The organism is Polynucleobacter sp. CS-Odin-A6, from assembly GCF_018882095.1.
GTDB lineage: Bacteria > Pseudomonadota > Gammaproteobacteria > Burkholderiales > Burkholderiaceae > Polynucleobacter.
Map to the genome: position 1 here is coordinate 1 of NZ_JACVPD010000005.1, position 57,671 is coordinate 57,671.

The 57,671-nt window shown below is 46.1% G+C and carries 53 protein-coding genes, 3 tRNA genes and 1 pseudogene (1 of these 57 running past the window's edge); 18 read left to right on the forward strand and 39 right to left on the reverse strand.

Going from position 1 to position 57,671, the window contains the following annotated elements; genetic code table 11:
• Both ICN15_RS10335 and ICN15_RS10340 read right to left on the reverse strand, forming a co-directional pair.
• Window positions 1-646, reverse strand: a 646-nt coding sequence (locus ICN15_RS10335; protein WP_216202671.1) for a helix-turn-helix domain-containing protein, incomplete at its 3' end; no start/stop codon positions are given.
• A gap of 200 nt (window positions 647-846) precedes the next feature.
• Window positions 847-1,410: a peroxiredoxin gene (locus tag ICN15_RS10340; RefSeq protein ID WP_216202672.1), complete on the reverse strand. Its 564-nt coding sequence runs from the start codon at window positions 1,408-1,410 to the stop codon at window positions 847-849.
• An 88-nt stretch (window positions 1,411-1,498) separates the two neighbouring features.
• Here ICN15_RS10340 and ICN15_RS10345 point away from each other — a divergent pair, with 88 nt between their 5' ends.
• Window positions 1,499-2,965 carry a PLP-dependent aminotransferase family protein gene (locus ICN15_RS10345; protein WP_216202673.1) on the forward strand — a complete coding sequence of 489 codons (1,467 nt, stop codon included), beginning with the start codon at window positions 1,499-1,501 and terminating at the stop codon, window positions 2,963-2,965.
• Between the two features lie 126 nt (window positions 2,966-3,091).
• On the opposite strand, the gene ICN15_RS10350 is transcribed toward ICN15_RS10345, so the two are convergent.
• From ICN15_RS10350 to ICN15_RS10360, 3 genes are all read right to left on the reverse strand, one after another.
• A tRNA-Phe gene (locus tag ICN15_RS10350) sits at window positions 3,092-3,164 on the reverse strand.
• 299 nt (window positions 3,165-3,463) lie between these two features.
• Window positions 3,464-3,540 (reverse strand) — tRNA-Arg (locus tag ICN15_RS10355).
• Between the two features lie 36 nt (window positions 3,541-3,576).
• Window positions 3,577-3,653: transfer RNA gene (locus ICN15_RS10360), tRNA-Pro, on the reverse strand.
• Window positions 3,654-3,713: 60 nt separating this feature from the next.
• On the opposite strand from ICN15_RS10360, the gene ICN15_RS10365 reads away from it, so the two are divergent.
• Both ICN15_RS10365 and ICN15_RS10370 read left to right on the forward strand, forming a co-directional pair.
• Window positions 3,714-4,079, forward strand: a complete 366-nt coding sequence (locus tag ICN15_RS10365; RefSeq protein WP_216202674.1) for a hypothetical protein — start codon at window positions 3,714-3,716, stop codon at window positions 4,077-4,079.
• 87 nt (window positions 4,080-4,166) lie between these two features.
• On the forward strand, window positions 4,167-6,275 hold the full coding sequence (locus ICN15_RS10370; protein WP_216202675.1) for a TonB-dependent receptor: 2,109 nt from the start codon (window positions 4,167-4,169) through the stop codon (window positions 6,273-6,275).
• Between the two features lie 8 nt (window positions 6,276-6,283).
• On the opposite strand, the gene ICN15_RS10375 is transcribed toward ICN15_RS10370, so the two are convergent.
• The 5 genes from ICN15_RS10375 to ICN15_RS10395 form a co-directional block, all read right to left on the reverse strand.
• Window positions 6,284-6,808, reverse strand: a complete 525-nt coding sequence (locus tag ICN15_RS10375; protein ID WP_216202676.1) for a chromate transporter — start codon at window positions 6,806-6,808, stop codon at window positions 6,284-6,286.
• Window positions 6,805-7,377, reverse strand: a complete 573-nt coding sequence (locus tag ICN15_RS10380; RefSeq protein WP_216202677.1) for a chromate transporter — start codon at window positions 7,375-7,377, stop codon at window positions 6,805-6,807. The genes ICN15_RS10375 and ICN15_RS10380 overlap by 4 nt, the downstream gene beginning before the upstream one ends.
• Window positions 7,374-8,201 carry a hypothetical protein gene (locus ICN15_RS10385; RefSeq protein WP_216202678.1) on the reverse strand — a complete coding sequence of 276 codons (828 nt, stop codon included), beginning with the start codon at window positions 8,199-8,201 and terminating at the stop codon, window positions 7,374-7,376. The genes ICN15_RS10380 and ICN15_RS10385 overlap by 4 nt, the downstream gene beginning before the upstream one ends.
• A 45-nt stretch (window positions 8,202-8,246) precedes the next feature.
• Window positions 8,247-9,152 carry a polyphosphate kinase 2 gene (gene ppk2 / locus ICN15_RS10390; RefSeq protein ID WP_216202679.1) on the reverse strand — a complete coding sequence of 302 codons (906 nt, stop codon included), beginning with the start codon at window positions 9,150-9,152 and terminating at the stop codon, window positions 8,247-8,249.
• A gap of 64 nt (window positions 9,153-9,216) precedes the next feature.
• The gene (locus ICN15_RS10395) at window positions 9,217-9,918 is read right to left on the reverse strand and encodes a lysophospholipid acyltransferase family protein (RefSeq protein ID WP_370625446.1); all 702 of its coding nucleotides are present in this window, start codon (window positions 9,916-9,918) and stop codon (window positions 9,217-9,219) included.
• A gap of 169 nt (window positions 9,919-10,087) precedes the next feature.
• Here ICN15_RS10395 and ICN15_RS10400 point away from each other — a divergent pair, with 169 nt between their 5' ends.
• The 4 genes from ICN15_RS10400 to ICN15_RS10415 are packed head-to-tail and all read left to right on the forward strand — an operon-like array spanning window position 10,088 to window position 13,325.
• Window positions 10,088-10,897 carry a UDP-2,3-diacylglucosamine diphosphatase gene (locus tag ICN15_RS10400; protein WP_370625447.1) on the forward strand — a complete coding sequence of 270 codons (810 nt, stop codon included), beginning with the start codon at window positions 10,088-10,090 and terminating at the stop codon, window positions 10,895-10,897.
• Window positions 10,894-11,922: a glycosyltransferase family 1 protein gene (locus tag ICN15_RS10405; protein WP_216202681.1), complete on the forward strand. Its 1,029-nt coding sequence runs from the start codon at window positions 10,894-10,896 to the stop codon at window positions 11,920-11,922. The genes ICN15_RS10400 and ICN15_RS10405 overlap by 4 nt, the downstream gene beginning before the upstream one ends.
• A 9-nt stretch (window positions 11,923-11,931) precedes the next feature.
• Window positions 11,932-12,333, forward strand: coding sequence for a diacylglycerol kinase (locus ICN15_RS10410; RefSeq protein ID WP_216202682.1), 402 nt, complete (start codon window positions 11,932-11,934; stop codon window positions 12,331-12,333).
• Window positions 12,334-12,377: 44 nt separating this feature from the next.
• Window positions 12,378-13,325, forward strand: a complete 948-nt coding sequence (locus ICN15_RS10415) for a GNAT family N-acyltransferase (protein WP_216202683.1) — start codon at window positions 12,378-12,380, stop codon at window positions 13,323-13,325.
• A 3-nt stretch (window positions 13,326-13,328) separates the two neighbouring features.
• Here the strand turns inward: ICN15_RS10415 and ICN15_RS10420 are convergent, their stop codons facing one another.
• The 7 genes and pseudogenes from ICN15_RS10420 to ICN15_RS10450 form a co-directional block, all read right to left on the reverse strand.
• A complete protein-coding gene (locus tag ICN15_RS10420; RefSeq protein ID WP_216202757.1) occupies window positions 13,329-14,810 on the reverse strand; it encodes a Ppx/GppA phosphatase family protein in 1,482 nt (493 codons plus the stop codon).
• Between the two features lie 192 nt (window positions 14,811-15,002).
• The gene (locus ICN15_RS10945; RefSeq protein ID WP_304609514.1) at window positions 15,003-15,233 is read right to left on the reverse strand and encodes a GDCCVxC domain-containing (seleno)protein; all 231 of its coding nucleotides are present in this window, start codon (window positions 15,231-15,233) and stop codon (window positions 15,003-15,005) included.
• A 40-nt stretch (window positions 15,234-15,273) separates the two neighbouring features.
• Window positions 15,274-15,990, reverse strand: coding sequence for an MgtC/SapB family protein (locus ICN15_RS10425; protein ID WP_216202684.1), 717 nt, complete (start codon window positions 15,988-15,990; stop codon window positions 15,274-15,276).
• Between the two features lie 20 nt (window positions 15,991-16,010).
• The gene (locus ICN15_RS10430; protein ID WP_216202685.1) at window positions 16,011-17,753 is read right to left on the reverse strand and encodes an alkaline phosphatase; all 1,743 of its coding nucleotides are present in this window, start codon (window positions 17,751-17,753) and stop codon (window positions 16,011-16,013) included.
• A 116-nt stretch (window positions 17,754-17,869) separates the two neighbouring features.
• Window positions 17,870-19,336 (reverse strand): annotated as a pseudogene (locus tag ICN15_RS10435) (DUF2252 domain-containing protein).
• 59 nt (window positions 19,337-19,395) lie between these two features.
• A complete protein-coding gene (locus tag ICN15_RS10445) occupies window positions 19,396-19,902 on the reverse strand; it encodes an arsenate reductase ArsC (RefSeq protein WP_216202688.1) in 507 nt (168 codons plus the stop codon).
• Window positions 19,903-19,914: 12 nt separating this feature from the next.
• Window positions 19,915-20,106 carry a hypothetical protein gene (locus ICN15_RS10450; protein WP_216202689.1) on the reverse strand — a complete coding sequence of 64 codons (192 nt, stop codon included), beginning with the start codon at window positions 20,104-20,106 and terminating at the stop codon, window positions 19,915-19,917.
• 181 nt (window positions 20,107-20,287) lie between these two features.
• Between ICN15_RS10450 and ICN15_RS10455 the strand changes: the two genes are divergently transcribed.
• The 4 genes from ICN15_RS10455 (at window position 20,288) to ICN15_RS10470 (ending at window position 23,407) form a co-directional block, all read left to right on the forward strand.
• On the forward strand, window positions 20,288-21,124 hold the full coding sequence (locus tag ICN15_RS10455; protein ID WP_216202690.1) for a hypothetical protein: 837 nt from the start codon (window positions 20,288-20,290) through the stop codon (window positions 21,122-21,124).
• On the forward strand, window positions 21,124-22,107 hold the full coding sequence (locus ICN15_RS10460) for a hypothetical protein (protein ID WP_216202691.1): 984 nt from the start codon (window positions 21,124-21,126) through the stop codon (window positions 22,105-22,107). Before ICN15_RS10455 ends, ICN15_RS10460 begins: the two co-directional genes overlap by 1 nt.
• 531 nt (window positions 22,108-22,638) lie before the next feature.
• Entirely contained in the window at window positions 22,639-23,115 is a 477-nt protein-coding gene (locus ICN15_RS10465; RefSeq protein ID WP_216202692.1) for an MgtC/SapB family protein, read from the forward strand.
• Between the two features lie 88 nt (window positions 23,116-23,203).
• The gene (locus ICN15_RS10470; protein WP_216202693.1) at window positions 23,204-23,407 is read left to right on the forward strand and encodes a hypothetical protein; all 204 of its coding nucleotides are present in this window, start codon (window positions 23,204-23,206) and stop codon (window positions 23,405-23,407) included.
• 24 nt (window positions 23,408-23,431) lie between these two features.
• Here ICN15_RS10470 and phoR read toward each other — a convergent pair whose 3' ends face one another.
• The 11 genes from phoR to ICN15_RS10525 form a co-directional block, all read right to left on the reverse strand.
• A complete protein-coding gene (gene phoR, locus ICN15_RS10475) occupies window positions 23,432-24,730 on the reverse strand; it encodes a phosphate regulon sensor histidine kinase PhoR (protein ID WP_216202694.1) in 1,299 nt (432 codons plus the stop codon).
• A gap of 64 nt (window positions 24,731-24,794) precedes the next feature.
• Window positions 24,795-25,508: a phosphate regulon transcriptional regulator PhoB gene (phoB, locus tag ICN15_RS10480; RefSeq protein WP_216202758.1), complete on the reverse strand. Its 714-nt coding sequence runs from the start codon at window positions 25,506-25,508 to the stop codon at window positions 24,795-24,797.
• A 23-nt stretch (window positions 25,509-25,531) separates the two neighbouring features.
• Window positions 25,532-26,239, reverse strand: coding sequence for a phosphate signaling complex protein PhoU (gene phoU / locus ICN15_RS10485; protein ID WP_216202695.1), 708 nt, complete (start codon window positions 26,237-26,239; stop codon window positions 25,532-25,534).
• 12 nt (window positions 26,240-26,251) lie between these two features.
• A complete protein-coding gene (pstB, locus tag ICN15_RS10490) occupies window positions 26,252-27,043 on the reverse strand; it encodes a phosphate ABC transporter ATP-binding protein PstB (RefSeq protein WP_216202696.1) in 792 nt (263 codons plus the stop codon).
• A gap of 56 nt (window positions 27,044-27,099) precedes the next feature.
• The gene (pstA, locus tag ICN15_RS10495) at window positions 27,100-27,966 is read right to left on the reverse strand and encodes a phosphate ABC transporter permease PstA (RefSeq protein ID WP_216202697.1); all 867 of its coding nucleotides are present in this window, start codon (window positions 27,964-27,966) and stop codon (window positions 27,100-27,102) included.
• Window positions 27,963-28,949 (reverse strand): phosphate ABC transporter permease subunit PstC, encoded by a 987-nt coding sequence (gene pstC / locus ICN15_RS10500; RefSeq protein WP_370625451.1) that lies wholly within the window; start codon window positions 28,947-28,949, stop codon window positions 27,963-27,965. Before pstC ends, pstA begins: the two co-directional genes overlap by 4 nt.
• Before the next feature lie 90 nt (window positions 28,950-29,039).
• A complete protein-coding gene (pstS, locus tag ICN15_RS10505) occupies window positions 29,040-30,062 on the reverse strand; it encodes a phosphate ABC transporter substrate-binding protein PstS (protein WP_216202699.1) in 1,023 nt (340 codons plus the stop codon).
• Window positions 30,063-30,177: 115 nt separating this feature from the next.
• Complete coding sequence (glmM, locus tag ICN15_RS10510) at window positions 30,178-31,521, reverse strand: phosphoglucosamine mutase (RefSeq protein WP_216202700.1); 1,344 nt, start codon at window positions 31,519-31,521, stop codon at window positions 30,178-30,180.
• Window positions 31,522-31,572: 51 nt separating this feature from the next.
• A complete protein-coding gene (folP, locus tag ICN15_RS10515) occupies window positions 31,573-32,445 on the reverse strand; it encodes a dihydropteroate synthase (RefSeq protein WP_370625448.1) in 873 nt (290 codons plus the stop codon).
• A gap of 31 nt (window positions 32,446-32,476) precedes the next feature.
• On the reverse strand, window positions 32,477-34,360 hold the full coding sequence (gene ftsH, locus ICN15_RS10520) for an ATP-dependent zinc metalloprotease FtsH (protein ID WP_216202701.1): 1,884 nt from the start codon (window positions 34,358-34,360) through the stop codon (window positions 32,477-32,479).
• A 129-nt stretch (window positions 34,361-34,489) separates the two neighbouring features.
• Window positions 34,490-35,164 (reverse strand): RlmE family RNA methyltransferase, encoded by a 675-nt coding sequence (locus ICN15_RS10525; protein WP_216202702.1) that lies wholly within the window; start codon window positions 35,162-35,164, stop codon window positions 34,490-34,492.
• A gap of 138 nt (window positions 35,165-35,302) precedes the next feature.
• Here ICN15_RS10525 and ICN15_RS10530 point away from each other — a divergent pair, with 138 nt between their 5' ends.
• Window positions 35,303-35,929 (forward strand): YhbY family RNA-binding protein, encoded by a 627-nt coding sequence (locus tag ICN15_RS10530; protein WP_216202703.1) that lies wholly within the window; start codon window positions 35,303-35,305, stop codon window positions 35,927-35,929.
• Window positions 35,930-35,978: 49 nt separating this feature from the next.
• Here the strand turns inward: ICN15_RS10530 and ICN15_RS10535 are convergent, their stop codons facing one another.
• The 7 genes from ICN15_RS10535 to gloB form a co-directional block, all read right to left on the reverse strand.
• Window positions 35,979-36,473 carry a DUF4149 domain-containing protein gene (locus ICN15_RS10535; RefSeq protein WP_255532982.1) on the reverse strand — a complete coding sequence of 165 codons (495 nt, stop codon included), beginning with the start codon at window positions 36,471-36,473 and terminating at the stop codon, window positions 35,979-35,981.
• Window positions 36,474-36,505: 32 nt separating this feature from the next.
• Complete coding sequence (gene greA / locus ICN15_RS10540; protein ID WP_216202704.1) at window positions 36,506-36,982, reverse strand: transcription elongation factor GreA; 477 nt, start codon at window positions 36,980-36,982, stop codon at window positions 36,506-36,508.
• An 18-nt stretch (window positions 36,983-37,000) separates the two neighbouring features.
• Entirely contained in the window at window positions 37,001-40,264 is a 3,264-nt protein-coding gene (gene carB / locus ICN15_RS10545; protein ID WP_216202705.1) for a carbamoyl-phosphate synthase large subunit, read from the reverse strand.
• Entirely contained in the window at window positions 40,264-41,457 is a 1,194-nt protein-coding gene (gene carA / locus ICN15_RS10550; RefSeq protein ID WP_216202761.1) for a glutamine-hydrolyzing carbamoyl-phosphate synthase small subunit, read from the reverse strand. The genes carB and carA overlap by 1 nt, the downstream gene beginning before the upstream one ends.
• Before the next feature lie 204 nt (window positions 41,458-41,661).
• The gene (locus ICN15_RS10555) at window positions 41,662-43,551 is read right to left on the reverse strand and encodes a propionate--CoA ligase (RefSeq protein ID WP_216202706.1); all 1,890 of its coding nucleotides are present in this window, start codon (window positions 43,549-43,551) and stop codon (window positions 41,662-41,664) included.
• Window positions 43,552-43,584: 33 nt separating this feature from the next.
• On the reverse strand, window positions 43,585-44,994 hold the full coding sequence (locus ICN15_RS10560; RefSeq protein WP_216202707.1) for a transglycosylase SLT domain-containing protein: 1,410 nt from the start codon (window positions 44,992-44,994) through the stop codon (window positions 43,585-43,587).
• Window positions 44,994-45,803 (reverse strand): hydroxyacylglutathione hydrolase, encoded by an 810-nt coding sequence (gene gloB, locus ICN15_RS10565; protein ID WP_216202708.1) that lies wholly within the window; start codon window positions 45,801-45,803, stop codon window positions 44,994-44,996. Before gloB ends, ICN15_RS10560 begins: the two co-directional genes overlap by 1 nt.
• Before the next feature lie 6 nt (window positions 45,804-45,809).
• Here gloB and ICN15_RS10570 point away from each other — a divergent pair, with 6 nt between their 5' ends.
• The 5 genes from ICN15_RS10570 (at window position 45,810) to dnaQ (ending at window position 52,345) form a co-directional block, all read left to right on the forward strand.
• Window positions 45,810-46,625 (forward strand): class I SAM-dependent methyltransferase, encoded by an 816-nt coding sequence (locus ICN15_RS10570; protein WP_216202709.1) that lies wholly within the window; start codon window positions 45,810-45,812, stop codon window positions 46,623-46,625.
• Window positions 46,626-46,629: 4 nt separating this feature from the next.
• Entirely contained in the window at window positions 46,630-47,085 is a 456-nt protein-coding gene (rnhA, locus tag ICN15_RS10575) for a ribonuclease HI (RefSeq protein ID WP_216202710.1), read from the forward strand.
• Between the two features lie 117 nt (window positions 47,086-47,202).
• A complete protein-coding gene (locus ICN15_RS10580; RefSeq protein WP_216202711.1) occupies window positions 47,203-48,558 on the forward strand; it encodes an efflux RND transporter periplasmic adaptor subunit in 1,356 nt (451 codons plus the stop codon).
• Window positions 48,555-51,653 (forward strand): efflux RND transporter permease subunit, encoded by a 3,099-nt coding sequence (locus ICN15_RS10585; RefSeq protein ID WP_216202712.1) that lies wholly within the window; start codon window positions 48,555-48,557, stop codon window positions 51,651-51,653. The genes ICN15_RS10580 and ICN15_RS10585 overlap by 4 nt, the downstream gene beginning before the upstream one ends.
• Window positions 51,653-52,345 (forward strand): DNA polymerase III subunit epsilon, encoded by a 693-nt coding sequence (gene dnaQ, locus ICN15_RS10590; RefSeq protein WP_216202713.1) that lies wholly within the window; start codon window positions 51,653-51,655, stop codon window positions 52,343-52,345. Before ICN15_RS10585 ends, dnaQ begins: the two co-directional genes overlap by 1 nt.
• Before the next feature lie 7 nt (window positions 52,346-52,352).
• Here the strand turns inward: dnaQ and ICN15_RS10595 are convergent, their stop codons facing one another.
• Genes ICN15_RS10595 through ICN15_RS10610 form a run of 4 tightly spaced genes read right to left on the reverse strand, consistent with a single transcriptional unit; the run spans window position 52,353 to window position 57,280 of the window.
• Entirely contained in the window at window positions 52,353-54,422 is a 2,070-nt protein-coding gene (locus tag ICN15_RS10595; RefSeq protein ID WP_216202714.1) for a tetratricopeptide repeat protein, read from the reverse strand.
• Between the two features lie 5 nt (window positions 54,423-54,427).
• Window positions 54,428-55,087 carry a SprT family zinc-dependent metalloprotease gene (locus ICN15_RS10600; RefSeq protein ID WP_216202715.1) on the reverse strand — a complete coding sequence of 220 codons (660 nt, stop codon included), beginning with the start codon at window positions 55,085-55,087 and terminating at the stop codon, window positions 54,428-54,430.
• Window positions 55,088-55,126: 39 nt separating this feature from the next.
• Window positions 55,127-56,104, reverse strand: a complete 978-nt coding sequence (locus ICN15_RS10605; protein WP_370625449.1) for a Bug family tripartite tricarboxylate transporter substrate binding protein — start codon at window positions 56,102-56,104, stop codon at window positions 55,127-55,129.
• A gap of 54 nt (window positions 56,105-56,158) precedes the next feature.
• Window positions 56,159-57,280: an NADH:flavin oxidoreductase/NADH oxidase gene (locus ICN15_RS10610; protein WP_216202716.1), complete on the reverse strand. Its 1,122-nt coding sequence runs from the start codon at window positions 57,278-57,280 to the stop codon at window positions 56,159-56,161.
• A 150-nt stretch (window positions 57,281-57,430) separates the two neighbouring features.
• On the opposite strand from ICN15_RS10610, the gene ICN15_RS10615 reads away from it, so the two are divergent.
• On the forward strand, window positions 57,431-57,671 hold the 5' portion of the coding sequence (locus ICN15_RS10615; RefSeq protein ID WP_216202717.1) for a CoA-acylating methylmalonate-semialdehyde dehydrogenase. Its footprint extends 1,280 nt past the window's final position; 241 of the gene's 1,521 nt are visible here — the first part of the coding sequence; the start codon lies at window positions 57,431-57,433; the stop codon falls past the right edge of the window.

Below are 57,671 nucleotides of genomic sequence, written 5' to 3' on the forward strand. Positions count from 1 at the left end.
TACTACCCAGAGCTTGATCTTTAAGTGTGTGATGCCGCGAACGACGCATGATGCGGGTACGGCGTAAATGTGCCACGAGCTCTTTCTTCAAGGCTCCACGGGCTTGGATAAAGAGGCTGCGATAAATAGTCTCGTGTGACACCTGATAGCTTTCGTCATCTGGATACGTTTGCTTTAACCATCCGGCAATCTGTTGTGGCGACCACTGCAAGAGCTGCAGCTTGTCTGTCACGATACTTGCCAAGGGCTTGTTCAAGACCAGTTTACAAGTCTTGGGACGAAGTGCTCGATCCCAAGCTGAGCTATCTGCCCCAGCTGACCGGTAGTCTTTGGCACCACCATTGCGCTTTACCTCCCGACTAACTGTAGAAGGCGATCTACCTAAAAGCTGAGCGATAGAGCGAAGGGGTTGTCCCGTTGCTAGGCCGCGGGAGATCTCTTCTCGCTCGGCCAAAGTCAGCGCTAAAGCTGATCGAGTTCGCTCAGGAGGTCTGATGCCACCACTTTCGGCCAAAATACGCTGGATAGAAGAGTGGCCCCGATCAAATAACTGCGCTATCTGATGAAGGTTATCGCCTTTTTGCCAGCGTTCCCACATTAAAGCCTTCTGGGTGGCCGTGTAATAGATTCGGGGTCGTTGTTTCATGTGCAACACTCCTTTTGCTTACGCAGTTTGTAGTGTGTTGCATCGATCAGTTGAATTCAAGGCCGATTTGAGACGTCTGGGTCAATATTCTCAATGGGGCAGTTACTGACCCAAAGCAGACCTTCAAGGAAAGGCCGCCCGAAGGTGGTTTTGGCTTCTCTTGGTGGCCCGGGGCGGAATCGAACCAGGGCCTAGGATGCCTATCCCTGATGACCCTTCAAATAATCAATCACCCAGGCTGGATCGCTGTCACTTGGAAAAATCGGATAGTGAACCGCCTCAATTACCCCATTATTGGCAATTAATGTAACCCGCTTTAATAAAGTCATCCCAGCCGCTACAAAGGTTGGCATATTCAATGCCTTTTGAAATTGATAGTTCACATCACTAACTATTGGAAATGGCAAATGAAGTCTATCAGCCATCTCTTTTTGATAATCCGTAGTTTGAACACTTAAGCCTACAACCTCTGCGCCCAATGCTTGAAGCTCTTGATAGTGATCTCTAAATGAACAGCTCTGAGGCGTACAACCTCTTGCCCCAGGAATTTGATCCCAACCATCAGGCAAGGCAACATTAGGCTGCCCTGTCATTGGATAGCAATAGATAACCAATTTACCTTTAATGTCGCCAAAGTTAACAGTCTTACCATTAGTGGCATTTAAAGAAACATTGGGCAGTTTCATTCCCTTTAAATGATTGGTTGAGCCATCATCTTGAGGAATAGGTAGATCAGTAGGGAGTTGATTGAGGTTGGTTGTCATCGTAAGAAATCAAATTGGTTTAAGAGTTTTAAGCATAAAATATATTTGGATCTAAAAATAGATCCATTTATTCACAAAAATAGAGCCAATGTATCCTCCTGTCACAGCCCAAGAACTTGGCCCCGCCCATTCAGTTGATGGCCGCTCACGCCAACAGCGCCTTTATGAGTTGCTTAGGCGGGCAATCCTAGATGGGCGCTTGACTGAAGGAGAGACTTTGCCCTCGACAAGGGAGTTGGCTGACTCTCTGAAGATTGCGAGGAACTCAGTCATCTTTGCCTACGAGCAACTAAAGTCTGAAGGGTTTTTAGTTGTAAACAAAAAAGTGACTCAAATTGCTGTATTTGAAAATCATCCCAAAAGATCGGCCAATAAAAATAAAGTTGCCACCCTCCCCAGGCTATCGAAGCGGGGGCAATCAATTTACACTCAAGCTGAACCGATTCAATACTACTTGCCGTTTGCCCCAGGAATTCCAGATGTTGAGCATTTTCCATTTAACCGGTGGGCTAAATGTATTCAGTACGCTTGGAAAACTGTTGGCGCCCAACACCTGAGCTATTCATCCAGTGGTGGCGAACAAAAACTAAAAGAATCTATTACTCACTTTCTCAGACATAACAGAGGACTGAACTGCTCACCACAGCAAATCCTCATTACGGGTGGCACCCAAATGGCGATTGACTTTTGTGGTCAAGTTTTAGCTGACCCTAGCGAAAAGGTTTGGATTGAAAATCCGGGCTACTTCTTTGCTAGAAAGTCTTTAGAGACATCAGGCCTATCTATTATTCCTGTAGATATTGATAGCCAAGGAATGCTAGCAAATCAAGCCCTATGGGAAAAGGAAACTCCGCGCCTAATCTTTGTCACGCCATCACACCAATATCCACTGGGCTCAGTGATGTCTCTACAAAGAAGACTTGAACTACTCAAAGGAGCAAAAAAATATCGCGCCTGGATTATCGAAGATGATTACGACAATGAATTTAATTATCTTGATACAGCAATTACGCCTTTACAGGAGCTTGACCCTACAGCGCCAGTTATTTATTTAGGCACCTTCAGTAAATCACTATATCCCAGCTTAAAGATTGGTTATATGGTTTTACCTAAGTGGGCAGTTGATTCTTTAGCGCCAAAATACACTCATTTATATAGACAAGGTCAAGGAATTGAGCAATTGGCCTTAGCTAGATTCATTGAATCGGGCGAGTTGGATAGACACATTAAAGGGGCTCGAGAAATATACAGAAAGAGAAAAGAAGTCCTTAATCGTGAATTAATAAAAGCATTTAACAGTAAAGCCTCTGTTCTTGGAGGAAATGCTGGCACCCACTTAACTCTAGTCTTTAATCAAAAGATTGACGATAAGTCTTGGGCTAAAAAAGCGAATGCTCTTGGCATTGCCGTCAAGCCCCTAAGTGATTTTTATATCCACCCTAACAGGGTAAAAACATTCGGCCTTGTCATTGGCTATGGCTCTACCAATGAAAGAATGATTCCCCAGCTGGTACGGCAACTGAAAGATATTGTCGTTTTAAACGACATTGACTGACGCAGGGATGAATAATTGATTTGTCCTTTTAAAGGGCATTTCTAGATGGGAATATTCGAGATTAATGCATCTAATCCTGCCAAGCCATAAAAGAAAATAGCCCAACATGTGGGCTATCGAGATTCTTGGTGGCCAGGGGCGGAATCGAACCACCGACACAAGGATTTTCAATCCTCTGCTCTACCGACCGCTATTGGCCGATCTCTGCCATCCGGATATCCTCAGTTAGCTAACTTTCAGTGTCCAAAGTACATCAAATACCCTCCCCACCTTTCCACCCCAACTGTCGCGTTAAGTGACGCTAGATAGTCGGGTCAAACCGACACTAAATGACCTGCCCCTAAATTTCATTAAAATCGCCCAGTCGTTGGGTTGCACATAGTCAAAAGGATTCCCTTCGCTAGGCCAGGCTGAACCATACGCTAGCCAAGCTAGATAATGATTGAGCCAATAGACCACGATCTACCAGCCTACTTTTATATGAACTAATTTGAAATTTGGCCTGCCCAGCACGATTCGAACGTGCGACCTACGCCTTAGAAGGGCGTTGCTCTATCCAGCTGAGCTATGGGCAGAATATGCTGGGTCTGTATCTAGAACAATCAGGAAAGTGGTCGGAGTACAAGGATTCGAACCTTGGACCCCCTGCTCCCAAAGCAGGTGCGCTACCAGGCTGCGCTACACTCCGACGGAACCACTATTCTACACCGTGATGGCCTATTGAGGCAAATACTGTAAGATTCGGGGCATGAACGCCTTATTTTTAAGCACACTCAGAAAGCAGCTCAGGGGATGGATTGCTCTGAGTTTTCTGGTCGTTAGCTTATTGGGCACTCACTGGATTGGCTTTGTTCACAGCATCACCCATTCCGGAATCCAACATCACAATAGTGAACTGAGCTGTATAGACCAGGCACCCACGTTTGGGCATAGTTCTGCTAACTGCCATTTGTTGGATGCGCTTACGCTTGCAGGATTTGTTCCTGCTGACCCCGCTACATTTGCAGTGCAGACCCCCTTCAAGACTCTGGAGTCTGCATCTGATCAAACCACCCCTATTCGCATTCAGGCTCAACTTTATCAATCGAGAGCGCCGCCTAGCCTCATTCTATAAATCCCCATCTGGCCAAGCGGAAGCCTGGCTTGCCGATTTATTGAGTGCTCCATTAACAGGAGCATTCATCAGAATGAAAGCTTCAATATGCAGTACCAATACGATGTTTTAAATAAACAGAAATGCATTTTTATTCTGATATCTGGACTTCTGAATTCATTAGCGGTTGCTCAAACACCAGCATCCAATTTTGAAATTACTGCAACGGGTTCACAGGAAGCTACGCAAAGCATTTTGACGCCCACGAAGGTCCTTCAAGGGGATGAGCTATTAAATAAACTTGGTAGCACGCTTGGTGCCACTCTAGCCAATGAGTTGGGTATGTCTGCTACAGGTTATGGTGCCGGCTCTTCTCGACCCGTGATACGTGGTCTGGAAGGCTCACGGGTGCAAATTCTGCAAAATGGTTTATCTGTTGGTGATGTCTCAAACATCTCGCAAGACCACGCTGTTGGCAACAATATGCAAAATGCCCATCAAGTGGAAATCCTGCGTGGCGCTGCCGCCCTACTCTATGGCTCAGGCTCGAGTGGCGGACTAGTCAATGTAGTGAACGACCGCATCTTGACCAATCTGCCAGACAGACCAACCGGTGCCATCAATACAAGCTATGAAACTGTCAACAATGGGCGTGCTGGTGCTTTAGAGCTCGATGGCGGCTTTGGTTCAGTGGCGGTGCACGTGGATACTGCCATTAATAATGCCAACAACTACCGTATCCCGGGCAACTCAACCCAATCACAAGGGGAGCCGGCAGGCGGCTGGACTATACCGCCCACTGGCAATAACGGCAATAACTACAGCGGTAAGTTGCCGAACTCGTTTAGCAATCAAAATAATTTCGGATTCGGTATCTCTCATATTGGAGAGTCTGGCTACACCGGTGTGTCAGTTGAACGCCTAAACAATAACTATGGCATTCCGACGGCTGATGGCGGCTCAATCAATCAGTCACAGAATCGCTATGATCTGCAGCATCAAACACGTGATCCATTTGCTGGTTTTTCTTCGATTAAATTCAGCGCTGCGAATTCAAATTACAACCATACTGAATTTAACAATGTTGGCGTCGCGGCATCACAATGGAAAAATATTGCCAATGAAGCTCGTCTTGAATTAGCCCATAACCCAATTGCGGGTTGGAAAGGGACTTTCGGTGCACAGGTAAGCGCAGCATCACTCAATGCTACTGAAGTAGGCACTGGTAGTTACGCCATTGTTCCTCCAACGAAGACCAATTCCAATGCCTTATTTTGGATTGAAGAAGGTCAATGGAATTCTCTACAAGGTAGTCTAGGCCTTCGTTACAACAACGTTGCCCAAAATCCCAATTTAGGAACTGCCTTAGAGCAGCAGCCTACCTCCCCACCGACTGGCGGTGTTACGCCTGAGATAGCCTTACAAAATCGCAGATTTAATCTCCTCTCTTATTCTGCAGGTGGTTTATGGAGTTTTATGCGAGGCTATGGTGCTGGCCTTGCTTACACAGTTTCACAACGGGCTCCTAGCGCGCAGGAACTCTACTCGTATGGTGCGCATGAATCGACTGCTACTTTTGATATTGGAAACCCCAATCTCACTAAAGAGACTTCGCATAACTTCGAATTCAATCTCCAAAAAACCAATGGCCCTCTGAAAAGTAAAGCCACTCTCTATGCGAATCGTTTCAATAACTATATTTATGGTTACTACACCGGAACATCCATCAATAATCCAGGTCAAGAAGGCAACGGATTTAATGTAGTGACTGCCCAGCAAGCTGCGGCCACTATTAAGGGCATTGAAGGTGAGCTTACCTATAACTGGAATCAAACTGGCTTAGGTGGACGTGTCTTTGGCGATGCCTCACAAGGTACGTTTGATGCAGGTGGGAACCTTCCCCTGCAACCAGCTCCGCGTTTAGGTGCAGAGCTGGCGCATCAAAAAAATGGTTGGTTAGCTAGCACTACTTACATCTATAGCTATCAACAGAATCGATTAGCCAATTGGGAGCAAGGCCCTGCTCCAAGTTACAACTTACTCAATGCGGGCCTCTCTTATACAGAAAGAGTAAAGGATGTGAATTGGACGGTTTTTATGAACTTCAAGAACCTACTCAATGAACAGATTCGCTATGCGACCACACCAATGGCAGTCAGACTTTATGCACCCCAACCCGGGAGAAGTATGATGGTTGGTGTCAGGGGTGCGTTCTAAAGCATGGGCTACAAAAAATGGATTGCTGTCGCACTAACAGCACCTGAGCCCAGAATAATCCACACCGGATTAATTTTGGTTTTGAGAATCAGGTAGAGGGTTGCAAGTGCAAGAACCAAGGTGATGGGACTAACAATGGATGCCTTGCCAACCGCATAGACACCAGAAGCCATGAGCCCTAAAGAAATTGGCTCTAAGGCATTTTGAATCGTTCTGCGCCAAGGGCTCTCACCTAATCGATTCCAGAGTCTGCCCACATAAAAGCACAGAAGGCTAGAAGGTAAAAAGAAAGAAAGTAGTACGACACCGGCACCGATTAAGCCCGCCAACTGATAGCCCAGCACTAGGACCATCAACATATTGGGTCCAGGTGCTAATTGACCAATACTATAGATATGTACAAATTGGGTGTGATCAATACCAAACTGGTGCAAGAGTAATGATTGCATCTCGGGTAGGACGGCAGTGCCTCCCCCTACAGCCAAAATCGAGAGTAATGCAAAGCTCGAAGCAAGATTGATTAACAGACTCACGTGCCCTGACCCGGTCGATAGAGATAGATAGCAATAGGTGCCATGATGAGCAGAACCAACGGTAAGGATAATTTGGCAATACTCATGAGTAAGAAGGTGGCAACAATGATGAGGAGCGACTTGAGGTGGCGCCAATTGTCCTCACCAATACGATAAGTGATCGCGGCCAGTAAGCCAGAAGCAGCTGCTGCAATGCCAATCAAAACCAGATTTGCCAGGGGGTGATCAGCCGAGCTGGCATATAGAACTCCTATCGCTAGTACAAATAGACTACCCGGTAAAATTAAGCCTATAGTGGCAATCACTGCCCCGATGGCGCCACGCAGATGATCGCCTGCTAAGACAGCCATATTGACTGAATTGAGTCCAGGCATGGTTTGGCTAATGGCCAAGTAGGCCATGAATTCATCGGGTGATAGCCACTTACGCTTTTCTACCAGGAGAATGCGCTCGTAGGCAATAATTCCACCGCCAAAACTAATAGCACCAATTAGCAGAAATTGGACAAATAGATCCCGGAGCGCTGGAGCTTTATCATCTACAACTATAGGATCAGCTTCTAGAGTCACTCTGGCTTGCCATACACTAAGGCTGTTTTTGTGCTCCCGATCTCCAGCCAGTCGGCCAACTCAATCTGCAGCTTTTTAAAAAACTTATCAGCACGCTTGTGTGCCTTTGCCTGCGTGCGATTTTCATCATTGACTCGATAGGAGAATGCCAACTCTCCAACGATGGGCTCCCCTACACTCTTCATCCAAATAGCAATATCGCAGTGAGCCTGAACGCCGTCACCAAACACTAGATTGCCGATTGGTAAACACGCTTCTAGAATTTTATTTCCAGTTCCGCCAACTATCCGTAGTGGTAATTGTTTATCAATGGATAAATGGGCTAAACCAGGGAAGAATTTAGTAGCGCTACCCAGCGTTCGATCAAATAAATTATCCAAGGGAACGGCATCTAAAATAGCGTTGTTAGAATAGATGGATCTCTTTGAACCCACATCATCTCCACGCAAGATCTCTTCTTTGAGGCGCAGTCTCGCTTTGATCTTTTTATTCGGAGCAGGATTGAAATGTGAGGATTCAAGTAAATCATGCGCTCGGCATTTGAGAGTCACCTCACACCAATCGTCGACCCACACGTTTTGGCGCGACTCCCGTACGCGCAAGATAATGTTGTTGCGGCGTAAGTCTTCTCCCGGCGTATCGTAAAAATAAATATTACGCAAACCTGTAGTGGCGTTGTCTAAATGGAAAAAATCTACTTTGCTCTTTTTGCAATAAGCCAGAATTTGATTACTTAATTCGGCAATTTTGCTACGGCGGTCTAAGCCTTTTGGCTTGATGAGGAGCTTGAACTCCCGATTGGTAATCGATTCGTGTAATTTCATGTATTAATCCCTTAATTTATAAGAGATTAACACTTTCCACAGGGCTTAGTAGACCTCGGGCACGTACATTTGCCGAGGCACAGGACCACGCAAATAATCCGGATTATGCACACGTTCAGGCAGAGTAATCTCCGGATGCTCAATTTCCTGATAGGGGATTTGATCCAGCAAATGGGTGATGCAATTCAAGCGTGCTTTTTTCTTATCGTTCGCAGCAACGACCCACCATCGGGCCTCTGGAATGTTGGTACGTTCCAACATCGTCTCCTTAGCCTTGGTATAAGCCTCCCAATGACGACGCGCATCTAAGTCCATTGGGCTTAACTTCCATTGCTTTAAGGGATCATGTATCCGTATCATAAAGCGACTGTACTGCTCATCATCCGAGATGGAGAACCAGTATTTTATTAAGATGATTCCTGAGCGAATAATCATGCGCTCAAACTCGGGTACTGTGCGCAAAAATTCCTCGTACTCGTCATCGGTACAAAATCCCATCACCTTCTCTACGCCGGCACGGTTGTACCAGCTGCGGTCAAACAGGACAATCTCGCCACCAGCAGGCAAATTAGAGACATAGCGCTGAAAATACCACTGCGTTTTTTCCCGCTCGCTTGGGGCGTTTAATGCCACCACCCTACACACGCGGGGGTTCAGTCTTTGAGTAATACGCTTAATGGCGCCGCCCTTACCCGCAGAGTCACGACCTTCGAATATCACTGCCACCTTTAGCTTTTTCTCTACAACCCAGTCTTGGAGCTTTACTAGTTCACCCTGTAGACGAAATAATTCCTTAAAATAGACTTGGCGAGGAATGACTGATGCACTGCCACCATCTTGCGAGAGACGGTCATCATCAAGCTCCATCTCAAGTTCTTCATCCATACTATCGAGAATATCTACTTGAGCGCGTCGATACCACTCAGCCATCTCATCATGCTTTGAAGTCATTTCTTCCCCTAATGCCTTGATTCGTTAGTCACTTTTTATCTCAAGGATATGACATTTTAATTACTTATGCTGCCTTGAGGGATTTAGCGATGGCATCCTGGCAATCATTGGCTAAATTCTTGCGATCAGGTGTGCTCTGTGCATCGCTTAAGTAGGGATTTAGGATGGTAATTTTAACCATTAAGGAGCGATTTTTGATGATATTGGACATGGATTCCAATAAGCCCATATCCCCAATAAATGCTGGGGACTCACTCCTTTCACCAGTCACTTTTGAGAGGTATTGGATAGCGAGCGGAAAAACAGGCACCTGGGCAAGGATGGCCGACTCGAAAAGATTCGGCTTAAAAGGCAGAACAGTCACTCCAGCCGTTGAGGTTCCCTCCGGAAAAATACAGATGGATTCCGTCTTCAGCACTTCCGCCATCTGCCCCACTACCTGTCTAGCATGGCGGGCACTATCTCTACGGATAAACACGGTACCCAATTGTTTAGCCATCCAGCCGAATATGGGCCACCCCGCCACTTCGGATTTAGCAACAAAACGGATCGGTTGAAATGCATTAATCACATGAATATCTAACCAGGAAACATGGTTAGAGGCAATTAAGTGCGGGGTATGGTGGAGCAAACCAGCGCCTTGAACGACCAGCTCAATATTGAATATCTTGAGAATACGCTTCGACCATTCTTGAATTTTTCGATCCTTGTTTCTGCGGCTCAGAAATGGAAAGAGAAATGACAGCGTACAGATACCGCAAGTCACATGAATCCCTATTTGCCACCACACCCAGATACGGAGAAGTGCTGATGTCTTATGAGATTGGATTTTTGAGGATAGACATTTCATATTCAAGCATCAATATAAATCATGTCATCAAAATGTCATAAAAATGTCATGATGATTACATGATGACTAGGCTTAATGCTTACTCATGATGCATTACAGAGCTATCTGGATTTCAGACATACACCTAGGAACTTCAGGGTGTCAAGCTAACTACCTCCTCGATTTCTTAAAGCACAATGAGGCCGATAAGTTCTATCTAGTTGGTGACATTATCGATGGTTGGCGCTTAAAACAGTCCTTTTACTGGCCACAATCTCACAACGACGTAGTTCAAAAACTACTGCGCAAGGCTCGCAAAGGCGCTGAAGTCATTTACATTCCTGGCAATCACGATGAAGCTGCCAGGCAGTATTTTGGTATGTCATTTGGGGACATTCAGGTTCAAGAAGAAACCATTCATACCTTGTTAGATGGTCGTAAGCTCTGGGTCACTCATGGCGACCTATTTGATGGTGTGATGCAATACGCTAAATGGCTAGCATACGTTGGCGACTCGCTTTACTCTTTCATTTTGTACATCAACCGCTACTACAACCTACTGCGGATCAAGATGGGCTTGCAGTATTGGTCTCTTTCTCAATACCTGAAGCATCAAGTCAAAAATGCGGTTAGTTATATTGCTGATTTTGAACACATCATGGCTAGAGAAGCCCGCCTCCGCAATTGTGATGGTGTCGTATGTGGTCATATTCATAAGGCAGAAATTCGCGAGATCGATGTCCTACTGTATTGCAATGATGGCGATTGGGTTGAAAGCCTATCTGCTTTAGTGGAGACTACAGAAGGTGAACTCAAAATCATTTACTGGACCAAAATTCAAGGGGATCCAGTTGAAACTCCTGAGATCACTTTCCAACCTACGATTGAAGCACTTATCAAAGAGGCTACCGTATGAAAATTATGATCATCACCGACGCATGGGATCCACAGGTGAATGGCGTTGTGAGAACATTGAAGCAAACCTGTGCCGAACTCATCGCGATGGGCCACGAGGTCGAAATGATCACCCCAAATGGCTTTAAATCCATCCCTTGCCCTACCTATCCCGATATTGCGTTATCACTATTCCCAGGGAAAGAAGTAGCCCGCAGTATTAAAGCATTCGCACCAGATGCAATGCACATTGCTACAGAGGGTCCCCTCGGTTTATCAGCCCGCGCTTACGCTATCAAAAATAAACTTCCCTTCTCGACTGCTTATCACACCCGCTTTCCGGAGTATGTCAAAGCACGTACTGGCATCCCGCTTGCGATTACCTATGCATTCATTCGCTGGTTCCACGGACCATCGATGGCTGTTATGGCACCGACCATTGTGGTTAAAGATGATTTAGAAAAGTATGGTCTCAATAATGTGGTTCTGTGGTCCAGAGGTGTAGATCTAGATATTTTTAAAATGCAAGACTCGAAAACGCTCAACACCACCCATCCAATTTTTCTTTATGTCGGTAGAGTCGCCGTTGAAAAGAACATTAATGCCTTTTTAGAAATCGATTTACCAGGCTCTAAATGGGTTGTAGGTGATGGTCCCGCATTGGCAGGTATTAAAGAAAAATATCCGGATATTAACTATCTTGGCGTCCTTCAGCAGCAAGAGTTAGCAAAGGTCTATGCTGCTGCTGATGTTTTTGTCTTCCCCAGTAAAACGGATACCTTTGGCTTGGTGTTGCTTGAAGCCATGGCCTGTGGAACACCTGTAGCAGCCTACCCTGTGACTGGCCCGATTGATGTTCTGGGCAATTCTCCAGCAGGAGCTATGAATGAAGATTTGCGTGAAGCCTGCCTAGAAGCCCTCAAAATTCCAAGAGAAGTAGCCCGAGCGCATGCTGAAAAGTTCTCTTGGAGGGCTGCTTCGGAGCAATTCGCCAATCACATTAAGCCGGTCCCCTCAACTGAAGCGCATGTCACTGCCCTTGCTTAAGACCCTATTTTGACTGCTCCTTACAACATCAATCAGAATCCCCACAAAGGCAATCGGGGACTCACTAGAGCTTGGCACGCAGCTAAGAACTCTTGGTGTGGGATTGTGTATGCATTCGAGGAAGAGAGTGCCTTTAGACAAGAACTTACTTTGCTTGCTGTGCTCACGCCAATCGCCTTTTTTCTTCCGATCACTCCGATAGAAAAATGTGCGCTGATTACCTCATTAATCCTGGTGCTAGTTGTCGAACTGCTGAATTCGAGCGTTGAGGCTGCGATCGATCGTATCTCCTTTGAGCACCATGACTTGTCAAAACGGGCAAAAGACTTTGGTTCAGCTGCCGTCATGCTCTCCCTGCTGATTGCAGCCCTGTTTTGGATCACCATTTGTATTCCACTTGCCATACATTGATCAGACATCATCTCTACTATTAACAGAACTACTCAAGGAAAACTATGTCAGATATTCCAAACCCGCTAGGCGCATTTGATATTTTCAATTCTCGCTTTGAAGGTAAGCCCTTTAAGAGCAAGAAGGTTAAGAGCAGCAAAACAGAGACTATTAAAAAACTCTTTTCGAAGAAATTGGCTAAAAAATTATTCGGTAAGAAGTTTGCTACTCGCGCGCGTTCAGGACAGAATATTCAAGCTGCAGCAATACCTGAAAAGGCGATAGCGAAAGCAAAGCGTCCTGCTTTCCAAATTTCTTGGGCTAACAGTACTAGTGAAATTAAAGAAGCACAACGCTTGCGTTATAAGGTGTTTGCAGAAGAAATGGGTGCCAAACTTCCTCCTCATCCTGAAAACTTAGATGTTGATGAGTTTGATACGTATTGCGATCACTTACTCATTCGCGACCAAGAGACACTCAAGGTAGTCGGCACATATCGGGTGCTACCTCCTCATAAAGCATTAGAAATCGGCCGCCTCTACTCTGATTCTGAGTTTGACCTCACTCGCTTAAACCACCTGCGCCCAAAAATGGTAGAGGTTGGTAGATCTTGTGTTCATGAGGACTATCGCTCCGGCGCAGTCATCATGGCACTATGGAGTGGTCTTGCCCAATACATGCTCAAGCATGAATACGAAATCATGTTGGGTTGTGCGAGTATTCCAATGGCGGATGGTGGTCACTTTGCAGCTAGTCTCTATAACTCCCTCAGCAATGAGCAAATAGCGCCCGTAGAGAACCATGCTTTCCCACGCCTACCCTTGCCATTAGATCGCCTCAACGGTGGCTTAGAAGTTGAACCTCCACCATTGATCAAAGGCTACCTAAAATTGGGTGCTAAGATTTGTAGTGCGCCTGCTTGGGATCCAGACTTCAATACTGCAGACGTACTCACTATGTTGCGTTTATCAGAAATTAATCCGCGTTACGCTAAGCATTTTTTCGGCGCATAGGATTTATTTCAAGCTAATGCTGTAAGGCCGGCCGATGCGCTCCCATTCGGCCGCCTCTTTTAAAAGACTAAATTCAGAGAGCGGGTGTTGATTAGCCCACTCTTTTGAGAGGCTCACCAAATAGGAGCCATCGTGCTCTGATACCTTCACCTTAGGTAAATGGCTGTTATTACGGCCACGACACAGAACTTGAGCCAAACGTAAACAGAACAGCATACGCCAGTCAGAAAAGCTGGCGTTATTGGCTAACTTACCTAGTTTTCCAGTATGTCCAATCAGCAAGGCAGCTAAACGCGCTTGATCATTCTTAGAAAAGCCAGGCATATCTGCATTACCTGCAATATAGGCTGAATGCTTGTGATACCCGTTGTGAGAAATCGATAAACCAATTTCATGTAAGTTGGCAGTCCACTGCAACAAAGCGATATTGTCAATCCTGCTTTCTTCACTGGGTTTCGGCAATTGAGCTAAGAACTCAGCTGCTAAATTTCCGACCCGTTTAGCCTGCTCTCGGTCGACTGCATAGCGCTGCATAAATTGCTCAACCGTGACAAATCGCATATCGTCGTGCTGTGACCTACCTAATAAATCGTATAAAACCCCAATGCGCAACGCGGCATCGGTCACTTCCATACTTTCAATACCTAGCTCTTCGAAGACCGCAATCATAATGGCGAGCCCACCAGGCCATACTGAGCGTCGATCATCTTTCAGACCACTCAATTCAACTTGGCTGATATTTTCATACTTCAGCAAATGCTTCTTCATTGCCTTTAGGCCATCGAGCGTAATCAAGCCGCTTGATCCGTTAACCCGCCCCATCGTGAGTCCATCTGCCAGGCCATTAAAGTGGTTGTCTGCAATGAGCTCAGATAAGGCACGCGCCGTTCCTGAAGACCCAATAACTTGATTCCAACCCGACTTCAAATACGCTCCAGAAATGACCTGAATCTCTCGGCGGGCTGCTAGCTCAGCCTCTTTAAAGGCATGGGCATCAATATTTCCTTTGGGGAAGAAACGCAGGCTATGAGAAACACAGCCAATGTAAAGACTTTCCATCAACTTAGGCTCGTAGCCTCTTCCAATGATGAACTCGGTCGAGCCCCCACCAATATCCACCACCAAACGGTTACCTTGGACTGCTGGCACTTCATGTGCAGCACCAATGTAGATTAAACGGGCCTCTTCAACGCCTGCAATAATTTCAATGGGGAATCCTAAAGCCTCTTCAGCATCACGAATAAAGCTTGAGGCATTTTTTGCGACTCGCAGCGTATTTGTAGCCACCGCACGCACTTTAGCGGGGTCAAAACCGCGAATGCGCTCCCCAAAGCGTCGTATTGCTGTTATCCCACGCTGATAGGCCTCATTACCCAATAATTTATTATCAGTTAATCCAGCTGCCAAACGCACTGATTCGCGCAAGGTATCAATGGGACGCAGTTGAGTACCCGAGGGCGTATGCACTACTTGTGCCACCAACATCCGAAAACTATTAGAACCTAAATCGACTGCAGCGACTAGGCCTGATGCATTGCTTCCTGAGACGTCTTGATTTGATGCCAAAATGATTCCAGTTGGGGCTACGCTAAAATGAATATGACTATTTTATGAAATTTTCGTGACAGAATCATGAAAAGAGCCATTAGTCTACTCGCTTCCCCGACCTAATCCGGCCTATGCAGCTAAATTTTGTTCTGAACTAGAGCAATCTAAACTCCCAAAACTACAAAAAATGCAGCAGTCTCCGGACTTGGTCTTCAAAATACCACTGCAAGAAGGGCAACGGTAAAAATGATGAGAGGATCCTTGGGGAATCTCGACAATGTCATGGCCCTGACAGTGGGGGCAAGTAATGACAGAAAGAGGGATTTGGGATATAGTGTTCACAGCCGTATGGTGAACCATCAATATTTCAAAATGAAGACAGATCCAGATCTAGACGACTTTAATCAGTCGTACTGGGACTCCAAAACGCTTGACTGACATAATCTAGACTCGCTATATCGGCAATTAAGGCATCCATTTGATCCCCATTTACTGCTGTGGCAGTCAGAACAGCCTGGATCTCTACATCATCAACACCAAACTGATGAACCTCAATATCTTGGGTTTGATAACCAGCGAGTTCTAAGGTCTCAATAAATTGCTTCAAGGCTATTTTTTGAGAATGCTTTGGAGTGATGATGTAAACAGAATTGGTTACCTCTACAGATTCGGTATCTAAAGGTTGCCGATTAATTAAATTCACTACTGGTCTTAATAAAGTATTTGCAGCGAGGACAAAGCAAGTAGCCAACACTGCTTCGAGAATCAGATCCGCTCCTGCGCACACACCAACTGCTGCTGACCCCCACAGTGTTGCTGCGGTATTAATGCCGCGAATATTACCCTCTTCGCGCATGATGACACCAGCACCCAAAAAACCAATGCCAGAGACCACATAAGCCATCACATGGACGGCTCCTTCGTGGCCTACTAAGCGATTAGCCGCATCTACAAAAATGGCTGCTCCGACGGCAACCAATATATTGGTCCGTAAACCAGCCGTTCTTTGACGATACTGACGTTCAACTCCAATGAGACCCCCTAGAACAAAAGCAGTGCTGAGGCTAATAGCCGTATCGGCCAAAGAAAGAAAGTCAATGTTGTTGATAGATTCCATGTCAGTGCATTAACAGAGTATTACTGACCAAGACCGAGCGATTTCACCATTACTTTAAAGACTTCCGTATTGTCCATAAACCCACGGAATTGTTCTGCTCCGGGACCGATGGCGTTGAGCACAGCATCATCAGCAGTATGCACACCCGACTCCTGATGGGAGGGTAAATTGCCCCCAACGTGAATCGCATCTTCCTGCAGTTGAATGTATTTTGGGTTAGCTACATATTTACCGCTTTCATCTTTCACAGCAGGCTGAAATGTGCCATCGAGTTTGGGATGCAGGGTTTCGTAGTGATCCGGATAGTTACCATAAAAGAATGCGAGACGCTTAGAGACGTCAATTTGATTCGGATACCCCTCTATATTTGCTTTAGGATAATTAGGATATCCAGCGTCTGCGTAGACCCCCACTTTCTCTCTCAATGGGCCTGGCTTAGCATCATTCACTACGCCACTAATCGATCCGCTGTGTGTATGGTCTGGAGTAACGATGATTAAAGTATCTGGGTGAGTTTTAGCAAAATCTTTTGCAATCTGTACGGCATTACTCAACATAATCGTATCGAATGCTGCTCGCTCCCAGTCTAATGGATGATTAAATTTATCAATTAAGGCGGCCTCCACCATCAAGAAAAAGCCATTGGGGTTTTTGGATAAGACATTGATTGCTGATCTCGTCATATCGGTTAAATCCGGCTGATCAGGGTATTGCTCAACAGTATTTTTCTTTAAAAAGAATCGATCTAGAGAGCCGTCCATATTGTCAGGATGGAATACACCGAAGAGCTTTTTAGTCCCGACAGCATTGCCCATCTTGAGCAATTCATTCTTAGTGAATGCAAGTTCATAGCCCTTCAATTTGAATTGCTCTACTAAGTTTTTCTCATCTTTACGCTTTGACCCATTCGAAGTTTGTGGATAAAAATAAGCAGACCCACCACCTAAAATTACTTCAGCACCACTAGCCAATAACTGATCTGCAATATAGGACTTATCTGCCCGCCTCCGAGTATGAGCAACCATCGCTCCAGGGGTCGCATCCTGCAACTCCGCATCAGAAACAATGCCCACTGACATATTTGTCTTACGCTTAATTAATTCAGCAATCGTCTCTACTTTAGGATGGGATAGGTTATCACTCGCCCTTGAAACATAAACACCCATAGCATTGACAGCGGTCTTATGCCCAGTTGTGTATGCACTCATTGAATTAGCAGAATCTGTTATGAGAGAGTCGGAGCCAGAAGTACCAATCAGAGCCATGTTCGGCATATCGTCAAAAGACAATTTGCCTTGATACTTGCCTTCAGATATCCCTTTAGATAAAACTCGTGCAGAGGTTCGGTTCGCAATAGTCATGCCATCCCCCACAAAAAGAATAATGTTTTTTACTTTTCTGGGTCCGCTCGCATAGACATCCCAAGTAACTTGTTGAGTCGCTTGGCTAGTTTTGACAGTCAAGGTATAGGGCCCCGCCTTAGCCAACTGCACATCGCGATAAAGCAGAGAGCTTCCCTTGCCTGCCTCATTGGGAATAAAACTGACTTGCTGTTTGATAGTGCTGGAGATGGGCTTGCCATTGAGTCGGACGTCAACCTCCTCTATCGAAACCACACTATCTAGCTCCACCTTAATATCAAATTGAGATCCAGCAAGAATAGCTGCATTTTGAATGGGATAGATTGCCGCTGAATGTACTAGATTAGACAGCGAAGCAAAAATAGCTAATAGGAGAATAGGTTTAAAAAAAGATGTGTTCATGGTAGGCAGAATATGGTGGGAATGTAAATGGTTAATATCGCTACACTTGATGACAATTACATGACATCAAACAAAACAGGCTCAAAAGGCCCTTTTTCGGCTCATTGAGGCAAATACTATTTAGCCGCTTTAATCTGACCAGATTTAACAGCGCGGCAGAAGGCCTCATAGTCTGAGTGATTTTGCTTAGCATAGGCAACAGCAAATCCATACATCGCCTGGTCAAACTCTTTAGATTGACCGCAATAACCCGAAATCATTGCCGCATCACCAGAACGCGCATGACCTAATGCAAGCGCCCAGCCAAAGAGCCTTGCGTAGTCAGAAAAGTTACTCAAAGAGACGCCTCCAGGACCTATCTCAATACCACCCTTCATATCTCTTAGTTGTCGTAGATAAAAGTCTTGGACATGATTAGCCTCGTCATGAATTTCCCCGGAATTTAAAAAGATGTCCGGTGCACCTTGCAGCAATCGCTGCCCAGCTACTACTCGTCTACCCATATTCGGATAGGTAGAACGACCTAAGTAAGGCGTTAACACAGACTCCTGGGCCTCCTTGTACTGGAGAAATAGTGGATCCTTTTGACTGTCCCCAATAAAGTACAACACCAAACAGTTTGTGCCGACACTACCAATACCCACCACCTTCCTAGCGAAGTCTTGTAATGCATAACGCTGAAATAGCACGTGGCGATCAGCGAGCAAAGTGGCGCTGTAATTTAGAAGTGCTTTTTCAACCAGACTCTCAATCGAAATACCTTGAGTTTTTTTATGGAAGTGCTCAATAAGAGGCGGCTTATTAATTATCTTGCGATTCTTTCCAACCAAGGTAGTGAGTTTTTCTAAGATCTGGACATTATTTTGACCTCGAGTTTCTTTGAGGTAGACATCTAACTTCTTTTGATGAAGCGGGTTGAAGTGCTTGCGAATGTCTTTCTCACCAATAAATTGCTGAGCTAGATCGAGATAAGGCATGTGGGCATACTCAGCCATTCGCTTTTGATACTCCGAACTAATTCTGTAAACTAATTTTTTAGAAAGAGCATCAGACCCGCCCAGTGATTGACAGGCAATCACGGCACTAGCGACCAAGCGTTTGATATCCCACTCCTAGCTGCCTGGCAGGGTTTCATCAAAATCGTTAATACCAAATACGAGTCGGTGTTCAGCCGTTCCAAATAAACCAAAATTCGATACATGCATATCGCCACAAAGTTGGACATTGATATTCGTTGTTGGTTGATTGGCTAAATCTTGTGCCATGATGGCTGCACCACCTCGATAAAAAGTAAAGGGGGATTCCAACATCCGCTGATATCGAATGGGGATGAGGGATTCAATCCGGTGTTTAGCCTGCATCTCCAAAATAGTAATTGGTCCCACTCGGTGCTTTGGTGGCGTGTAGATAGCTTGATCAGCGAAGCTCACCTGCTGACGCAGAGCTCGACCTTTTTTGAGGCGCTTCTGAATACTCATGCGCTTGCCATGATGAAGCGCTATTGGGGTCAGCACAGCTAATCTATGAGCGATTTTTGATTGGGATCTTGCTAGCGCTTTTAGACTCATTGGGGTGGCTGACATACCTGCTCCTATAGGGAATATAGGCTCATTATTACAGCTCCCTAAGCAATCCTAGAGAATTACTGACCAAACTGAATGTGATGATGAATACTTTGAAGTCGCTCTTTCAATTCCTCACGATCAAGCTGGGCTATAGGTAGGTCCATCAGCAATTCAATCCGATTACGCAAGCCGATCTCGACTTTCTTAAAAGCATGCAACACAGATTCATCCCCTCCCTCGACAGCCGTGGGATCTGGAAACCCCCAATGGGCTGTTGATGGGTGTCCTGGCCAGTAGGGGCATTCTTCACCAGCCGCAGAATCACACAAAGTAATAATGAAATCCATCCTGAGCGAACCCTCACGGCCAAACTCATCCCAACTCTTACTGCGGAGGAGTTGCAATGGATAACCCATGGATTTGATTAATTCTATTGCTATCGGGTGAACATTGCCAGCAGGCTTCGCACCAGCGGAATAACCGATAAATTTTCCATGGCTAAGTGTAGTAGCAAGAGCCTCCGCCAGAATGGATCTTGCAGAATTTCCATTACACAGAAACAAAATAGAATGCGGGCTACTCATTGAGATTGAGAGTTAAATGATTTCATCGAGTTGTAATGCATACGGATTACTCACCACAAAAGGACTTGAGGTAGCTTGTAAGGAGAATGCTTTAAGTGCAGGCGCTTGTCCACTAGGATGATCCTCATTACTCTGGTCCAAATTAAGCCTTAAGTCATGCTGACGGAAAACTTGGGATAGGTTGTCTTTCATTTCCTGAGTCATTATTTGCGGCCCCTTTTAAATCTCGATCAACTCTATGGCGATCGTAGAGGGTATATATTTCAGTTTGATTAAAGCCAGCAGAGAAAAGGTCTTTGGAATGGACACTTCAGCATTCATGACACTAATATGTCATATTGAAAAGGTAATTTAATGGCTTTACTTGAGATAAGTCATTTCATAAATGCGCTTGATCGCTCTTCTACTATTGTTGATCCCCCTTACCGTTAAAGCATTTGAACCACTGAATACGGATGATGCAGGGACTGTTCCAAAAGATCGAAATCAAATAGAGCTGTATTTCTTTAAAACTGCGTTTCATGGGGGCGGTTCAGCAAACTCAGTAGATTTGAATACTCCAGGTGAAGAGTACTTTGGAATCGATAATGCCAAAGCATTTCCATTTACTTACATCCGCGGCATCTCTGAAAATATTGAAGTCTCATTGGGAGCCACTAATTTTGCCTATCCTAGAGGAAATTACTCTTCCGTCGCAAATAAGGTCATTGCTCTCAAGTGGCGATTTGCAGAGGCTCAGGATGGTAAATGGGGGTTAGCGGTAAAGCCTAGCTTTACTTTGCCAGGCACGATACAACAACAAGTACAAGGACTAAATCTGGCCTTGCCGAGCTATGGCTTAAACGTCATTGGCTCTCGATACTGGGATAAAGTAGAGTTACATGTAAATGCCTCCTACACGAACTCGCCTTACAACACGAACTATCTCATTGGGGGGAGCACAAATCCCAACAGAAAGAATATTATTTTCTTATCGGCAGCGCCTGTTTGGACAGTGGTTAACGGTTTCAGGCTTGCAGTAGATATTGGCATCACTACAAACCCACCAACGGATCAGCCGTATTTAACGAACTATGCCTTACTGGCAGCCATTTTTTCACCAATCGATGATCTGGATATCGGTTTATCGTACATGCGTAGCGCAGAAAATATGGGTATTGTAGTTAGCAATGCCGGTGTGAGCGCTTCACGCTCAGAAATTGGTTTTACTTGGAGGTTTTAATGGTTACAAAAAAATGGCTCACCATCAGATCTAGCCTAATCATTTTGGCAACATGCTCCCTGTTTTCGGGAAATGTGTATTCACAATCATTTAAGTTTATTGCCTTAGGTGATATGCCCTACTCTCAACCCGCAGACTTTCCCCGCTTTGAGCGCTTAATCGCATCCATCAATCATCAAAAACCCGCTTTCTCGATTTTTGTGGGCGATACAAAATCAGGTAGCTCCCTCTGCAGCAACGAGCATGTTGAAAAAATGACGGTATATTTCAATTCCTTTCAGGCACCTTTAATCTATAGCATTGGTGACAATGAATGGACTGACTGCCACCGAGAATTAGCTGGGGGATATGACCCATTAGAACGCTTAGATCACATTAGATCAACGCAGTTCAGTACGAGCAATAGCTTTGGTAGAACCAAAATGAAGTTGCAGCGCCAAGCTGACCTTATGCCACCATTTTCTACCTATGTTGAAAATTCGATGTGGACTAAGTCCGGCTTCTTATTTGTTAATGTACATATACCGGGATCCAATAATAATTTTGGTCGAGATCAAGCATCCAATCAAGAGTATGCCTTGCGGAATAGTGCGAACTTGGCTTGGATTAATCAAGCATTCCTGATGGCGAAAGATAAAAAATATTCGGGAATAATTTTTGCATTTCAAGCGGACATCTTCTACTCACCCGAATTAGCGTCAAATGCTAGTAGCGGCTTCAGAGATACGATCGCCCTTCTCCAAGAGCAATCTGAAAAACTACCCATTCCAATCCTGTTAATTCATGGTGACAGTCATCAGCTAAAGATTGATCAGCCACTTCACAATCGGCAGAAGCAATTGATTGAAAATGTTTACAGACTTGAAGTCATGGGCGCTGAACAGGTGCAGGCTGTAGAAGTAGAAGTCAATGCTCGCAACTCCAGCCCATTCAGCTTTCGCCCTTTAATCGTGCCTCAAAACATCTCGATGCCATCGAGATAGATTTACATACTCTAGTCGTTAGCTACCTAGGCGATGGCTCACATAACGATTTCGATACGCTACTCGAGCTTCATGCCATATAGCAAGCGCTTTCATGATGAGTTTTTTCATCTTCGGAGATCCTTTCTTTGGTAGTTAGATACGTGATGGAATCAATCAAGTGCTTCATGCCGTATTCAGCATCTACATTCTAGGAGATCATTAAGACAGCGGTATGTCATGCTGAAGTGATGTCGATATAAACGAGAGGTTACCCCGACTGGAAATCTCTAATGAAAAAGTGGACTACTTAGCTTCGTCAATCTTTATGTGGAATGGATATCAATAGCAAGGCATTTTGCTCGCCTCATAACCCATTTACTAACTCAAAGATGTTAAGGACAGTCTTTGATAATTCATCTTCGGATTCAGGAAATTGCTCTAGTTCAATGTGGCACCGAGGTTAGTATTTTCTAAAAAACGTTACCTGCCGCTCATCATCTTGTTACCATGGAGCTAACGAGCAAGATCAACGCCACACAAGGATTTGACATGGAACATTGGGATTTGCATTGGAATATCGGCCTGCGCTTAGCGTTAGCTCTTTTAGTGGGCATCATCCTTGGCCTCAATCGATGGCTGCATCATAAATCTGCCGGCATACGCACCCATAGCTTGGTTGCCATTGGCTCAGCTACAGCAATCATGCTGATTAGCAACTTTGTAAAAGACGATGCACAAGCTGTCAGTCGGGTATTACAAGGTTTAATTACCGGTCTTGGGTTCTTGGGGGCAGGTGTCATTATTCGAGAGCGGAGCACCCAAAAGGTTCACGGCCTCACTACTGCCGCAAGCATTTGGTCATGCGCTCTCATCGCCGCAGCATTTGGAGGCGGTCAATTTATGCTGGGTGGGATGGCCTTAGCAGCTATTTTACTAACCCTGATCATCGGTGGACCCCTAGAGCGACTTGCCACTAAGCTCACTGGAATCAAACGGGAATCCGAGGTATCTATCGATCCAAATTAGCCATACCCCCTTTTAAATGCATTAAAAAAGGGGTTTTGTCATATTTGTTTGGTAGGATGGCTGTCATTAATACCAAAATGATCAAATTATGAGCAAATATCTGTACGAAGACGCTGTTAAACAACTTCAGGATTCTGGGTCTATTAGCTTGCAGGACTTTAAAAATCTTTCATACTCAGATTTGACTGAACTGCTAGAAGAAATCGGGGTCTGGTGCCTCTATGCGAATGGTAAGGCAGAGAAGCTGCCTAAGGAATCCAAAAAGAAAAAAAAGAAAAAGAATAAGGATTGAAAAGCTTCAGCTCAAAAGCTCAAGTCATTCGCTGATCCGCTCTTTGGGGAAGCGCAAAGTAAACGTACTTCCTTTCCCCGTAACACTCTCAACCACCAGTTGGGCCTGATGTCGATTCGCAATATGCTTCACAATCGCTAAGCCAAGGCCCGTACCACCAGTATCTCTCGAGCGACTTCTATCTACTCGATAGAAGCGCTCAGTTAGGCGAGACAAGTGCTCTGAGGCAATGCCCGGACCAGTATCAGTCACCGAAAACTCACCCTGCCCTTCGCTATTAATAGACCATTTGACGCTTACCTGACCGGCATCGGGCGTGTAACGAATGGCATTAGAAACAAGATTGCTGAAGGCAGAGAGAATTTCTCGATCTTCACCTAGCAGGTTACTGGTGGCAGATGTTTCAAAAGTAAGCAGATGCCCCCCTTGAGAGAGGGCCTCCGCATCATTCTTAATCAGAGCCAGCAAGGTAGGAATATGAATTACCTGCATTGGCGCAGGCAAGGTGTTAGCCTCAAGATTAGCCAAGGTCAAGAGATCCTCAACGAGACTTTTCATGCGCTGCGCTTGAGACATCATCATCTCAAAATATTGGTGCTGTTGTGTCTTATCGAGACTCAAGGACTGCATCGTTTCCAAGAAACCCATCAATACCGTAATGGGTGTCCTCATCTCATGTGAAACATTCGCCACGAAATCCCGACGCATCGCATCTGCCTTTTGCAGGTCAGTAACATCTTGAACCAGTAAAAGGTGACGTTGATCGCCAAAAGGAAAGGCTTGCAACATTAAACTTAAATTACTTGAGGGCCCGATCCTTTCAAGCAATAGAGGTTCTTCAAATTGGCGTTTCGTGAGGTATTGAATAAATTCAGGGCGACGAATTAAGAAATTCACTCTTTGCAATGCATCGCGCTTATAGAGAAGCCCAAAAAAGCGTTCAGCTATCCCATTGCACCATTCAATTTGATCTTGGTCATCTAGCATCAGGATCCCGTTGGGAGAAGCCTGAAGAGCCTCAATAAATCTTGCATGCTGTTGTTCAGCAACGCTAATTTTTTGCTTTAGATTACGCACCAAGCGCTGTAATCTGAAAAATACCTCTTCCCAAAAACCACTAGGAAGCGGCATTACCTCAACAGCATCCCTTTGAACGTATTTATATAAGCGAGCTAAATTAATATAAGAGTAAACCAAAGGAAGGGCCAAAATGGCAATTCCTGAGGCAATAGCAATTTTTGCACCCCAGTTTAATAGGGCGATATAAGCAAAAATAAATGCCAGGGAAACAATGAAGATGAAACGACTTAAAGCAGATGACATGCCGCAATCTTAGAGCATTCAGGATTTAAATGGAAAAATTTGATAAAGCCCAACAATGCCGGGCTTAATTTTGCGTAGGAGTCTTCGTGATGCGATAACCACTACCCCGAACCGTCTCAATAAAACGATCACAATCCATCGGCGTTAAAGCAGCTCTTAACCTCTTAATATGGACATCAACAGTACGCTCTTCAATGTAAACCTCATTACCCCAAATCTTATCCAGCAGGTTAGCTCTGGAATGTACCCGTTCTGGATTTGCCATAAAAAATTGCAAAATCCGGTATTCCGTGGGGCCCAAGGGAATGGGTTTGGGCTCCATATTGGGCCATACTGCTAAAACACGATGTGAGACTGGATCTAGCTGAAGCGGACCTATAGAAAGTGGACCTACCTCCTCCACCGGCATTTGGCGACGCAGCAAGGCTTTAACCCTAGCGACTAATTCTTTAGGAGAGAAAGGTTTAGTGACATAGTCATCCGCCCCCGAATCCAATCCCAACACTTTATCTGATTCCTCACTTTTGGCAGTCAGCATCAGAATAGGTAAAAAACGAGTCCGCTCATTGGCTCGCAACTCTTTCGCAAATTGCACGCCAGACTTGCCCGGGAGCATCCAATCCAAGATCAACAAATGAGGGAGAGTGCCCCGCATCATATTAAGCGCAACATCGGTTTGCATGGCTTTTTCAACTTCATAGCCAGCATGAGTGAGATTAACCGCAATCAGCTCTGCAATAGAAGGCTCATCTTCAACAATCAATATGCGGTGAGTCATCATGAATTCCGTATCGATGTCGCTTATTCTTTATTCGCCTCACGCACCAAATCTTCATGAGGAATGTGGCGTACATCCGAACCTTTAGCAACATATATAACGAACTCGGCGATATTCTTCGCATGGTCACCAATACGCTCAATTGCTTTAGCAATCGTAAGCATATCTAGACCTGTAGAAATCGTATGGGGATCTTTCATCATATAAGAAATCAGTTTACGTACAAACGCACGAAACTCTTCATCGATTTGGCGATCTTCCTGAACCACCTCAGCTGCTGCAATCGTATCTAAGCGGGCAAAAGCGTCCAAGCTACGACGCAATAGTGATATTGCCATTTGGCCAGATAAACGAATCTCAGCCACATTAATATTGTGCAGAGCCCCAGCCTCAATTAATTTTTTGGACATTCTAGCAACTTGCTTTGCCTCATCTCCTGCTCTTTCGAGATTGGTGATCGCCTTAGAAACGGCCATAACCAAACGCAAGTCACGGGCTGTAGGCTGTCGACGTGCAATGACTTCAGTACAGGCTAGATCAATTTGAATTTCAAGATCGTTAACAAGCTTTTCATTTTCAATGACGACATTACAAGTTTCTAAGTCCATTTGCGTGAAAGCGCGCATGGCAGTAGCAATCTGTGATTCAACGAGACCTCCCATTTCTAGCAAACGGCTAGAAAGTGAATTTAGGTCAGCATCAAATTGTGAGGAAAGGTGTTTATCTGACATTACTATCTCCAATTAACCGAAGCGGCCGGTAATATAGTCTTCAGTTTCCTTGCGCTGAGGTTTGATGAAAATTTCATCAGTCTTGCCATATTCAATCAAACTTCCAAGGTACATATAGGCAGTGTAATCGGATACACGTGCAGCCTGCTGCATATTATGTGTCACGATCGCAATCGTATACTCATGCTTCAGCTCATTGATCAACTCCTCGATCTTACCCGTAGAAATAGGATCAAGGGCTGAGGTTGGCTCATCCAATAAGATAACAGAGGGCTTTACTGCGACCCCACGGGCAATACAGAGGCGCTGTTGCTGACCGCCAGAAAGGGATAAACCACTTTGGCTGAGCTTATCTTTAGCTTCATTCCATAACGCGGCCTTATTTAAAGCCCACTCTACCCGCTCATCCATTTCGGAACGAGACAGTTTTTCGTATAAGCGCACACCAAATGCAATGTTCTCATAGATAGACATTGGGAATGGGGTTGGCTTCTGAAAGACCATACCAATTCTTGAGCGTAGTAAGTTCAAATCCTGACCTGATTCCAAAATATTTTGGCCATAAAAATTAATCTCGCCCTCTGCACGTTGGCCAGGGTAGAGGTCATACATGCGATTTAAAGTACGCAATAAGGTAGACTTGCCGCAACCTGATGGCCCAATAAAGGCAGTCACTTTACCTTCTTGAATATCTAGATTGATATCCTTTAGACCCTGAAATGATCCGTAGAAAAAATTCAGATTACGCACTTCAAGCGCATTCTTAACAGCAACTTGTGAATTATGGTTTGTCGTTTCGCTCATTCCCACCCCTTGACTATCAATCTGATTTAAGTCAAACATTGTTTTCATATTAGCCATCATGCTTGTACTTTCTCGCGGAATAACACTCGGGCTAAGATATTTAAGCCCAATACTGCAATCGTAATTAAAAGCGCCCCGCCCCATGCAAGGTCAACCCAGTTCTCATATGGACTCATTGCAAACTGGAAGATCACTACAGGTAAATTTGCCATTGGTGCGTTCATATTGGTAGAAAAGAATTGATTATTCAACGCGGTAAATAACAAAGGCGCTGTTTCGCCGCTAATACGGGCTAGGGCCAATAAAATACCTGTGATTACGCCAGACTGCGCCGCTCTTAAGGTAATCATGAAAGCCACTTTCCATTTAGGCGTACCTAATGCATAAGCTGCTTCACGCAAACTGCCTGGAACTAAACGCAACATGTTTTCAGTAGTACGAACCACCACAGGAATAGCAATTAGGGCCAAGGCAATCGTTCCAGCCCAGCCAGAGAAATGGCGTACCTGAGCAACCACTAAAGCGTATACGAAGAGTCCAATCACAATCGATGGAGCAGAAAGCATGATGTCAGTTACAAACCGTGTCACTGAAGCAATACGGCTCCGATCACCGTACTCGGAAAGGTAAAGACCCGCTAAAACTCCAACTGGTGTACTAATTAAGGTACAGCAACCCACTAACATCAAGCTGCCAACGATGGCATTAGCCAAGCCACCACCTTCTGAACCTGGAGCTGGAGTGCTGTGAGTAAACATATTTAAATCAAGCGATGCAAAGCCTTTATAAAACAGGATGCCTAAAATCCAAAAGAGGAAGATCATTCCCAAAACCATAGCTGTCATGGAAAGGGTTAGGCCAATCTTATTCGCACGCTTTCTCTTTGAAAAAAGTGCTGGATCAATGTTAGAAAAATCGTTCATGTTTTTAGTCCCTGCTTTTTCTCCATATTGTTCAGCATCCACTTAGCTGATGCCAAGACAATAAAAGTAATGATGAACAAGGCTAATCCCAGCACATACAGTGAGGATAGATGGCTGCCTGCCTCTGCCTCACCAAATTCATTGGCTAAAGTTGAAGCAATCGAAGTACCTGGGGCAAATAAAGATGGGGATAGCCGGTGGGCATTACCAATCACAAAGGTAACAGCCATTGTTTCACCAAGCGCCCTTCCCAAACCAAGCATTACCCCACCAATTACGCCTGCCTTGGTATATGGCAGCACTACGTTTCGGACAACTTCCCAAGTAGTGCAGCCAATACCGTAGGCAGACTCTTTTAAAACTGGAGGAACAATCTCAAAGACATCGCGCATAACTGAAGCAATGAAAGGCAGAATCATCATCGCTAGAATCAGGCCGGCACACAAAATGCCGATTCCATTAAATGCGCCAGAAAATAAGATGCCTAAACCTGGAATTTTTCCAAGGGTGGCAGCTAATGCAGGCTGAACATACTCTGCAAAAAGAGGGGCAAAAATAAACAGACCAAACATACCGTAAATAATAGAAGGTACGGCGGCTAGTAATTCAACAGCAGTACCCAATGGTCTGCGCAACGATCCAGGGCATAGCTCCGTTAGGAAAACAGCAATACCGAAACTAAGAGGAACGGCAATAAGTAAAGCAATTACCGATGTAACTACAGTTCCGTAAATTGCAATCAGACCACCAAACTCCCCATTGACAACATCCCACTCTTGGGTAAAGAAAAAACCAAGACCAAAAGTATTCAGCGCAGGCCAAGCATTGATCAGTAAGGAGATAATGATGCCAAGTAAGGCAATAAGAACGGATACCGCAAAGAATTGGGTAATAGTATGAAACAGGAAGTCTTGTACACGCTGTAACTTGGCGACTCTGAGCGCCTGAGGTGTTGGCATCGAAGCTGACTGGGTGATATCCATCATAATTAAGCTTATTTAAATAATGAAACAGCCCCACTCATGGGTGGAGCTGTTATTCAGTAATGATTAAGGAATCTTAATCATCAAACCTTACTTCGTGACTACCTTAGAAAATACATTCTTACGAATGAAATCTGTTGTTGCGTCAGGCATTGGAACGTAATCCAACTCTTCAGCCATCTTCTTGCCGTCTTTAAATGCAAAGTCAAAAAACTTGATGACTTCAGCAGCATTCGCTTTGTTTTCTGGGTTCTTGTACAAGAGAATGAAAGATGCACCAGTAATTGGCCACGACTTAGCACCAGAAGCATCGGTAATAAATGTACCCATACCTGGAATCTTCGCCCAATCAGTGCCAGCAGCTGCGGCAGCGAAAGTTGAATCGTCAGGCGCAACAAAATTGCCAGCCTTGTTCTTCAGAGAGATGTAAGTCATTTTATTTTTCTTGGCGTAAGCATACTCAACATAACCCACTGAGTTCTTTACACGAGTAACGTTAGCTGCAACACCTTCATTACCCTTGCCACCTACAGTAGAGGCTGCAGGCCATTTGACGTTAGCACCAGAACCAACAGCGTCTTTAAATAATGTGCTGGTTTTTGCTAAGTAGTCAGTGAAAATTGCCGTTGTTCCTGAACCATCAGCACGAGTAACAACCGTAATTGGACCAGAAGGAATCTTCACACCTGGGTTCATGATCGCAATGCGCTTATCACCCCAGTCAGAAATAACACCTTGAAAAATATCAGCCAAAGTTGGGCCGTCTAACTTGATTTCACCAGGTTTAACGCCATCGACGTTAATCACTGGAACAACACCGCCAATAATGGCAGGGAATTGAACCATGCCATCTTTTTCTAATTCTTCAAATTTTTGTGGATTGTCGGTTGCACCGAAATCAACTGTCTTTGCTTTGATTTGCTTAATGCCACCTGAAGAACCAATCGATTGATAGTTCAAGTTAGAGCCTGTTTTTGCCTTGTAGGCTTCAGCCCATTTAGCGTAAATTGGGTATGGGAATGTTGCGCCAGCGCCAGTCATATCCACTGCAAATGCAACTGGGGCGAATGAAATCGCGCTGATTACTACCGCTTTTTTAAACAATGAGTTCATCTAAATCGTTCCTCAAATAAATAACGCAACATTGCGATGCTTGAACGATACGATTTGCGTATGACGCTTTGATGACAAAGACTTTAATTAAAATTAATTCAATTAAATCAGCGGCTTATATGGTTGGTACCAAATCAGCAATACACTTTGCCGAACTTTGGGCTACAGCACTATCTTGAGCCTCAACCATCACTCGTAGGACCGGTTCTGTGCCTGAGGCCCGTATCAACACCCTACCCGTTCCTTTGAGGTTGCTCTCTACTTGGCTAATCTTAGATTTCAGGGTGATATCGGAATTCCAGTCGTAACCAGGCTTGAATTTCACATTCAAAAGTACTTGAGGAAGGATTTTGACGGAATCAAGCAATTGAGCCAGACTCTGCTTATACTGACTCATCGCTGCCAAGACCTGAAGTGCTGCAATCGTGCCATCCCCAGTAGAGTGTTGATCTAAACACAGTAAATGCCCTGAACCCTCACCACCAATGATCCAACCCTTCTCTTTCAAACGTTCTAGAACGTAACGATCACCAACATTCGCTCGCTCAAAGCCAATCCCCAAAGCTTTAATGGCATTCTCCACTGCAAGGTTTGTCATCAGGGTACCGACAACGCCACCGAGTTCCTGGCCACGAGAAATCCGGTCTTTTGCAAGAACATATAAAAGCTCATCACCGTTAAAAAGGCGGCCGCTTGCATCTACCATTTGCAGGCGATCTGCATCGCCATCTAATGCAATACCCAGATCGGCACCAAGCTCTTTTACCTTAGCTATCAAAGCCTCTGGTGCAGTAGCACCACAACCATCATTAATATTGCGCCCATCAGGATGCACCCCAATCGAAATCACCTCTGCACCGAGCTCATGAAAAACAGGTGGAGCAGTATGGTAAGCAGCGCCATTGGCACAATCAAGCACTAGCTTAAGACCCTTGAGATTGAGCTCAGGGGGGAATGTCGATTTACAAAACTCAATGTAGCGACCCGCGGCATCATCGATCCGAAATGCTTTTCCTAATTCTTTAGAGCTGACGCAACCCATGGGTAAGTCAAGCTCAGCTTCAATTGCCAGCTCTAGCTCGTCAGTTAACTTGCCACCTTCAGCAGAAAAAAACTTGATACCGTTATCCTGATAAGGATTGTGTGATGCTGAGATCACGACACCCGCTGATAAACGCAGCGCTTTAGTAAGATAAGCAACCCCGGGAGTGGGCATCGGGCCACAGAGCATCACGTCAACACCTGCAGCTGCAAAGCCGGCCTCTAAGGAGGCTTCCAAGAGATAGCCCGAGATGCGCGTATCTTTACCAATCAAAATCTTGCAACGCTCACCAAGCTTGGCATTTCGACTCAGCACTTTGCCTGCAGCATAACCAAGGCGGGTAATGAATTCCGGAACGATCGGAAATTGCCCCACCTCGCCACGAATACCATCAGTACCAAAGTATTGTTTTTTCATAGCTTTAATTATAAAACTTGTAGTCTTTTAATTGGCCAAGTAATGACTCAGTCAGGCCTGAATCGCTTCCCAGAGCTTCAAGGAATCAACTGTTTCTTGGACATCGTGGACACGAATGATCCGAGCACCCCGATCTGCAGCCAAAATGGCAGCTGCAATACTGGGCGCCACTCGTTCATTCGTATCTCGACCGGTTAATTTACCGAGCATAGACTTGCGAGAGATTCCTGCTAAAACGGGATACCCCAGTTGCGAGAATTGATCAAAATGAGCTAGCATCTTGAGGTTATGTTCTAAGCTTTTACCAAAACCAAAACCAGGATCAATGGCGATGCGGTTTTGAGCAACCCCCCACTCTTGTAATAGATCTGCACGCTCTAGTAAAAAATACCTCACCTCGGCAATGACATCGCGATACTCGGGATCAAATTGCATGGTTTGTGGATCACGCTGCATGTGCATTAAGACAATTCCACAGGGCTCCTCTGGATTCTGTTGATCGCTCTCTAATACAGCTTCTAACGCACCCTCTTGTCGAAGAGCCCAAATATCATTGATGCAATCTACGCCAGCTCGCAAAGCCTGTCGCATCGTTTCTGCTTTATAAGTATCAATCGATAACGCTACACCGCAATCTTTCAGCGCCTCAATCACCGGTAGAACGCGATCTAATTCTTCTTGGAGAGAAACCGGTATCGCGCCAGGTCGAGTAGATTCACCACCGACATCGATGATGTCAACACCGTTGGCAATCATGCGCTCTGCTTGGGTAATAGCATCATTGGCAGTTCTGAACTGCCCGCCATCCGAAAATGAATCGGGTGTGGCATTGAGGATGCCCATCACTAACGGGCGATGACGTTTGCTAAAGTCAAAAAGAAAACGCCCGCAACGCCATGTTGCGGGCAGAGTTTGCTTAATCACCTAAAGAATAACTGAGGATGACTTAGACAACTTAGGCAGTCGCTGGCGTGGCACCTGCAGCAGGACCGGGCCCAGGTGTACCAGCAGAGTTACCAAACTGGGTTGCCGGTGGTGGCTTAGGGGCACGTGGCGGACGGCCTTCCATGATGTCGGTAATCTGCTCAGCATCAATGGTTTCCCATTCAAGTAACGCAGTAACCATCGCCTCAACCTTGTCACGGTTTTCCTCAAGAATAGATCTAGCTAAGGAGTACTGACTATCCACCAGTGAACGAATTTCTGCATCCACTTTTTGCTGAGTCAACTCTGAAACTGTTTTGGTACTGTTGCGACCAAAGATGCTCTCAGATTCAGTATCAACATAAACCATGGTTCCCAAGCTATCACTCATGCCATAACGGGTCACCATGTCACGCGCCATTTTGGTAGCACGCTCAAAGTCATTAGAAGCGCCAGTGCTGGAAGAGTGCAAGAACACTTCTTCTGCTGCGCGACCGCCAAATAAAATTGCCAATTCTTCCATCATGCGATCTTTGTATAAGTTCACACGATCAAACTCCGGTAACTGCCAAGTCACACCCAAAGCCATACCACGGGGCATGATGGTGACCTTATGCACTGGATCCGCTTTAGGTAATACCTTAGCAACCACTGCATGGCCAGACTCGTGATACGCCGTATTACGACGTTCTTCTTCACGCATCACCGCAGACTTGCGCTCAGGACCCATATAGATCTTGTCTTTAGCATCTTCGAAGTCTTTCATATCCACCGCACGTTTATTACGACGTGCTGCAAACAAAGCGGATTCATTCACTAAGTTGGCTAGATCTGCACCCGAGAAACCTGGAGTACCGCGTGCCAATACAGCCGCATCGACATCTGGGTCAATCGGAACTTTACGCATATGCACTTGCAGGATTTGCTCGCGACCACGGATGTCTGGTAAACCAACGTGCACCTGACGATCAAAGCGGCCAGGACGCAATAAAGCGCGGTCCAATACATCTGAACGGTTAGTAGCAGCAACCACGATGACGCCGCTATTACTCTCAAAACCATCCATCTCAACCAACATCTGGTTCAGCGTTTGCTCACGCTCGTCATTACCGCCACCCATACCAGCGCCACGATGACGACCGACTGCATCAATCTCATCAATAAAGATGATGCAAGGAGAATTTTTCTTCGCATTCTCAAACATATCGCGAACGCGGGATGCACCAACACCCACAAACATCTCAACGAAGTCTGAGCCAGAGATAGAGAAGAACGGAACCTTCGCTTCGCCAGCAATAGCACGCGCTAATAAAGTCTTACCCGTACCAGGAGGGCCCACTAACAATATGCCGTGCGGGATACGTCCACCTAGTTTCTGAAACTTTTGGGGATCTTTTAAGAAATCCACAATCTCAAAGACTTCTTCTTTAGCTTCATCGCAACCTGCTACATCCGCAAAGGTCACGGTATTACTATTCTCGTCAATCAAGCGCGCTTTAGATTTACCGAAAGAGAATGCGCCCCCTTTTCCGCCGCCTTGCATCTGACGCATCATGAAGAACCAAAAACCAATAATCAGCAAAGTAGGTCCGAGGTAGTACAAAGCAGAGACTAAGACGTTTGGCTCATCATCCGCTTTACCAGTCACCTGAACTCCAAATTTCATGAGATCGCCAACCATCCAAATATCTCCTGGAGAGATGATGGAATATTTATTGCCGTCATTTGGGGTCACCTGGAGTGTGCGACCTTGCACGTCAACTCGCTTCACTTTGCCAGCCTTGGCATCATCCATGAATTGAGAATACGTGAGCTGATTCTGATCTTTTGGCTTGTCGAACTGTTTAAAAACAGTAAACAGCACCAGACCCACAATGAGCCACACACCGATTTTTTGTAACATATTGCTATTCAAAAGGAGACCTTTGCCGGATTAATCCGGGAGTTAAAGCGGATTGCTATCTATCTAAGTATTTGATTCTACTACCAGGCTTTTTCAAGGGCTAGGACCAGATTTATTTAATAAACCCTTATTTTCAGGGGGTTATTTAGGGGACTTGAGGTCTCGGCCTAGCAAAAAGATTTCAGAGGACTTTGCCCGGGAGGCTTTAGGCTTTCTAGAAGCGACTGTTTTAAAGACCTTTTTAAAGGACTCGACGATCTGACTATAGCCGCTGCCATTGAAGCACTTAATCAATAAGGCCCCCTCAGGCTTGAGGTGTTGAACTGAAAAATCCAAAGCAATTTCGGCTAAAAAGGCCATTCGGGCGGCATCTGCCACCCCTACCCCAGAGAGATTGGGGGCCATATCGGACAGCACCAGATCGACTTTACCCCCTGCATCTGCTGGTAAAAGCGCCTCAAGGGCACTCAAACCCTCATCTTCCCGAAAATCCCCCTGAATAAAGGAAACGTCTGCAATATCTTCCATCGGCAGAATATCGATGGCAATAATAGTTCCGTCTGGCTTGCCAGACTCAATCTTGGGATTGTTTTTGCCCAGCTCCGTGAGACGGTTGCGGGCGTACTGAGACCAGCTCCCTGGAGCGCTACCCAGATCCACAATGGTCATGCCTGCCTTGATGAGATGGTCCTGCTCGTCTATTTCGCTCAACTTATAAACGGCTCGGGCACGATAACCCTCTTTTTGGGCCATCTTGACATACGGATCATTGAGGTGATCTTGTAACCAACTTTTATTAAATTTATTCTTTGCCACAGCTTACCCACTTTCGGCATCCATTTTCCTTGTTTATGCCCTGTAAGGCAAAAGGAATCAGCTCCAAACAGCCTGACTCTTTCACATATATGGGCGAAAGCCCCGTTTTACAAGCCCTAATGCTCTATCATCGAGGCCATGACTGCACTTACTATTACCCCCGCACAACGCAAATCCCTTAAAGCCGACGCCCATGACCTCAGTCCAGTCGTCATGATTGGTGGTGATGGTCTGACCCCTGCAGTGATTAAAGAGGCTAAGTTAGCCATTTCTCATCATGGGCTGATAAAAGTCCGTGTTTTTGGAGATGAGCGCGATGCGCGTATCGCCATTTATGAAGAACTCTGTGACAAGCTGGGTGCAGCCCCAGTGCAGCACATCGGTAAATTACTTGTTCTCTGGAAACCAAAAGATGTGGTGGATGAGGCCTTTTCTAATTTGGGTAGATCGAGCAAACAAACCAAAAAATCATTACAAGCCCCTCGCACCAAACGTCAACCCAATCGCGCAGTGGCAAAAACTGGGGTTCGTACCAGCACTTCCGAGAGATCAGATCGGCGCTCTGCTGCAAGCAAATCTCCGTTTGAGAGAGCTGCTGCAGTAAAGAGCGCTACTCCCAAGAAACGAGTTCTGCGTGCGGATGCTGCTGAATCGAAGATTGGTTGGTCATCACCCGGCTACCGTAAGGCCGCTGCTGCACCAGCACCGATTAAGAAACGCAAGGTACGCATGAGTAGCACTAAGAAGAAATCCTTAGGCTCTTAATTTTGAGAGTTGTCTGCTAAAAATAATCAACGCCGCTAGTCGGCGTTTTTTAATGCTGGTGATTTTTACTCAGTCGCCAAACCAAATAAATACCCAAAATACTCTGCAGCAGAAATAGAACGCTAGAGGCACCATGCAGTCGACCAAATAACGTTGCAGAAGGCGAGAGCATCACCGGCATCCCTTCAGCCAAAGCGTTATCTCTAAGTGCATTCATCCAAGGAATAAAGATTAAGGCGGCCGCCAAAGAGCAGAACAGCATCGCTAATAAAAGCCAACGAATAAACCTAAATTGATTTAAGCCGCGATTGACCAAGAGATTAGCTAGCACCATCAAGCCAATGCACACAATCAAACTCAAATAGGCTTCTAATCGAAAGATGCTGCCAGCTACCATTCCAGCCGCTTGGCGATCCGTCATGGTGCTAAAGATGGCCGGGGCAACGAGATAACCCGCTGAGAGTAGACTACCTACCCATAAGCCCGCAATCAAAATGAAGAGTCTTTGCGCGCTCCAATAATTCGGCGCCTCTGGTGTCATCATGGCTATTTGATTGGGGCAGTTAAATGGAAAACTTAAACGTAACGAACAGCCAGAATCTCTACTTCACGATTGCCAGCGGGGGCTTGTACAGCAACGACATCGCCCTCTTCTTTGCCAATCAATGCACGTGCAATCGGTGAGCTAATCGAGATCTTACTCAGCGCAATATCAGCCTCATCGTCACCAACAATTTGGTAGGTGAGTTTGGTGCCATCTTCCAAATCCTCGAGGTCAACGGTGGCGCCAAACACAATCCGCCCATTGACATCGAGACCAGCAGGATCAATGATTTGTGCCGCTGACAACTTTCCCTCAAGCTCCTGAATGCGGCCTTCGATAAAGCCCTGCTTCTCTTTGGCCGCATCATACTCAGCGTTCTCAGAAAGATCACCTTGTGCACGTGCTTCTGAAATTGCATTAATTACAGAAGGACGCTCTACATGCTTGAGACGATGTAACTCTTCCTTGAGAAGTTCTGCGCCATGCTTGGTAATCGGAATTGTGCTCATGCTTCTACCTAACTTAAATTAATGGAGACTCTGATGCAGATTCTGTAATGAATATACTTCAAGAGACTCTTTATTACCATTTTGTGAGGTCATCAAACCATCCATCACCGCAAGCGCCGCACTAATCGTAGTGTAGTAAGTCACATTATTGGCTTGCGAACTGGTCCGAATAGAGCGTGAATCGGCGATCGCAGTACGAGTTTCATCTACTGTCGTAAACACGAGTGAGATCTCGCCATTCTTAATCAAATCTACGATATGAGGACGACCATCCTTCACCTTATTGACCACCCGGACCGGTAAGCCAGCTGCCTCGATTGCTGCAGCAGTGCCTTTGGTAGCCACCATCGGGAATCCTAGCTGATGCAAGAGTTTAGCCACTTCAACCGCCTTAGGCTTATCGCTATCTTTAACGGTCAACACGACGGTGCCGCTCTTAGGTAGCTTAATACCAGCGCCCAACTGAGACTTAAAGAGTGCTTCACCGAAGGTTTTACCAACCCCCATTACTTCACCCGTAGAGCGCATCTCTGGCCCTAAGATCGGATCAATCCCTGGGAACTTGTTAAATGGGAATACGGCTTCCTTAACTGAGTAGTAAACAGGTTTCACTTCATTCAGAATACCCTGCTGCTTCAAGGTTTGACCTACCATACAGCGTGCTGCTATCTTGGCTAACTGCAAGCCGGTTGCCTTAGATACAAATGGCACGGTGCGAGAGGCGCGTGGATTGACTTCGAGAACGTAGATCACGTCCTTGCCGTCCACATTCTGAATCGCAAACTGCACGTTCATTAATCCAACCACATTCAGACCCTTTGCCATCGCTCCAGTTTGACGCTTAATTTCTGCAATGGTCTCATCCGATAAAGAATACGGTGGCAATGAACAGGCTGAGTCGCCAGAGTGAACACCGGCTTGCTCAATATGCTCCATCACGCCGCCAATGAATACCTGCTGGCCATCACTGATACAGTCCACATCACACTCGATCGCATCATTTAAGAAACGATCTAACAAGACTGGTGAGTCATGAGAAACCTTGACCGCTTCACGCATATAGCGCTCAAGATCACGGCCGTCATGCACGATTTCCATCGCACGACCGCCCAATACGTAGGAAGGACGCACAACTAATGGATAACCAATTTCTTCAGCTAGCTTCAAAGCCTCATCTTCTGCGCGAGCAGTTCGATTGGGTGGCTGACGCAAGCTCAACTCATGTAATAGCTTCTGAAAGCGCTCGCGATCTTCTGCAGCATCAATCATGTCTGGCGATGTGCCGATAATGGGAACGCCATTCGCCTCCAGATCTAAAGCTAACTTCAGAGGAGTCTGACCACCGTACTGCACGATTACTCCTTTGGGCTTTTCAATCGCCACGATTTCGAGAACGTCTTCTAGCGTCAATGGCTCGAAATACAAGCGATCAGAAGTGTCGTAGTCGGTAGATACCGTTTCTGGATTGCAATTGACCATAATGGTTTCGTAACCATCTTCACGCATAGCCAAGGCCGCATGAACACAGCAATAGTCAAACTCAATACCCTGACCAATCCGGTTTGGACCGCCGCCAAGAACCATAATCTTGTCTTTATTGCTTGGTGCAGATTCGCACTCGCCATGCTCAGCTTCGTAAGTAGAATACAAATACGCTGTGTTAGTAGAGAACTCAGCAGCACAGGTATCCACCCGCTTGTACACCGGCAGTACTTTTAAGCGATGGCGCGCAGCGCGCACTGAGGAAGCATCTACACCCAACAACTTTGCTAAGCGACGATCTGAGAAACCTTTTTGCTTGATGAAACGCAACTCCGGCGCTGACAAACTGTCAATCTTGCGTTGCTTGAGCTCAGTCTCCATCGTAATGAGCTCTTCAATTTGCTCCAAGAACCAAGGATCGACCTTCGTCTCGTTATAAACCTCATCAAGACCCATGCCCATTCGGAAGGCATCAGCCAGATACCAGATGCGATCAGGTCCTGGCTCGCCGATTTCTTGAATGATGTCGTCTAAATCAGTCGAAATCTCATCCAAGCCATCGACGCCCACTTCTAAACCACGAAGCGCTTTCTGGAAAGACTCTTGAAAGGTACGGCCAATAGCCATGACCTCACCAACGGATTTCATTTGCGTGGTTAAACGCGAATCGGCTTGCGGAAATTTCTCAAACGCGAAGCGGGGAATCTTCGTCACGACGTAATCGATTGAAGGCTCAAATGATGCTGGCGTTGCACCACCGGTAATGTCGTTCTTGAGCTCATCTAGGGTATAGCCAACTGCTAACTTGGCTGCAATCTTCGCAATCGGAAAACCGGTCGCTTTAGAAGCCAAAGCAGATGAACGTGAAACACGGGGGTTCATCTCAATCACAATCATGCGACCATCGACTGGGTTGATGGAGAACTGTACGTTTGACCCACCGGTATCTACACCAATTTCACGCAGAACCGCAATCGATGCGTTACGCATGATTTGATATTCTTTATCAGTCAAGGTCTGTGCAGGCGCAACGGTAATCGAGTCACCCGTATGCACACCCATAGGATCTAAGTTTTCGATTGAACAAACGATGATGCAGTTATCAGCACGATCTCGCACGACTTCCATCTCAAACTCTTTCCAACCTAAAAGAGACTCTTCAATCAAGAGCTCACGAGTCGGAGACAAGTCTAAACCGCGCTTACAAATCTCTTCAAATTCTTCCCGGTTATAAGCAATACCGCCGCCTGAACCACCCATCGTAAAAGACGGACGAATGACCACCGGAAAACCTAAGCTATCAGTCTCTTTCTGAATACGCTGTTGCACTTCATGCGCCTCATCCATCGAGTGCGCAATTCCAGATTTCGCAGAGCCCAGACCAATTTTGGTCATCGCATTTTTAAACTTCTGACGGTCTTCCGCCTTATCAATCGCCTCTGGGGAGGCACCAATCAACTCGCAACCGTATTTTTCAAGAATGCCATGACGATATAAATCGAGTGCGCAGTTCAAGGCGGTTTGACCACCCATCGTTGGCAAAATCGCATCCGGCTTTTCAGTGGCAATAATCCGCTCCACGACTTCCCAAGTAATCGGTTCGATGTAAGTAACATCGGCCATTTCGGGGTCAGTCATGATGGTGGCAGGATTACTATTGACCAAAATTACTTTGTAACCTTCGTCACGCAATGCTTTACAAGCCTGCGCACCGGAGTAGTCAAACTCGCAAGCTTGGCCAATCACAATCGGGCCGGCACCAATAATCAGAATGCTCTGAATGTCGCTCCGCTTAGGCATTATTTGCCCTCCTTGTTACCAGCAATGGCAGCATTCATCAACTCCACAAAACGATCAAATAAATAAGCAATATCGTGAGGACCCGGCGAGGCTTCAGGGTGTCCTTGGAAACACAAGGCAGGTTTATCTTTCCAAGCCAGGCCTTGTAAGGATCCATCGAATAAAGAAACATGGGTGACACGGATGTTGTCGGGCAGGGTATTGGCATCTACGGCAAAACCGTGGTTCTGAGAAGTAATGGCTACGCGCCCAGAATCTAAATCTTTTACAGGGTGATTTGCACCATGGTGGCCAAATTTCATCTTCAGTGTCTTAGCGCCAGCAGCCAAGCCCATGATTTGATGACCCAAGCAAATACCAAAAGTCGGAATACCCTTTTCAATAATTTCTTTGGCAGCAGTAATGGCGTAATCACAAGGGCCAGGATCTCCAGGACCATTGGAAAAGAACACGCCATCAGGGTTCATCGCGAATACCTCAGCAGCGCTAGTCTGTGCAGGCACTACCGTTAACTCGCAGCCACGCTCTGTCAGCATGCGCAAAATATTGCGCTTCACACCAAAATCATAAGCAACGACTTTTTTGATGGGCTTGCTAGTATCTAAAGTTCTGTAAGCAGGTTTGCCATCAGGGCCATGCAAATCCCATTCCGCTTCACGCCATGGATATGAGGTGGATGTCGTCACTACTTTAGCAAGATCTAAACCATCCATTCCCGGAAAGGCTTTCGCCAATTCCAGGGCCTTCGCGCCCAGGATCTTGACATCATCACCCATCTTGCCAGCAACAATCGCTCCAGATTGAGCGCCCTTGTCACGCAAGATGCGAGTGAGTTTACGGGTATCAATTCCAGAGATGCCCACCACGCCTGCTTTAGTTAGGTAGCTATCGAGACTTTCTTCAGAGCGGAAATTGGATACACGCCTTGAGAGATCCTTAACCACCAATCCAGCAGCTTGAACTCGATCCGACTCGGCATCCTGGCCATTGACTCCAACATTACCAATATGGGGATAAGTTAAGGTAACGATTTGGCGGGAGTAGCTGGGATCAGTAATGATCTCTTGATAACCCGTGAGTGCGGTATTGAAAACGACTTCACCGGTAGTTTCGCCAGGAGCGCCAATACTGAGACCGGCAAATAAGGTGCCATCGGCTAAAGCCAATACGGCGGGAGGAAAAGAAGGAAGCAAGGGTGACAAACCATCTCCAGTCCCTGCTCCATCCGACGCTCAACACCCCAAAAAGACCAACCCAGGACTGTTTGTGCGGGAGGTGAGTGTCTTTAAGCGCTAGGGTAATTTATTAAGTTTTGAACCTTGCAATGATACCAGTTTTGCCTAAAAAACCCTTGGATTACCGACCCATGGGGCTCAGAAGGCAATCAACCCCTAGGCTTAGCTTTTTGATGTGGCGCTTTGCTCAATGATGGTCTTAATTTGCGCCAAAACGGCCTGATCTTCCATCGTGCTGATGTCACCCGGATCACGCCCTTCAGCCACAGCCTGAAGCGCACGCCGCACGATCTTGCCCGAACGGGTTTTGGGCAAGGCGGTCACCACGTAAACACGGCCTGGTCGAGCAATCGCGCCCAAGGTCTTGTCTACCGTCTTCATGCATTCTGCTTCTAGGGTGTCAATGTTCATGGCATCTTTTGGAATCACAAAAGCAATGGCCGCTTGACCTTTGAGTTTGTCCTCAATGCCCACCACCGCCACTTCAGAAATATTGGGGTGACTAGAAATACTCTCCTCGATCTCACGAGTACCCAAGCGGTGACCAGCAACATTAATCACATCATCAGTTCGGCCCAAGATAAAAAAGTAGCCATCCTCATCCTTAATGCCCCAGTCAAAGGTAGAGTAAATCGTCTTACCTGGAATGGTTTCCCAATAGGTGCTAACGAAACGCTGGTCATCACCCCAAACCGTTTGCATGCAACCGGGTGGTAATGGCCCTTCAATGGCAATCACCCCCTTCTGATTGGGGCCCAACTCTTCAGAGCTCGCATCATCCAAGAGCTTCATGTTGTAACCAAATGAAGGGACGCCAGGCGAACCAAACTTATGAGGCATCACTTCAACCCCACGCTGAATTGCCAGCATCGGCCAACCTGTTTCTGTCTGCCAGTAGTTATCCACAATCGGCTTCTTGATCGCATCATGAATCCAGCTTGCAGTCGGCTCATCTAAGGGCTCGCCTGCTAAAAATAGGGCCTTCAAACTCGTGAGATCATATTGAGTCAGAAATGCAGGATCTTGTTTTTTGAGAACGCGTACCGCAGTGGGCGCAGAAAACATCACTGAGACTTTGTACTTCTCCACCAGCTTCCACCAAATACCCGCATCAGGACGCAGTGGCGTGCCCTCATACATGACGGTTGCCATACCGTTGAGTAGAGGCGCATAAATAATGTAACTGTGACCTACAACCCAACCAATGTCGGAGGTACAGAACATGGTATCTCCAGGGCTGGCACAGAATATATGCTTCATGGTTGAAGCCAAAGCAACGGCGTAGCCACCAGTGTCACGTTGCACACCCTTCGGCTTGCCAGTAGTTCCAGAGGTGTACAAAATATAGGAGGTATGGGTTGCATCTACCCACTCAATCGGAACGACATCATGGAGATGTTTTTGGCGCTCAGTGGCGTAATCTAAATCACGGCCAGCAACAGTCGTGAACTCAGTAAGGCCACGATTGACGATCAAGACTTTTTCAGGCTTGTAGCTCGCTAGGGCAATCGCCTCATCTAGCAATGGCTTATAAGGGACTGCCTTACCTCCACGAGCGCCTGCCTCTGCAGTCACAATCATTTTGGGTTTGGCATCGTCAATTCTCGATGCCAAGCTATGCGATGCAAAGCCGCCAAAGACCACCGAGTGAATTGCGCCAATTCGCAGACAAGCCAACATCGCAAAGCAAGCTTCCGCAATCATCGGCATATAAATCAACACCCGATCACCCTTTTGTACACCATTCGCTTTATAAATCGCCGCCATGCGATTCACTTCTTCGTAGAGCTCTGTGTAGGTATAGGCTTTTTCTAAATTCGTTTCTGTCGAAACGGCCACTAGCGCCAGTTGATCAGGGCGATCTTTGAGGTGACGGTCCACCGAGTTGTAGCAAAGATTGGTTAGGCCACCTTCAAACCATTTAGCAAAAGGAGGTTTTGCGTAATCTAGAACTTGCTTGAATGGCTTTTCCCAATGAATCAGTTTTGCCTGCTCCCCCCAAAAACCATTTGGATCTTGAATGGAGCGTTCGTGTTCAGATTTATAGGACATGGCCAACCTAAATAAAAATAAAAATGTCTGGAATTACTGTAGCTTACTAGTCCCTTTGCCATTAGAGGTCTTGGCATTTGCGCTAGAGGCTGTCGAAGAGCTATTTTTCGCAGATTTTGCAAGCACTGTCGATGCGGATTTATGCTGAGAAGACGCATTATTTGTAGAAGAATTGCTTTTAGCTGATCCTTTCGCAGACTTCACCACAGGGCATTTAGCCCCTTTTGCACATTTGATAGGTGCTGGAGGTATAGGTTTCACTAAGCTCAGACTGCCATTTTCAGCCATCGCCAGTGAGATATCTCCAGGGCGACGGGGGGTTTTTGGCACCAAAAGCGTGGATCCAGCACGAATTCGCATCCCCTTCGGGATCCCGTTTGTTTCTCGCAGAGTATCCGCATCAACGCCAAGCGTCTTAGCGGCCTGATCTACTGTCTCCGTTTTAGTCACCTGTACTGCCGTCCAAGAAGAGAGTGGCTTAGTGTATTTCTTGAGATTTTCTTGAAAGATTTCTGCATGACCGAAGGGCAACAGTATCTGTTGATTGGCATTACTTAAAATCACCGGCTTATTAAATGAGGGGTTTAGACTTTGAAACTCTTCCTCCGGAATCTCGCTTAACTTGATCGCTAGAGCAACATCGATATCTGTACCAACATCCACTGCCACAAAATAGGGGTGATTTTCTAGATCTGGCAAGACAATGCCGTAGGCCTGAGGATCTAAAACAATCTGTCGATATGCCATTAACTTAGGAACATAATTCCGCGTCTCATTAGGCATTTTGAGACTCAGATAATCTGTAGGAAGTCCTGCGGCAAGATTGCGCTTCTGGGCTTTGGAGACATTTCCCTCGCCCCAGTTGTATGCAGCCAAAGCCAGATCCCAGCTACCAAACTGGTTATACAGGCGCTGTAAATAATCCAGTGCAGCATCTGTGGATTGCAATACATCTCTCCGCTCATCCCGGAAGACATTTTGAGTCAAACGAAAATCTTTACCAGTAGCAGGCATAAACTGCCACAAGCCCATGGCCTTCGCAGAGGATTTGGCATGGGTCACAAAGGCGCTCTCAACAAAAGGTAGTAGCGCAATCTCGGTTGGCATCTTACGCGCATTCACTTCTTGCACGATATAAAACAGGTACCGTGAAGAGCGCTTCATCGACCGATTAACATAATCAGGGCGAGCACTCAACCAGCGTACCTGCTCGATCTCAAGCGGTGTATTTAAAGGCTCCATCTCAAAACCACCCCGGATGCGGATCCAAAGATTGCTCGATGGCGCATAGACGTCGCTCACAGATTGATTTTGTAAATTGACGCGTTTTGCATTGGCCGCGCGGGAATCTTGACGGGTCGGAGTATTAGACGACCAATCACCCGTACTCGCACAACCTGAGAGTAGGGCAATCAACCATATGGCTGCATAACGCCACTGCATCAGAAGCGATCCTTCCAAGCGCGAATAACTGCTAAGACATGTGCCGGCGTTGGCAAAGCGGTTTCGCCAGAGACTTGCAAAGCGGCATCAATGACTGCTTTTTGATCGCAGCGCATAAAGGGATTGACTTGTAACTCTTGTCCAATAGTCGTAGGCAAGGTAGGTAGATGTTGAGCTCGCAATGATTGCGCGGTTTCTGACCAAGTAATGAGGTTGGCATTATTGGGTTCAACCGCTAAGGCAAAGCGAATATTCGACAAGGTGTATTCATGAGTGCAATACACCAAGGTATTTTTTGGCAAGGCAATGAACTTTGCAAGCGACTGACTCATTTGCGTTGGCGTGCCTTCAAATAAACGGCCGCAGCCAGAAGCAAATAAGGTATCGCCGCAAAACAACATAGGCTCCACTACATTAGCCTGCATGTTCGCAAAGTAAGCAATATGACTTAAGGTATGGCCTGGTACCTCATAGACCTCGAAACTAATGCGTGGCGCAGTGATGTCAACCTGGTCACCTTCCATCAGCGCATGAGTTCGCCCCGGGATCTCGATTGCGGCCGGCCCATAAACCGGAATCTCGGAGCCCAGCGCCTGCAATAAATCCAAAATACCACCAGTGTGATCGGCATGGTGGTGGGTCACTAAAATACCTGTGAGAGTGAGCTGATTTTGTTCAAGAAAATGCAATACCGGCTTCGCATCGCCCGGATCAACAATCAGAGCAGATTGACCGTCATGGATGCACCAAAGGTAATTATCATCAAAAGCCGGTATCGGCCAAACCTGCAATAAAGTATTCTTCACCATAGACCGATGATAACAACCCCACCCTCACCCTCTCAGATGCCTGCACCACCCTGGAGTTCCTGGGAAAAGTGGCTCCAATCCCCTCCAGGACGCTATGTATTGTCCTGGGAGCAGAAATGCTTTAATCAGATCGTTGCAGATGTCTTTGGCTTTTATGCCGTACAAATTGGTTTACCTCAAATCAATACCCTTTCAGAAAACCGGATGCCCTTACAGGCTCTGCTGATTGATTCCAATGATCGCCTAAAACATGCCGAAGGATTTGCCTGGCACCAAATTGAAGGCAATGCCATTGAATTACCCTTTGCCTCCGAAACCATTGATTTATTGGTATTGCCGCATGTTTTAGAATTCGCTGCCGACCCCCATCAAATTCTGCGGGAAGCTGAGCGCGTTCTTCGCCCAGAAGGTCGCTTAATTATTTCAGGATTCAACCCAGCTAGTCTTTGGGGAATGCGCCAGTACCTTAGTAGATTAGTCGGCAGTCCTTACTTGCCCAGAGATGGGCAATTTATTGGCCTTCTCCGCATTAAAGACTGGTTACAACTCCTGAACTTTTCTCTCGATCGTGGTCACTTTGGCTGCTATAAACTCCCGCTGAGCGGAGAGTCCGGTATGGCCAGAATGGATTTTATGGAGCCTGCAGGCAACCGCTGGTGGCCTATTTTTGGGGCTGTTTTTTTGGTTTCCGCCATTAAGCGTCAGCAAGGGATCCGTCTGATTGGCAAAGTCCAGGGCTTGCGAATTCCTGCAATGACGCAATTGAGTCCAGCTGCTGAAAGCCGTCAGAATTCAGTCAAAAGCCAAGACAAAGTAAATTAGCGCTATGTCACTCACCGAAACCCTCCCCCACATCATCATTTATACCGATGGGGCCTGCAAAGGCAATCCTGGCCCTGGTGGCTGGGGTGCCGTACTGCGCTCTGGAAGCCATGAAAAACACCTGCATGGGGGCGCCGAGCACACCACCAATAACCGCATGGAAATTAGCGCTGTCATTCATGCGCTGCGGGCCTTAAAGCAGACTAGCTCCGTTGAACTTTGGACCGACTCCCAATATGTGCAAAAAGGCGTTACTGAGTGGTTGGAAGGCTGGAAAAAAAGGGGTTGGAAGACGGCAAGCAAAGATCCCGTTAAAAATGCCGATTTATGGCAAGAATTAGATGCTTTAATCCCCGGCCACAAAATCTCCTGGCATTGGGTGCGGGGGCACAACGGTCACCCCGGAAATGAGCTTGCCGACCTCCTGGCAAACAAAGGCGTCATGGAATTTCTGCCCTAGTTTGGGTTGAGGTCCTGCCGTCCACATTTGGCGGCCTTATGAGAGAATGTTCAGATTCAAAGCGGGTAAAAAAATTCCTCGCTAAACCCAAATAGAACAAAGAAAAGCTCCGAGACCGTGTCAAAAATTGAATCAGCACTCGATAAAGCAGTTGCTTCGCTTCCTAAGCTCAAGAACTGGGTCATGACTCGCCTCTGCGCATTGTGGAAAAAAGCTTCCCCATACCTACACCTGGATCAGCTCAAAAAATTAGACTACGCCACCGTCAAAGCATTTGCCCTGAAATATAAATGGCGTATTTTGATTGTGCTTGTCGTCTTGTATGCGGGCTCAAAAGCCTACGATTATTTCTTCCCCGCCGCTGAAAAAAAGGGCGGGGTCGTCACCATCACCTCGGTTGTAGTCGATAAAAAAGAGATTCCACTCGTAATCGAGGCCACCGGCACGATCGTGAGTAATAGCATTGTGGATATCCGCCCAATGGTGACTAATACCGTCGCCAAGATTCACATCAAAGATGGGGAGGAGGTCAAAGAAGGACAGCTTCTCTTTACCTTAGATAATCGGAATGACAAAGCGAATTACGAAAGATTAAAAGCCTTAGCCGATGACGCACAGAATCAATACTTGCGTGCTAAAGAATTAGTTGCAAAAAACTTTATCTCTAAGGCAGGTTTAGAGACCTCTCTTGCGAATGCGAAGTCAGCCCAAGCTGCAGCACGTTCTGCAGAGGTTCAACTCTCTTTTGATTCCATCCGCTCCCCAATTACTGGGCGGGCAGGCATTGTGAATGTTTTCCCAGGGTCACTGGTGCAAGCAAGCAATGTAGTCAGCACTGCCACTAGCTCAACCGCAACCACTAGTGTTGGCTCCATGGTCACCATCACTCAACTGAATCCGATCAATGTCCAGTTTGTGATCCCAGAAAAAGATATCCCTATTTTGTTGGAGAACCAACTGGATGGTGAACCACTCACTGTTCAGGTAACCGTCGGTGACTCTGGCAAAAAAACGTACCAAGGCAAAGTCTTGGTGATTGATAACCAAGTGGATCCTTCCATTGCAGCAGTGAGAGTCAAAGCACAAATTCCGAACGATGCCATGACTTTGTTGCCAGGACAATTTGCACGTGTCTCTCTGGTTGCCAGTAATTTAAAGGATGCCCTTTCAGTTCCCTCGCAAGCCATTGTGATTAATCCCCGTGGCAGGTTGGTCTATACAGTGGACAAAGATGGCAAAGCAATATCTAAGCCGGTTAAAGTAGTTTATGAATACCAAGGCAATTCGGTTATTACCGGCATTGAGCCTGGCGATCGAGTGGTAGTTGAGGGCAAGCAAAACTTACGACCTGGCAGCAAAACCAAAGAGGCTAAGGAGGCTAAGAGCGCAAACTCAGCTCCTGCCGCTGCTGCACCTGCAAAGCCTGCAGAAACTAGCGCTCCAGCCACTCCTTCGGCTTCAGACAAGAAATGACCCTATCTGAATTATGTATTCGCCGTCCGGTAATGACGGTATTGCTTTCAGTATCGACCGTGATTGCTGGAATAGTCGCTTATCTCAATATTCCAGTAGCTGCATTACCGAGCTTCAATACACCCATCATCTCTGTGAGCGCATCGCTACCAGGGGCTTCACCAGAAAATATGGCTTCGGCTGTAGCGCTACCCCTTGAAAAAGAGTTCTCGACTATTGATGGCGTGAAGGTCATCAGCTCGACAAACTCGCTTGGTAGCACCAGCGTTACCCTCGAGTTCAATACCGATCGCGATATCGATAAAGCCGCAGTCGACGTACAAGCTGCATTACTGCGCGCACAAAAACGTCTCCCAATTGAAATGACGGTGCCACCGTCTTACCGTAAGGTGAATCCGGCCGACACTCCGATTTTAGTAGTAAGGATGCAGTCCCCTTCAGTGAGCCTCTCCGATCTAAATGATTATGCAGAAAATCTCCTCTCACCCAACTTATCTACCATCAGCGGCGTTGCGCAGGTCATCGTCTATGGAGCGAAGCGTTATGCCGTCCGCGTACGCGTTAACCCAGATGCTTTAGGTAACCGCAATCTCACGATGGAGGATGTCTCGGTTGCGATTAACAAAGCCAATGCCAATAGTCCCCTAGGTGTTTTGGATGGCCCCCGCCAATCGATCACGATTTATGCCAACCCGCAATTGGTTAGACCAGAAGAATTTGGCAACCTCATTATTAGTCAAAAGAATGGCTTGCCGATCTACCTGAAAGATGTAGCTGAAGTGATTGAAAGCTATGAGGATGTGAAAACCTTAGCCAGTGTGAATGGTGAGAGATCCATTGCCATCGCTGTGTTACGTCAGCCGAACGCCAATACGGTTGAAGTAGTTCAATCCGTCAAAGAGTTATTGCCGCAACTTCAAAAACAAATGCCAGACTCGATTCAGTTGCAGCTCGCGAATGACCGCTCGCTTTCCATTATTGAAGCGATCCATGACGTCAATATCACCTTAGCGCTAACGGTGCTTCTAGTAGTGCTTGTGATGTTCTTATTTTTAAAACATCTTTCAGCCACGATCATCCCCTCAATCAGCCTTCCTATCTCACTGATAGGTGCTTTCTCCTTGTTATATTCCTTAGGTTACAGCCTAGACAATATTTCTTTACTGGGCATTACGTTGGCAGTGGGCTTAGTGGTAGATGATGCGATTGTTGTGATAGAAAACATCATGCGCTACATTGAGCAAGGGATGGATCCAGTCAAAGCCGCCCTTAAAGGAAGTAAGGAAGTCGGATTTACGATTATTTCCATTTCTCTTTCTTTGGTAGCTGTATTTATCCCTCTCTTCTTTTTGCCGGGCCCCACTGGTCTCCTGTTTAGAGAATTTGCAGTAGTGGTATCGCTCTCGATTTTGGTGTCGGCAGTGGTATCACTCACAGTGGTCCCAATGCTGTGCAGTCGCTTTCTACCTAAGCCAGGACAACATGCTAAAGAATATGCCATCAATAAAAAGTTTGACCGCTTTTTTGATTGGATGCTCAAGACCTATGTCCACTATTTAGACTTGGCATTACTCAACCGCAAAAAAGTATTGTGGGGCGCACTATCTACTTTTGTGCTTACCGTTGTTCTGTTTGTAACTAGTCCTAAGGGATTTTTTCCAGAAGAAGATATTGGGCAAATTTCGGTAACCACTGAGGCATCAGAGGATATCTCTTTCAAAGCGATGCTAATCCTCCAAGACCGTGCAGCGGCCATAGTCAATAACGATCCGAATGTAGAGAGCTCTATTTCAATTGTTGGCGGAGGTAATAGCTCAGGCAGTAATACTGGTCGTATCTTTGTCGTTTTAAAGCCCAAGGGTGAACGACCCAAGATGGCAAAAGTAATGGAAGAACTCAGAACCAAGTTCAGGGAAATTCCTGGACTACAGGTGTTCATGCGCCCAGTACAAAATTTACAACTCGGTGGCCGCGGTAGTAAAAGTCGCTATCAATTTACATTACAAAGCGTCGGCTTTGAAGGTGTGAACGAGTGGGCCGATAAGTTAATGCAGAAAATGCGTACTGACCCCATCTTCCGCGACGTCACCAGCGACTCTCAGATGAAAGGCCTCAATGTCAAAATTGATATTGACCGTGAAAAAGCAGCCAGTGCTGGCATCTCCATCACCGATATCCGCGCTGCTCTGTACAACTCCTTTGGCCAAAAACAAGTCTCCACCATTTATACCCCCGTCAATACTTACTACGTCATCCTGGAAACTGCCGAAGAAGATCGCCAGTATGAGACCGATCTCAACAAGGTTTTTGTTCGTGGCCGCGCAACCGATAAGCTCATACCACTGTCCAGCGTAGCCAGCTTTACCAGAACGATTGGTCCTACCGCTGTCAACCACCAAGGGCAAATCCCTGCCGTGACTTTATCGTTCAATTTGGCCCCAGATGTGTTCTTGGGGGATGCCACCAAAAAGATTGAGGAGTACACCAATGAAATTAAGTTGCCAAATTCAATTATTACGAGCTACGGCGGCGACGCAGCTGTCTTTAAGAGTAATCAGTCGGGACAATTAATCCTCATTTTTGCAGCCCTAGGTGTGATTTATATTCTCTTAGGCGTCCTGTATGAGAGCTACATTCATCCGCTAACCATTTTGGCGGGTCTGCCCTCAGCAGCGATTGGCGCCATCTTGGCACTGCGTATTTTTGGATTTGAGCTTACTGTCATTGCCTCGATTGGTATTTTGCTCTTGATCGGTATTGTGAAAAAGAACGCCATCCTCATGATTGACTTTGCATTGGACGCACAACGGAATCAAGGCATGACGCCTGAGAAAGCGATTCGGGAGGCCTGTATTCTGCGTTTCCGCCCTATCATGATGACTACTTTTGCCGCCTTAATGGGCGTACTCCCCATTGCCCTCGGAATTGGTGCTGGCGCAGAGCTTCGTCAGCCTTTAGGGATCAGCGTAGCTGGTGGCTTAATCTTTTCGCAATTTGTAACACTCATTATTACCCCTGTGATCTATCTATATCTAGATAAATATGCGGGTAACGGACCCCTTGAAATACCCCCATCCGTCCTAAAAGGCATCTAATGCGTCAAGTTATTCTGGATACTGAAACCACTGGCCTGAATCCTGCCACGGGCGATCGCATTATTGAAATTGGCTGCGTAGAAATGGTCGGTCGTCGACTAACTGATCGGACTTTCCACTACTACATTAATCCCGAGCGAGATATCGACGCGGGTGCCTTTGCTGTACATGGCCTCTCTCGAGAATTCCTCTCCGACAAGCCTCTTTTTGCCAATATTGTTGAAGAGTTAATTGAGTTTGTAGATGGCGCCGAAGTTGTGATTCATAACGCCCCGTTTGACCTGGGATTTCTAGATAACGAGTTTGCCTTGCTTAAACGGCCTACTTTTAGAGGTCTTGCTTCAAAAATTACTGACACCCTCATCGATGCGCGTCAAATGTTTCCTGGTAAGCGTAATTCACTTGACGCACTCTGTGATCGATTTGCAATTAGTAATCAGCATCGCACCTTGCACGGCGCCCTACTTGATGCCCAGTTACTTGCCGAAGTCTATGTAGCGATGACGCGGGGCCAAGAAGATCTTTCGATTGACCTGATCGACTATACGGTCGGTATGGATGCCTCTGGGAAAATGCCAGCTTTGCCAACCAACCTCAAGCTGATGACAGCCAGCGCAGAAGATTGCCGACTGCATGAAGAGGTCTTGGCAGAAATTGCCAAGGCTAGTAAGAAGGATCCTGTTTGGAGCTAAGCTGTGTTTATTGCAAGTTAGCTTTATTTACTAATTTCACATACAGCGACTCTAAATCCTCGACATATTGCTTTGTGTTGAATAGCGGTGAGTGAGCACGATTTACTGCTAATTGGTCTCGTATTGCTTTTAGTTTTTCCGGGCTTCTCGCAAATTCCAATGCCTTAGCAAAATACTCTGACTCGGAATCAGCAATTAATTCATTCAAACTTAAAGCATTCAGCAAACTTGCAGCAACCTTCCCGGCAAATGTATTCCCATTCTGAGTAAGTAGCGGCAGCCCAGCCCATAAAGCATCAGCGGCAGTAGCATGGGCATTGTAGTTAGACGTGTCTAAAAATAAATCTGCTAGTCGCAATCGACTCAAATGCTCTTGCCGCCCAGGTGTTCGAGTAGCGAAAATCAATCTGCTTTCATCGATGCCTCTAGATTTTGCTTCTTTTTGAAGATTAAGAATGGCCTCGGGAGACGGTTTGGAGAGCCATAAAATACTGTCAGGCACCTCCTTCAAGAGATTCATCCACAGGTCAAAAATAGGCGGTGTGATCTTGTAAGCATTATTAAAGCAAGCAAAAATGAACCCCTTTTCAGGCAGCCCTTCACTCAACTTTGTTGGCAGATCACCAAAAGACTCAATTGGAATACTCGTATCCACAGGAAAAAATGAATTTGGTAGATAGGCGATGGGCTCAGAATAATAGGCTTGATGTTCTTGCGGAATGACAAACTGATCGGCAATTAATGCATCGTAAAAATGAGCGCCCGATGTCCCTGCATAACCCAAATAGTTCACCTGAACAGGCGCAATTTTCCTAGCGAATAGCGCCGTTCTTGCGCCACTAGTATGTCCATTGAGATCAATGGCAATATCCAGCTTCTTAGCCAAGACTAAATTCATAGCATCAGAATCACTAATGCAATGAAGGCTAACGCTTGCATCAAAATCATCAAGCAATCGGCCTTCAATGGCATCCCCAGTAGGGGCGTTTAAAAAGAATCCATAGACTTCAAAGTGATTTCGATTATGCATTTTGATTAAATTTTGCATCAATACTCCAACAGGATGCTCCTTAAAGTCTGAAGAAAAATATCCAATACGGATTTTTTTTCCATCCCCGTTATGGTCGAGAGAGCTAAGGATATTAGGCTTTGTATTTAAAATTCGATCGTGAATAAAAATTTCAGCAGCTAATTTTTGTAATTTGAGCGATGCATTCGTCTGAAGGAAAATAAAGGGATGGGCTACCTTTTCACCAAGATCTCCCCGGGAGATTATTTTGGAAGCTAAAGGCTGGGAGTGACTCCAATCGCATCGACAAGTGGCTGCGTTAAATAATTGCCCAATTAGAAATGGGTGATCAGGATTTAATGTGTAGGCTTTTTGATAAGCCTCATAATCCCCGGGATCCTTAAGCTCTAAAAGGGTATTGCCATAATTCGACCATGCCTCCGCATAATCAGGTCTCAATTTCAATGCCTGTTCATGAGCTAAGCGACCCTCTTGATAGCGACTGAGATCAAATAAAGCATTGCCATAGTTAGTCCATGTCTCCGCATAATCTGGTTTTAAATCCAGTGCCTTTTTATATGAAGCGATTGCGTCTGTTGCAAACCCCATCTCGGCCAGCAGATTTCCCCGATTTGACCAAGCTAAGAAATAATGAGGCTCAACCTGAATCGCTTTCTCGAAGGAATCCTCTGCATCTTGAAAATTCTTTGCTTTAGCAAATGAAGTTCCTAAATCAGTCAAAATTTGCGCGTTGTTAGGAATTAATAAATTTAATTTTTTGTAAGTAACAATAGCTTCAGCATACATATGAGCACCATGCTGAGCTTTTGCTAGATTTGCCAAGAGCTCAGGATTTTTTTGATCCTGTTGGTACGCTTTATATAGGGGGGTTACAGATTCAGCCACCCTCCCCTGCATTGCCAATGAAAGCCCGCAAACCTGAAGAGCCACTAAATCTTTGGCATTGATCTTCAGGATCATGTTTGCCAACCTTTCGGCAGTGTCTAAGTGTTGACTCTGAAATGCTTGTAGCATTTGCTGAGTAATAGATGCATAGGCTTGAGTCATACTAATTAGCTAATTGCGCGACGAATTTCATCTGACTTAGGCTTTGATCCTTTTACAGATTCAGTATCGTACTCAGTGGTATTTTCTATGGTTTCAATCTCAGTCTCTTGCATTCGGATATTGTCTTTGGGACAAATGGGAGCGCCATAAGTAGCCCATTTTTTTAATAAAGTTACTTCATAGCCGCACTGTCCACATTTAGCTTTATTGCGACTTGCATTACTCGGTCTGGGTGGCGGAAAAACAATCGCTTGATGCGGGTATGGTCCAAGCTCTTGACTAATCATGATTAAACGCACCATCAACGCTTCTGTAGCATGAGCCATTCGAGCAGGACCTTCTAGGCCTACTGTCTGAGCAATCCCCTTAAAGTCTTCGCCATGACCACTAAAGCAATCATCTACAGCATGACACAGCTCGTGCACCAAGGTGTCTAGAAGTTGGACGGGGTCATCTATTTTGGGGGAGATAAAGATTTCGTTAACACCGCCGCCAGAGCGCTCGCGGGGCCAGCATTGTCCTAGCGTAGTTCTCGGACTGCTAGAGGCTGGAAAACCACAAGATACCCTCACCGGTGGAATGGCATATCCCGCTTTAGAAAATACCGGCTCCAAATGTTTAACGGCATCCTCTAGCCAAGATTCTCTTACGGCGTGTTGCTTCATTGACGGTTCATTCCATTGAATCTGTGAGGGGAGTTGGACTTAATCCAGCTTGATATTAGCTGACTTGATTGCCTTATCCCAATAAGGTAATTCTTTTTTGAGCAAAGCATCCATCGCTGTAGGAGTGAGATAACGTAACTCCACACCAGCAGCTTCTGAGCGCTCTTTTACTTCTGGCAATGCGAGGCTTTTCTTTACTGAATCAGTGAGTTTAGTGATCACCGGTGCTGGTGTCCCTGCTGGAGCGTATAAGGCAACCCAAGATTCTAATTGGAATGTAGGTAAACCTGCCTCGGCAGTTGTGGGCACATTAGGCATGCCGGGATGACGGCTCTTGCCTGTTACTGCTAAACCTTTGAGCTTGCCACTTTGGACATGTTGCATTACTGAAGGTGGCGTTGTAATGAATACCTGTACCTGACCAGCCAACACATCTTGAACTGCTGGACCAGAGCCTTTGTAAGGCACATGAACAATATCAACACCAGTATTTTGCTTAAAGATTTCAGTACCGATATGAGATACAGAGCCGTTACCTTGAGATGCGTAATTCAGTTTTCCGGGATTCGCTTTGGCATAGGCAATCAATTCCTTCAAATTATTCACTGGCACTGAAGGGTGCACAGCAATTACATTTGTAGAAACTGTTAATAAGGCTACGGGTGAAAAATCCTTGATCGGATCCCAGGGTAATTTATCCATCAAAGACGGATTACCGACATGGTAACCAGAGTATGAAATCAATAAGGTATAGCCATCTGGCTTAGCCTTAGCAACAAATTGATAGGCGGTATTTCCACTTGCACCAGGTTTGTTGTCCACGATCACGGGCTGGCCAATTACACGGGTCAGTGGCTCGCTTAACAAGCGCGCTGAGGTATCCACCAAACCACCGGGTGGATTGGGAACCACTAGTGTAATTGGACGATCTGGAAAAGCTTGTGCATGCGCAAAGTTTGCTATCAATGCAATACTCATCAAGGCCAAACAACTGTAAATTTTATTTCTTATCTTCATCTTGTCTCCAGTTTTTCTATCTTTAGACTTCATCTTGAACACTGATTTTATGAATTAACGTTGCCCTACTTTGACATCACCAAAAATGGCTTGGGCTTCACGTGGTAAACAGCGCCAGTAACGCTCATTAGATGGAACGGTACCGCCCAAGACTGCAGCCGCTTCCCAAGCCCATCTTGGCTTGAACAAAAATGCACGGGCTAACGCAATCAGATCGGCATCACCTGCCTGCAAAATCGCTTCAGCTTGTTGAGGCTCGGTAATCAGGCCAACAGTCATCGTCGGAATACCAGACTTATCTTTAACAATCTTAGCAAATGGGACTTGATAATTTGGACCAATCGCAATCTTTTGTAGCGGAGAAATCCCACCCGAGGAGATGTGGACAAAATCACATCCCAAGGGCTTGAGTCGGGCAGCAAAATCAGCTGTCTCTTCCGGCGTCCAGCCGCCCTCAATCCAATCGCTTGCAGAAATACGAATGCCTAAGACCCCTTTGTAAGCATCACGTACTGCTTTAAATAACTCCAAAGGAAAACGAATGCGGTTTTCATAAGAGCCACCATATTCATCGGTCCGTTGATTAGCAATCGGCGACAAGAACTGATGCAATAGATAGCCGTGTGCGCCATGCAGCTCTACGCCATCAATTCCAATCCGTTCAGCCCGCTGCGTAGCTACTACAAATGCTGCAACCAATTCTGTTAACTCTGATTTTGAGAGCTCATGCGGCAAGCGCTCATCCTTTAACTGCGGAATAGCTGATGGTGCCACCATCTCCCAACCGCCCTGCTCCTTAGACAGTAATTGACCACCAGCCCAGGGAGTAGCACTTGAGGCCTTTCGTCCAGCGTGAGCTAGCTGAATAAATACCGGGGTGGCTGGGGCCAAACTACGGGCTCTGGTGAGTTTATCTTTAAGGGCTGCTTCCGTTCGGTCATCCCATAAGCCTAGGCATGCGGGGGTAATGCGGCCTTCCGCCGTCACCCCAGTGGCCTCAATAATGAAAAGTCCTGCTCCACTATTAAGCAGGTTGCCCCAATGCATTAAATGCCAATCCTGAGCCTCTCCATTGACTGCGGAATACTGGCACATTGGCGCCACGACTACCCGATTTGAGAGGGCTAAAGGCCCTTTTGGGGAGCTCAAGGTAAAACTAGAAAATAGCAGACTCATTTACTGACCTTTGGGGCAAAAAAAGTATAGAACTAACGAAAGCGATAAAATAGACTCTGTAGGATAAACGAGACCATACAGTTGCTGGGAAAATAGCCTAAGTATCCGTATTGAACCCAAAACGAGTTAAAAAATATTAAGCAAAATACTATGAACGCACCGCAAGCCTTTGAATCAAAAGAAGATGTTGGCCACTTTGTTAGTGGCAAGCTGGTCAGTCCTAAGGATGGCCGCTTTGCCGATGTCTTTAACCCCTCTACCGGTGCTGTCGCCAGGCGCGTTGCGTTAGCCAGCCGTAAAGAGGTCGATGAGGTTGTTGCTGTCGCTCAAACCGCCTTTCAGACTTGGAGCCAGACTTCCCCGCTGCGTCGTGCGCGCATCATGTTTAAGT

Coding starts and splice junctions, on each gene's coding strand:
- ICN15_RS10340 (WP_216202672.1), bottom strand. CDS start 1,410: ATGACAACCAACCTCAATCAACTCCCTACTGATCTACCTATTCCTCAA.
- ICN15_RS10345 (WP_216202673.1), top strand. CDS start 1,499: ATGTATCCTCCTGTCACAGCCCAAGAACTTGGCCCCGCCCATTCAGTT.
- ICN15_RS10365 (WP_216202674.1), top strand. CDS start 3,714: ATGAACGCCTTATTTTTAAGCACACTCAGAAAGCAGCTCAGGGGATGG.
- ICN15_RS10370 (WP_216202675.1), top strand. CDS start 4,167: ATGCAGTACCAATACGATGTTTTAAATAAACAGAAATGCATTTTTATT.
- ICN15_RS10385 (WP_216202678.1), bottom strand. CDS start 8,201: ATGAAATTACACGAATCGATTACCAATCGGGAGTTCAAGCTCCTCATC.
- ppk2 (WP_216202679.1), bottom strand. CDS start 9,152: ATGACTTCAAAGCATGATGAGATGGCTGAGTGGTATCGACGCGCTCAA.
- ICN15_RS10400 (WP_370625447.1), top strand. CDS start 10,088: ATGATGCATTACAGAGCTATCTGGATTTCAGACATACACCTAGGAACT.
- ICN15_RS10405 (WP_216202681.1), top strand. CDS start 10,894: ATGAAAATTATGATCATCACCGACGCATGGGATCCACAGGTGAATGGC.
- ICN15_RS10415 (WP_216202683.1), top strand. CDS start 12,378: ATGTCAGATATTCCAAACCCGCTAGGCGCATTTGATATTTTCAATTCT.
- ICN15_RS10420 (WP_216202757.1), bottom strand. CDS start 14,810: ATGTTGGTGGCACAAGTAGTGCATACGCCCTCGGGTACTCAACTGCGT.
- ICN15_RS10945 (WP_304609514.1), bottom strand. CDS start 15,233: ATGGTTCACCATACGGCTGTGAACACTATATCCCAAATCCCTCTTTCT.
- ICN15_RS10425 (WP_216202684.1), bottom strand. CDS start 15,990: ATGGAATCTATCAACAACATTGACTTTCTTTCTTTGGCCGATACGGCT.
- ICN15_RS10430 (WP_216202685.1), bottom strand. CDS start 17,753: ATGAACACATCTTTTTTTAAACCTATTCTCCTATTAGCTATTTTTGCT.
- ICN15_RS10445 (WP_216202688.1), bottom strand. CDS start 19,902: ATGAGTAGCCCGCATTCTATTTTGTTTCTGTGTAATGGAAATTCTGCA.
- ICN15_RS10450 (WP_216202689.1), bottom strand. CDS start 20,106: ATGACTCAGGAAATGAAAGACAACCTATCCCAAGTTTTCCGTCAGCAT.
- ICN15_RS10455 (WP_216202690.1), top strand. CDS start 20,288: ATGCGCTTGATCGCTCTTCTACTATTGTTGATCCCCCTTACCGTTAAA.
- ICN15_RS10460 (WP_216202691.1), top strand. CDS start 21,124: ATGGTTACAAAAAAATGGCTCACCATCAGATCTAGCCTAATCATTTTG.
- ICN15_RS10465 (WP_216202692.1), top strand. CDS start 22,639: ATGGAACATTGGGATTTGCATTGGAATATCGGCCTGCGCTTAGCGTTA.
- ICN15_RS10470 (WP_216202693.1), top strand. CDS start 23,204: ATGAGCAAATATCTGTACGAAGACGCTGTTAAACAACTTCAGGATTCT.
- phoR (WP_216202694.1), bottom strand. CDS start 24,730: ATGTCATCTGCTTTAAGTCGTTTCATCTTCATTGTTTCCCTGGCATTT.
- phoB (WP_216202758.1), bottom strand. CDS start 25,508: ATGACTCACCGCATATTGATTGTTGAAGATGAGCCTTCTATTGCAGAG.
- phoU (WP_216202695.1), bottom strand. CDS start 26,239: ATGTCAGATAAACACCTTTCCTCACAATTTGATGCTGACCTAAATTCA.
- pstB (WP_216202696.1), bottom strand. CDS start 27,043: ATGAGCGAAACGACAAACCATAATTCACAAGTTGCTGTTAAGAATGCG.
- pstA (WP_216202697.1), bottom strand. CDS start 27,966: ATGAACGATTTTTCTAACATTGATCCAGCACTTTTTTCAAAGAGAAAG.
- pstC (WP_370625451.1), bottom strand. CDS start 28,949: ATGGATATCACCCAGTCAGCTTCGATGCCAACACCTCAGGCGCTCAGA.
- pstS (WP_216202699.1), bottom strand. CDS start 30,062: ATGAACTCATTGTTTAAAAAAGCGGTAGTAATCAGCGCGATTTCATTC.
- glmM (WP_216202700.1), bottom strand. CDS start 31,521: ATGAAAAAACAATACTTTGGTACTGATGGTATTCGTGGCGAGGTGGGG.
- ICN15_RS10530 (WP_216202703.1), top strand. CDS start 35,303: ATGACTGCACTTACTATTACCCCCGCACAACGCAAATCCCTTAAAGCC.
- ICN15_RS10535 (WP_255532982.1), bottom strand. CDS start 36,473: ATGATGACACCAGAGGCGCCGAATTATTGGAGCGCGCAAAGACTCTTC.
- greA (WP_216202704.1), bottom strand. CDS start 36,982: ATGAGCACAATTCCGATTACCAAGCATGGCGCAGAACTTCTCAAGGAA.
- carB (WP_216202705.1), bottom strand. CDS start 40,264: ATGCCTAAGCGGAGCGACATTCAGAGCATTCTGATTATTGGTGCCGGC.
- ICN15_RS10555 (WP_216202706.1), bottom strand. CDS start 43,551: ATGTCCTATAAATCTGAACACGAACGCTCCATTCAAGATCCAAATGGT.
- ICN15_RS10560 (WP_216202707.1), bottom strand. CDS start 44,994: ATGCAGTGGCGTTATGCAGCCATATGGTTGATTGCCCTACTCTCAGGT.
- gloB (WP_216202708.1), bottom strand. CDS start 45,803: ATGGTGAAGAATACTTTATTGCAGGTTTGGCCGATACCGGCTTTTGAT.
- ICN15_RS10570 (WP_216202709.1), top strand. CDS start 45,810: ATGATAACAACCCCACCCTCACCCTCTCAGATGCCTGCACCACCCTGG.
- rnhA (WP_216202710.1), top strand. CDS start 46,630: ATGTCACTCACCGAAACCCTCCCCCACATCATCATTTATACCGATGGG.
- ICN15_RS10585 (WP_216202712.1), top strand. CDS start 48,555: ATGACCCTATCTGAATTATGTATTCGCCGTCCGGTAATGACGGTATTG.
- dnaQ (WP_216202713.1), top strand. CDS start 51,653: ATGCGTCAAGTTATTCTGGATACTGAAACCACTGGCCTGAATCCTGCC.
- ICN15_RS10595 (WP_216202714.1), bottom strand. CDS start 54,422: ATGACTCAAGCCTATGCATCTATTACTCAGCAAATGCTACAAGCATTT.
- ICN15_RS10600 (WP_216202715.1), bottom strand. CDS start 55,087: ATGAAGCAACACGCCGTAAGAGAATCTTGGCTAGAGGATGCCGTTAAA.
- ICN15_RS10605 (WP_370625449.1), bottom strand. CDS start 56,104: ATGAAGATAAGAAATAAAATTTACAGTTGTTTGGCCTTGATGAGTATT.
- ICN15_RS10610 (WP_216202716.1), bottom strand. CDS start 57,280: ATGAGTCTGCTATTTTCTAGTTTTACCTTGAGCTCCCCAAAAGGGCCT.